Here is a 57,671-nt window from a genome sequence, read left to right on the forward strand (position 1 = left end):
GTTACTGTATAAATCAATCATTTCACCTTCCGCCAGTTGTACAATTGCTTTTTTAACAGCATTTGTTTTACCATGTTGAATACCTGTTTTTGTGTAACGGGTTCTTCTATCTGGACGGACATTTATAGTACGAACTTTTTCAACAGAAACACCATAAGCAGCTTCTACCGCTTTTTTAATTTCCACCTTGTTCGCCTTTGTATTCACAGCAAACGTGTAGCAGTTTCTTAACTCGCTAGCAGCAGTTGCTTTTTCTGTGATTATCGGTTTAATTAAGATATTCATCTGTTTCTTATTTACTTAAATTCGATTCAATTCCTTCTAAAGAGCTCTCTAAAAGCACGATTTGATTTGCATTTAAAATCTTGTAAGTGCTTAATTCTGAATTAGTTATAACTTCAGACCCTTTTAAATTGCGTGACGACAAATATACATTATTATTTGACGCTCCCAACACAAAGAGAGATTTTTTGTTTTCTAGGTTTAAAGCCTTTAAAACCGCTGTGAAATTTTTGGTTTTTGGAGCATCAAAATTGAAGTCTTCCAACACAACGATTGAGTTTTCACCGGCTTTAATACTCAAGGCCGATTTACGTGCTAAACGCTTTAAACTTTTATTAAGTTTGAAACTGTAATTTCTAGGTCTTGGACCGAACATACGACCACCACCTTTAAATACTCCAGACTTAATACTACCTGCTCTTGCAGTACCAGTTCCTTTTTGCTTTTTAATCTTACGTGTACTTCCGGCAATCTCAGCTCTCTCCTTTGATTTGTGAGTTCCTTGTCTTTGGTTTGCCAAATATTGTTTAACATCCAAATATACAGCGTGATTATTAGGCTCAATAGCAAACACATCTTTAGAAAGGTCTGCCTTTCTACCTGTGTCTTTTCCGTTTATATCTAAAACTGCTACTTTCATTATTTTCTAATAATTACATAAGCGTTTTTGTGTCCTGGCACACAGCCTTTCACTACAAGTAAGTTCTTTTCAGCAACTACTTTTAAAACTCTTAAATTTTCAACTTTCACTTTTTCTCCACCCATTCTACCGGCCATTTTCATGCCTTTGAATACTCTTGCAGGATATGAAGCTGCTCCAATAGAACCTGGCGCTCTTAAACGGTTATGCTGACCGTGGGTAGCTTGACCTACACCACCAAATCCATGGCGCTTTACAACACCTTGATAACCTTTTCCTTTTGAAATTCCTGACACATCAACAAACTCACCTTCTGTAAAGTGCTCTACTGTGATGGCATCACCTAATTTGTACTCCTCCTCAAAACCTTTGAATTCTACGATTTTGCGTTTTACAGAAGTTCCTGCTTTTTTAGCGTGACCTAGATCAGCTTTAGTAGCACTTTTTTCTGTCGCGTCATCGAAACCAAGTTGAACGGCTTTATAACCATCAACTTCTTCGGTTCTGACTTGGGTAACGATACATGGACCTGCTTCTATAACTGTACATGGAATGTTCTTTCCATTTTCGTCAAAGATGCTGGTCATACCGATTTTTTTTCCAATTAACCCAGACATAATTATTTATTTAATTTATTACTTACTTATTTAAAAAATTTCAGGGTCGAAATACGTTCAACCCTGAATGTATTTTTACCGTTTTTCCCGCGACCACATCGGTGGGACATGTTATTTTCCTGACTTTGCAGGAATGACAAACTATACTTTTATCTCAACTTCAACACCACTTGGCAACTCAAGTTTCATCAAGGCATCAATGGTTTTTGATGATGAACTATAGATATCAAGTAAACGCTTGTAAGAGCTTAATTGAAACTGTTCTCTTGATTTCTTGTTTACGTGCGGTGAACGCAACACAGTGAAAATTTTCTTGTGTGTTGGTAATGGAATTGGCCCAGTTACAACAGCACCTGTACTTTTTACTGTTTTTACAATCTTATCTGCAGACTTGTCTACTAAGTTGTGATCGTAAGACTTTAATTTTATTCTGATTTTTTGACTCATTTTCTTGACTGTTTAAGATTGTACACCTTTAGCTTCTTTGATAACTTCTTCAGAAATATTTGAAGGTGTCTCAGCATAATGTGAAAATTCCATTGTTGATGTTGCACGTCCTGAAGACAATGTTCTTAATGTGGTTACATAACCAAACATTTCAGATAAAGGCACTTCTGCTTTGATTACTTTGGCACCTGCTCTGTCTCCCATGTCATTTACTTGACCACGACGACGGTTTAAATCTCCTACAATATCACCCATATTCTCTTCAGGTGTAATCACCTCAAGTTTCATGATAGGCTCAAGTATAACGGCTCCAGCTTGTTTAGCAACTGCTTTGAATCCTAATTTTGCTGCCAATTCAAATGATAGTGCATCCGAATCCACTGCGTGGAACGATCCATCTACAAGTGTTACTTTCATGGCATCTACCTCAAAACCTGCCAAAGGACCATTAGCCATAGCTTGTTTGAATCCTTTTTCAACTGAAGGTATATATTCTTTAGGAACGTTACCTCCTTTGATTTCGTTAACAAACTCCAATCCTACTTTTCCTTCTTCTGCTGGCTCCAACTTAAATACAATATCAGCAAACTTACCACGTCCACCAGATTGCTTTTTGTAAACTTCTCTGTGATTTGCAGCTTTTGTAATGGCTTCTTTGTACTCAACTTGTGGTTTACCTTGGTTGACTTCAACCTTAAACTCACGTCTTAAACGATCCACAATGATATCCAAATGAAGCTCACCCATACCAGATATAATGGTTTGGCCACTTGCCTCATCAGTACGCACTTGGAACGTTGGATCTTCTTCAGCCAATTTAGATAAAGCCATTCCTAACTTATCCACATCAGCCTTGGTTTTAGGCTCGATAGCAATACCAATTACCGGATCAGGGAAGTTCATACTTTCTAAAATGATAGGATGTTTCTCTGATGTTAAGGTATCACCTGTTTTAATATCTTTAAATCCTACAGCTGCTCCAATATCTCCCGCTTCAATAAAATCAATAGCATTTTGCTTATTGGCATGCATTTGATAGATACGTGAAATACGTTCTTTGTTGCCTGAACGATTGTTCAATATATAAGAACCAGCATCCAATCTACCAGAATAGGCTCTAAAGAATGCTAAACGACCAACAAATGGATCGGTAGCAATCTTAAATGCCAAAGCCGCGAAAGGTTCTTTAACATCTGGTCTACGAAGCTCTTCTTTTTCAGTATCAGGATTGATACCTTTAATTCCTTCTTTATCAATTGGTGAAGGCAAGTAGCGACAAACCGCATCCAATAAAAATTGAACACCTTTGTTTTTAAAGGCCGAACCACAAATCATAGGTATGATTGACATATCCATAACGGCAGCTCTTAAAGCAGCATGCACTTCGTCTTCTGTTATAGAATCTTCATCTTCCATGAATTTCTCCAAAAGATTTTCATCGTAAGCAGCTACTTCTTCAATCAATAAAGCTCTGTATTTTTTTGCTTCTTCTTTAAGATCCTCAGGAATATCAATCACATCAAACGTAGCTCCTTGTGTTTCATCATGCCACACAATAGCTCTGTTTTTCACCAAGTCAATGATTCCTTTGAAATCAATTTCGTCACCAATTGGAAGAACGATAGGCACTGCATTAGAACCTAACATTTCTTTAACTTGTCTGTTAACCATCATGAAGTCTGCTCCTTGACGGTCCATTTTGTTAACAAAACCAATTCTTGGCACTTTATAGTTATCAGCTAGCCTCCAGTTAGTTTCAGATTGTGGTTCAACACCATCAACCGCACTAAACAAAAAGACCAACCCATCCAATACACGCAATGAACGGTTTACTTCAACCGTAAAATCCACGTGGCCAGGAGTGTCAATAATATTAAAGTGATAACTTTTTGATTCATCAGTTGGTAAGCCATCAACTCTAGGGAACACCCATTCACAAGTTGTTGCAGCAGAGGTAATAGTAATACCACGCTCTTGCTCTTGTTCCATCCAGTCCATAGTGGCTGCACCATCATGAACCTCACCTATTTTATGGGATACTCCTGTATAATAAAGTACACGCTCAGTTGTTGTTGTTTTACCAGCATCAATATGAGCAGCAATACCTATGTTTCTTGTATATTTTAAATCTCTTGCCATTTCTTATTAAAATCTAAAGTGAGAGAATGCTTTATTCGCCTCTGCCATTTTATGAGTGTCAACTCGTTTTTTAACCGCTGCTCCTTCTTCTTTAGCTGCTGCCAAAATTTCTGAAGCTAAACGTTGTGACATTGATTTTTCGTTTCTTTTACGTGAATAGTTTATCAACCATTTCATGGCTGTTGAAACTTTACGGTCTGGACGAATTTGCATTGGTATTTGAAAGGTTGCACCTCCAACTCTACGGCTACGTACTTCTACGTGAGGCATAACGTTTGATAAGGCATCTTTCCAAACTTCAAGAGCTGTTTTTTCTTCATCCGTTTTTTTGGTTTCTACGATATCCATGGCATCATAGAACACTTTAAAAGCTACAGACTTTTTACCGTCCCACATCATCATGTTAACAAAACGTGTTACTAACTGATCGTTAAATCGTGGATCTGGCAAAAGCGGTCTTTTTTTCGCTTGTCTTTTTCTCATGTCTTCTTCTTAAAAGTTTAAATTACTTTTTTGGGCGTTTTGCACCGTACTTAGATCTACGTTGTGTTCTACCTGCAACACCTGCGGTGTCTAAGGCACCACGAACGATGTGATATCTAACTCCTGGCAAATCTTTTACCCTTCCACCTCTAACCAATACTATCGAGTGCTCTTGTAGATTGTGTCCTTCTCCTGGAATGTAGGCGTTTACCTCGTTACCATTGGTCAACCTTACCCTTGCAACTTTACGCATTGCTGAGTTTGGTTTCTTTGGTGTTGTAGTGTAAACACGCGTACATACTCCACGTCTTTGAGGACAAGAATCTAAAGCAGCCGATTTACTCTTCTTGGTTATTTTGGCTCTTCCTGTTCTTACTAATTGTGAAATTGTTGGCATATATCTTATATGTTTTTTAAAATACCTCTTCTAAGAGGGCTGCAAATGTAGAAATAAAAAAGTATTTTTCAAACCCTAATAGATTAATTTTCACAACATAGACAATATTTTTTTAGGGGTATTGTGTAATCACTAAATTTACCCTAGCGTTTATGCTGCTTATTCCATAGTATATTAAGGATTTTGACCAATATTATTTAAGATATAATTCCAGTAATTTCAACAGAATTTAAAAATTACTTTATCCTCTATATTATAAGCCATGTTTTTCCGTTAGTTTTACAACTGAATAATCTTGGTTTTTAGTTGTGCAGAAAACAAAAATTTTACTTTATATTATTGTAGGTGTTTTTTTTACACCACAGTCATGGTGTCAAAACTTACACCTTCAAGTGACGGGCAACAACAAACAAGAAAGCAAGGTAATTGACTCGTTGGATTATTTGAAAACGCACAAGGATTATGGTTCAGTAATCTCTGAAATAGATACCATTCAAAAAAAGCTTTTAAAAATTGGTTACTTTGAGAACCAACAGAACACAATTAAAATCAATGACTCAACATATCAGGCTGAATTCCATCTTAAAAATAGGTACAAAAAAATATACATATATTATGACAAGAATTTAGTTTCTCCATCAGTGATTAAAATGATCTCAAAACAAGTGTTTGATGTGTATTTTATTTTGCCAATTGAATCTGTTGAAACTGCCTTGAATTTCATAAACTCTAAACAAACGGAAAAAGGCCTTCCGTTTTCAAAATTAAAACTTTCAAATATCAATATAAAAGATGCTGACACTTTAACGGCCGATTTAATGATTGATGATTATGAGAATAAAAGAATCATTAATGCCATTCTAATTAAAAGATATGAGAAATTTCCAAAATCCTATCTAAAATATTATTTAAAAATTAAACCCAACCAATTATTTGATTTGAGCACTTTGCAAAGAAAAACAGAACAACTGAATAACTTGCGGTTCGCAAACCAAATAAAAGCGCCAGAAGTGTTGTTCACCAAAGATTCTACTACCTTATATATATATGTTGAAAAAACCAAGAGCAACACATTTGATGGTTTTTTAGGTTTTGGCACCAACGAACAAACTAACAAAATAGATTTCAATGGGTATTTAAATTTAAATCTTGTTAACAACTTAAATTACGGAGAAGCATTTGGTCTACAATATAAGAGCACCCAAAACCAGCAAAATCGGTTTGAAGCCCATGTAATGCTCCCATATCTTTTCAAAACACCAATTGGTGTTGATTGTCAACTTCATATTTTCAAACAAGATTCAACCTTTACAACCGTTGACCAGGTAGCCAAACTGCATTATCAAATAGACTCAAGGAACAAAGTTTTTATGGGTATAAAAAGCACGCAATCCAGCAATCTTCTTAATAACACATCAAATACTGGCATTTCAGATTACAATTCAAACTTTACAACCTTTGGTTATGAATTCACAAAAGCACAACCTTATAATTTGCTTTTTCCAATAAAAACAAATATTTATGCTGAATCTGGATTTGGCAAAAGAAGGCACACAGATACTTCAGAAAAACAAACAATACTAAATTTTGATGCTTTTAAAATAATAAATCTGAACGCAAAAAATAGTCTTTATTTTAGATTGAATGGTAATAGCCTTGTCTCAAATACATATTTTGAAAACGAACTGTCACGCTTTGGAGGCATCAACTCCATACGTGGTTTTGAAGAGAATAGCTTACTGGCAACCTCTTATGCATTGATAAATACGGAGTACAGATTACAACTAAACAACACCTTATATATACATACCATAACGGACATGACATTACTGGAGAACAAAATAACCAAAACTAACGAAAAACTGTATGGCTTTGGGTTTGGGCTTGGGCTTCTCTCGAAAGCTGGTTTGTTCAAATTAAATTATGCTGCTGGTAAAAGTGATAACCAAAAATTCAAATTCTCAAATTCAAAGGTGCACTTAAGTTTAATTGCTAATTTTTAGGTATTCACTTTTTTAAATTCATGATTTTTGTTAAAAAAATTAAGTTTTTGAACTGATTTATTGTTTTATTAACTTTTTATTATGATTTTTGAATTGACTAATTCAAATAATTATAAAATGAAAACAAAGTTTAGTGGAATTCTAACGCTATTACTAGCGTTTGTTGTGCAGTTAACTTTCGCACAAGAAAAGACTATTTCGGGTACTGTATCAGACGCCTCTGGTTTACCGCTTCCTGGAGCTACAGTCTTAATTAAAGGTACCACGACTGGTACTTCAACAGATTTTGATGGTAAATATTCAATCAAAGCAAACCAAGGAGCTACTTTGGTTTTCAGTTTTGTTGGTTATACAACCAAAGAAATTCCTGTTGGAACATCAAATACAATTAATTTAACCCTTCAAGAAGATGCTACTGCCCTAGATGAAGTTCTAGTTGTTGGTTATGGTACTTCAACTAAGGAAGCTTTTGCTGGAACAGCACAAAAAATTAAAACCGAAAATCTTGAGGTCAAGAACTTTTCCAATGTCTCTCAAGCTATTGCTGGGGAAGTTGCTGGTGTAACAGTTATAAATACTTCTGGACAACCAGGAACCGTGTCCACAATTCGAATTAGAGGATATGGTTCTGTTAATGGTAACAGAGAACCACTTTATGTTGTGGATGGAGTGCCTTATACTGGTAGCTTAAACGCTATTAACCCTGCTGATATAAAAAGCACAACCGTCCTTAAGGACGCTACTGCGACAGCTATTTATGGTTCTAGAGGTGCAAATGGAGTTATTTTAATTACCACAAAAAATGGTTCTGCTACTGATTCATATATTGAATTGGATGTAAAAACTGGTATTAATGCACAGCTGATTCCTAGATACAATGTTATTCAATCACCAGAAGAATATATAGGTTATGTTTGGGAAGGTATTTATAATAGAGGCGTTATCAGTGGTGAGTCTGATCCAACAGCATTTGCAAACGCCAATTTATTTGGCGCAGGCTATTTAGCTCCAGAATACAATATGTGGAATGTAGCTAATGCATCTCAATTAATTGACCCATCAACCCATATGGTTCGCCCTGGAGTTACAAGACGATATACACCAGGATTGTACAAAGACGCTGCGTTTGATTCTGCTTTCCGAAATGAAGGAAACCTTCGTATGGGTGGTGGTAATGACAAATCAACCTACTTTTTCTCTTTAGGTTATTTAAATGATGACGGTTATGCCATTAAAACAAGTTATGACCGTTACACAACACGATTAAACTTAAGTTCAAATATTAAGGAATGGCTTACAGTAGGTGCAAACATTGGTTATGCCTATGCAACAAGTTTAAATAATGGGCAAACTGTAGGATCTGAAAACGTATTTGAATTTGCTGATAAAATGGCTCCTATTTTTCCAGTCTATTTAAGAGACAGCAATTATCAACTTGTCCCAGACCCTATTTTTGGTGGTTATCAATATGATTATGGTGGTGTTTCTTGGACCAATAATGGATTTGCAGGAGACCGTAACAGGAATAATGCCAACAACCTAAACCCTATTGCATCTGCTATTTATGATTACAACGGTTTTAAAAGGCACGAGCTTAATGGGAATTTTAATATGAAAATTAAATTTTCAGATGCATTAACATTTGAAAGTCGTTATGGAGCTCAATATTCTATGGAGCGTTACAAGTCTTACACCAACCCTTTTTATGGAACAGCGACAGGAGACGGTGGTAGTCTTTATGCTCGTGACAGAGAAAGATTAGGAACTAACTTCTTACAATTATTACGTTATAAAAATAAATTTGGAGATCATAGTCTTGAGGCATTAGCAGCTCACGAAAGCACAGAATACACTTTTACTCAATCCGATCAATTTAAAGGAAAAGTAGTAGTAGATGGCCTTAAAGAACTTGATAACTTTGTAAACAATTTATCACCTCCAGGAGGATACAATGAAGGCTATTCAATTGAATCATATTTTGGTCAGATCAACTATGATTATCAAGAAAAATATTTTTTAACAGGTTCTGTTCGTACCGATGGTGCATCTAGATTTGTTAACGATAAATGGGGTACATTTGGTTCTGTAGGTGCAGCTTGGGTTGCATCCAAAGAAAGTTTCTTAAAAAGTAATGTTCTAACATTCCTAAAATTAAAAGCGTCTTATGGTATCATAGGTGACCAAGGCGGTGTTGGGTATTATTCAGGTTATGACACTTATAATACTTCACTTTTGGGTGGTGGTATTGCAATATCACCAAACACCAACGGTAACCCTGATTTAACTTGGGAAGAAGCTAAAATGTTCCAAACTGGAGTAGAATTTACTTTAGGTTCATTCTTAGATGGATCCATTGACTTTTATAACAAATTTACAGATAACCTAATCTTTGACAGAAGAGTTGGGCCATCTCAAGGTATTGCTATCATTCAGGTAAATGATGGTAAATTAAGAAACCAAGGTATTGAATTTGATTTTACCGCTCATTTAATAGATAGTAAAGATTTTAAATTGGACTTTTCTGCAAACGGAGAGATATTGAACAATGAGCTTGTAAAAATGCCTCTTGATCCTGCAAATGACAATAAGCCAAAAGTGCTTGATGTTTCAGCCGGAGATTATGGATATTCCGAAGGACACTCTATTTACGACTTTTATTTGCGTGAATGGGCAGGTGTTGATCCTTCTGATGGTGCTCCAATGTGGTATCAGTACTTTAATGATGCCAACAGTAATGGTGTGTTAGATAGTGGAGAAGAGTCTATATCCAGCATGACTCAATATCTATATGATAACCCAGATGCCGTTGTTGCAAAACAAGTTACCAAAACATATGCAAATGCAACGAATAAATATGTGGGCAAATCAGGTATTCCAGATGTTAGAGGTGCATTTCGTTTAGGCGGTACATTCAAAAACTTTAACTTCTCAACTCAATTTACCTACAGTATTGGTGGATGGGCTGAAGATTACCAGTATGGTGAATTAATGAGTGACCGTTTTGGAGTATTGGGATCAAACTATCACAAAGACATTGCAAACAGATGGATGCAACCTGGTGATATTACTAACGTTCCGAGGATTTCAGATGGTATGGATCAAACAGCATCCTCTACTTCTACTCGTTTTTTAACTAAAACGGATTATTTAGCGCTAAACAACGCTATGATTGGTTATACATTCCCTGAAAAATTCCTAACAAATACAGGCATTAACCTTATTAATGTATGGGTTTCAGGTGATAACCTATTAATGAAAACAGCCCGTAACGGATTTAATCCAACAACAAGTGAAAGTGGTAGTTCAGGACGTAGATTATATGCTCCTTTAACAACATTTACTTTGGGTGTTAGAGTTAAATTTTAAAAAAAAATGATATGAAAAAAATAGTTAAATTAACATTGGTTACAGCTATAATCTTGTTTGCTTATAGCTGTAGTAAGGATTTTTTAGATAAAACTCCTTCACAGGTTATTACAACCGAACAAATAGCTGACGCTGCCTCAAGAAATCCAGATGTGATTAGAGGCACTATGACCGGTATATACTCTTTAATGTTTGAGACAGGAACCGGTGGCACAACCAATCACGATGATTTTGGACAAAAAGGGTACGATATATATGGTGATATGCTCTCAGGCGACATGGCCCTATCTGTAAGTACTTATGGATGGTACCGTGCTGATATAACTGAGTTTGTTGCTACTACAGATTATACTCGTACTCGGGATTATATGGTATGGCGTTATTATTATAGAATCATTAGATCTGCCAATACAGTCATTGATGCGTTAGGTGGTAATGATGCTGTTCCAGATTTAGACGATAATAAATACATTTTGGGGCAGGCCAAAGCCATGCGAGCGCATTCCTATTTCTATCTAGCGCAATACTTCCAAAAAAGCTATGATCCATCTGAAGAAATCTTACCTATTTATAAAACTCTTCAAGATCAAAATGGCCCTAAAGTTGCAGCTTCTGAAATCTATGGCCTTATTGTGGACGATTTAAATTCTGCCATCTCGTTGTTAAATGGATTCAGCCGAAGTGCAAAAAACGAAATTAACGTTAATGTTGCCAAAGGCATACTAGCTTACGTATATGGTGCTATGGGCAATAATGAAATGGTAAAAACTTTAACTGGTGAGATTATTTCATCAGGTGAGTTCACCTTAATGGATTCTGCAGAGGTTTTAGGTGGCTTTAACGATGTTAACACACCTGGATGGATGTGGGGTGTTGATCTTACTGCCGATAACGGATTAGACTTAGTGTCCTGGTGGGGTCAAATGGATTATTACTCATATAGCTATGCAGCTTATGGTGATTATAAAGCGATAGATTTAGACCTTTATAACGCCATTCCTGCTGATGACGTAAGAAAAGATCAATTTTATGCAAATTCTAGCTCTGCTCGCTTTTTACAACCACTATATAAATTTTATGACGCAAGCCGTGTACCTTATGGTGCCAGCACAACAGTAACTGCAGATTATGTTTACATGAGAGTTGCAGAAATGTATTTGTTAAATGCTGAAGCGTCAGCTAAAACTGGAGACGAACCACAGGCTCATATTAGTTTAAAAGCTTTGTTATCAGAAAGGGTTGCAGATCCTTCTTATGTTGATGCGCTCACAGGACAAGCCTTATTGGACGAAATTTATCTTCAAACCAGAATTGAGTTGTGGGGTGAAGGAAAATCATATTTGAACCTTAAGAGAAACAAAAGAACCACAACCAGAGGGGCAAATCACCTATCTCATGTTGGTGAAACCATTTCTTATGATGATGAGCGTTTAACATTTGAGATTCCAGAATCTGAAATTCTTAACAACCCATTCATTAGTGATCAAAACAACTAATCTATTTAGTTTTAGCAACTAAATAAAAAAATATAATTTATGAAAAAAATAGCTTATATATTTTTAATATTCTTCTCTTTGATTGGTTTACAAAATTGTGAAGACACCTATGCCCCTTCACTTGATTATGTGACTTTTGAAGTAGATCAGCCCCTTGTTACTGTTTTAAAAAACGGCTCAACAACCATTGATGTACATGTATATTCAACCAAAGTTATGAGTTCTGATAGAACTTTCAATATTGTTGTTTCAGGTGACACCACTTTAGATCCAGCATCTTATAGTGTACCGTCAACAGTTACCATTCCTGCCAATTCAAATGATGGTATGATAGAAGTCACTTTTTCAGATAATAATTTAGGTGAGGATATTGAACTCTTAGCTTTGGATTTAGATTTAGCTGGTGATTCTGCTTTTAATGGCTCTTCTTTTAATGTAGAAATACAAAAGAAATGTCCGTTATCTGGTATTAATGATTTGGTTGGTTCTTATTCAGTTACAACTGATCCTAATGGTTATGAAAACAGTTTCACGACAACCGCAGATGGCAGTAGTAGTCTTGTGGTTGATGGTTTAGCTCAGGACTTTATAGTCGGCTTTTGGGGAGAGACCGTTGTTTCTGGAGGTACTTTTACCATGAATGTTGACCTTGAAACAGGCGCATTGACTATTCCAAGGCAATATATCTACACTACTAATTATGGTGGAGATCTGTATGATTATGAAATAGCCGGTTCTGGCACTTGGGGAAATTGTGGAAGCAAACCAACCTTAACTATCAAGTATGACATATACTATCCTGGTGATGCTGACGGCTTGGCCAAAACATACAAAAGTTATTTATCTGTTGGCTATTTGGGTGGTACGTTCACTATTGATTAAAACCAGTCAAATTATTTTATGACTTTCATAAAAAAAGCATCTCCTTGAGATGCTTTTTTTATGAAAGATAAGTTGCAAAAAGTAACCAAAATGACAAATTAAGAAAAGGAAGAAAGTTTACACACTAGTTATTTTGCAATTCATAGAACACCCAGTAAAAGCATTTAAAATAAATTTATAAAAAAAAGTATTTAAAGCATTTTCTTACATTTAAACATAAATCACTTCTTGATTTACTAATAATGCAAGCTATTATTAAAAAAACAACAAATTTTAACCGAAAATTATTGTTTTATTAACTTATTATTATGATTTTTGACATTGACTAATTCAAATAATTATAAAATGAAAACAAAGTTTAGTGGAATTCTAACGCTATTCCTAGCGTTTGTTGTGCAACTAACGTTCGCACAAGAAAAGACTATTTCAGGAACCGTATCAGATGCATCTGGTCTACCGCTTCCCGGAGCTACAGTCTTAGTTAAAGGTACTACAACAGGTACTTCAACAGATTTTGATGGTAAATATTCTATCTCAGCAAGTCAAGGGTCTACCCTTGTTTTTAGCTTTGTGGGATATACTACAAAAGAAGTTGCCGTAGGATCATCAAATACTATTAACATTACAATGACTGAGGATGCCGCACTACTTGATGAAGTGGTGGTAACAGCCTTAGGTATTCAAAGAGAGAAGAAATCATTAGGTTATGCCTCTCAAGAAGTCAAAGGTGATGCAGTTAACACTGTTAAAGACATTAACTTTGTAAACTCTTTATCAGGTAAAGTTGCTGGTATTGATGTTCAAAATACTGGAACCATGGGTGGTTCAACCAACGTTGTTATTCGTGGTTATTCATCCTTATATGGTAACAATCAAGCCTTATTTGTAGTTGACGGTGTGCCAATTAGTAACAAAAACACAAATACTAGTGATCAAAGAACTGGTAGAGCTGGTTATGACTATGGTAATGCTGCTTCTGATATTAATCCTGATGATATTGAATCTATCAACGTACTTAAAGGAGGTGCAGCAACTGCACTTTATGGGTCTCAGGCTGCCAATGGGGTTGTTGTAATTACAACTAAATCTGGTAATAAAAACGCCAATGGCATTGGAGTTACTGTAAATTCATCTGTAACCTTTAACACTTATAACCCAGACACCTTTGCAAAATACCAAAAAGAATATGGTGCCGGATATTGGATAGGTGTATATCATGATGATTTTTATTATAAAAACGGTGAGCCTTATACTCTAGCGGATTGGGATGGTTCTTATGGACCAGCTTTTGATTCTAATAGATTGGTTCATCAATGGGATTCATTTTATCCTCAATTACCAACTTATGGGCAAGCTACTCCTTGGGTAGCAGGTAAACACGACCCATCTTATGTTTTCCAAACTGGTCACACCTTATTTAATAGTGTGTTTATTGATGGTGGTGGAGACAAAGGTACTTTCAAATTGGGATACACTAAAACTGACCAAGAAGGTATCATGCCAAACAGTAAGATATTGAGAGACAATGTTGATTTTTCTGCAAGTTACAAGTTGAATGATAAATTAACAGCAAAAGCTAACGCTTCATATATCAAAACGTTTGGAAAAGGACGTTACGGTACTGGTTATGACTCTCAAAACTTTATGCAAACTTCTAGACAGTGGTGGCAAACCAACGTTGATGTAAAAGAACAAAGAGATGCTTTCTTTGCTACTGGTGACAATATTACTTGGAACACCAGTTATATTGATGAAGACTTGCACGCTATCTACCATGATAACGTATATTGGATGCGTTACAACAACTATGAAACAGATTTAAGAAATCGTATGATAGGTAATATTAACTTAAACTATGAAGTTAATGATTGGTTAAACATATTTGGTAGAGTTACATTGGACACCTATGCAGGGAACCAAGAAGAACGCATCAACAATGGCAGTACAAGTTTGCCATCAAGCTATAGCCTTTTCAACGAATCCTACACACAAAACACATACGATTTACAATTCTTGTTTGATAAAAACATTACTGATAAATTAAATTTAAAAGGTGTTTTAGGAGCCAACATTCAAAGAAATCATTATTCTAATGTGAAAGCTGCGACTAATGGTGGAATTAACCTTGATGGTCTTTGGGCATTAAGTAACACAGTAAACCCACTTAATGCACCAAGTGAATATAAATACTATTCTGGTGTTGATGGCTACTTTGCCAACTTGTCTTTTGGATATGATAACTTATTATATCTTGAAGGATCATATAGATTAGATATTGCATCTACACTTCCTGAAAATGACAACAAATATGACTATTATGGAGTATCAGGTAGTTTCTTGTTTTCTGAATTGTTGGATTCAAACTTTATCAACCTTGGTAAATTAAGAATAGGTTACGCAAAAACAGGTAATGCTGCACCTCCATTATCCTTATACAATACCTACGATCTAAATACGCCAGTTCAAGGTCAAGCATCTGCTTCATTGCCTTCAACTAATAACAACTCTAATTTGAAGAATGAGGAATCAACTGAAAAAGAGATAGGATTAGAAATGATGTTTGCAAACAAGAGAGCTGGATTCGATTTGTCATTATATGACAAAACTTCAAGAGATTTGCTAACACCAATTTCAGTTACACCTGCTATAGGTTATACTGGCCAATGGTTAAATGCAGGGGAAGTTCAAAATAAAGGTATTGAGTTAACTTTATGGGGTTCGCCAATAAAAACAAATGATTTTGAATGGAGAATAGATATAAACTGGGCTAAAAATAAAAGTGAAGTATTATCTTTACCAGCAGGACTTAAAAATCTACAATTAGCAAGCTTACAAGAAGGTTCAATCAACGCAACAGTTGGACGTCCTTATGGTGAAATTAGAGGTAGTAATTTTGAGTTTGACGCTAATGGTAATAGGATTATTAATCCAGCCAACGGAAGATATTTAGTGACTGAAAGTGAAGACGAAAATCTTGGTACCTACCAACCTGATTGGAAAGGTGGTATTAACAACCGTTTTACTTACAAAAGTTTATCACTTAGCTTCCTAATTGATGTTAAACATGGTGGAAATGTATTTTCATTAGACACTTGGTACGGTTTTGCAACTGGTTTATACCCAGAGACAGCAGGTCTTAATGAATTAGGAAACCCAAAAAGGGATCCACTTACTTCTGGTGCTGATAGTGGAGGAATCATATTACCTGGTGTTCTTCAAACAGGTACTGATGGTGATGGTAATCCAACTTCTGATGGAACACCTAATAATGTTAGAACTAGCATGAGTAATTTCGCTAATGCTTTAGGTTATACTAGGGCTCCTACAGCTTTACACGTATATGATGCAGGTTTTGTTAAATTAAGAGAAGTTTCTTTAACTTATTCTTTACCTAAAACCTTTTTGAAAAATACGTTCATTCAAAGTGCATCAATTTCAGCTATTGGAAGAAACCTTTGGATTATCCACAAAAATCTTCCATATTCTGATCCTGAAGCTGGTTTAAGTTCTGGTAACGTTCAAGGTTATCAATCAGGAGCTTATCCATCTACAAAAGATTACGGCTTTAGTGTTAAATTACAATTTTAAAAAAAAATAAGATGAAAAAAATAATTTTAGTAGCCTTTCTGATAGGAATTACCTTTTCCTGTGAAGATTTCAAAGGGTGGAATATAGATGAAAAAAATCCAAGTGAGGTACCAGCTGGTTACTTGGTTACAAGTTCTCAGAGGGATTTATTCTTGAGAATGACAAGTACCAGTGTAAACTACAACATATTTAAATTGTTTGCTCAATATTGGACTGAAACCCAATATACTGACGAAGTAAACTACGATATCAGAGGTAGAGATATAGGTGGAAATTTCTTTTTATACCTTTACAGAGATGTTTTAATTGATTTACAAGAGGCAAAACGTCTTATAAATGAAAATGAAGGCTTAAATGCTCAAACTAAATCGGCTCAATTAGGCGTAATTGGCTTAATGGAAGTTTATACTTGGCATGTATTGGTTGATACCTATGGAGATATTCCTTATTCTGAAGCATTACAAGGTGTTGACAATTTAATACCTGTGTATGACAATGATGAAGATATCTACGCAGATCTATTCACTAGACTTGATGCTGCTTTGTCTGACTTAAGTAATGGTGCAGCAAACGCATTCGGAGATTCAGATCTTATTTATGGTGGAGACACTTCTGAATGGATGAAATTTGGTAATTCCTTAAAATTAAGAATGGCATTGCGTATTGCAGATTACGATTCAGCTCAAGCCAAAACACTAGCTACCCAAGCAGTTGCTGGAGGTGTGTTTACATCAAATGACGATAACTTTTCATTCCCATTTGAAGCAACACCACCTAATACAAATCCAATTTGGACAAGTTTAGTGCAATCAGGTCGTAACGATTTTCTTGTAGCCGATACCTTTGTAAATTTAATTGATCCTTTAAATGACCCTCGTGAATCTGTATTTATGGCAGATAACAAGACGCCTTATGTAGGAGCGCCTTATGGTGTTGGAGCTGCTTATACCGATTTTACTCATATTGGTGATTTATGGCACACTCCAGATTTTGAAGGGATATTATTGAGCTATGATGAAGTAGAGTTTTTATTAGCTGAAGCAGTTGAAAGAGGCTTCATTACAGGAAGTGCTGAATCACATTATAATGCTGCTATTACAGCTTCCATTGAATATTGGGGTGGTTCTCAAGTAGATGCTACTGCATATTTAGCTCAACCTTCTGTGGCTTATGCTACGGCCGGAAGTACTTGGAAAGAAGTTATTGGAAACCAAAAATATATTGCTTTATATGGTAGAGGTTTTGAAGCTTGGAGCTCTTGGAGAATGTTGGATTATCCTAATACATTCACCAAACCTGCTGTAAGCGAAGAGTCTGTGCCTAGACGTTATTTATATGGCAATAACGATAAAGATCTTAACCCAGACAATTATGCGGCTGCTAGTAGTGCAATGGGTGGTGATAGTAAATCATCAAGAGTATTCTGGGATATAACTGGACAAGGAAACTAGTCAAGTTAATTATATATCTTCTAAAAACCACCTCAATTGAGGTGGTTTTTTTTATACCTTTACTCCATGCAAGAACAAACACAAATTTTTGGTATTAGGGCTGTTATTGAAGCTATACATGCTGGGGAAACCATTGATAAGATTTTTTTACAAAAAGGCCTTAAAGGAGACTTATTTAGTGAACTGGAAACATTATTGCGGCAACATGCCATAACCTCATCCTATGTTCCTGTTGAGAAATTAAATAGATTAACAAATAAAAATCATCAAGGTGTTGTAGCACAAATTTCACCAGTGGAATTCCATGATATGGAAAGCCTCGTTTTGCGCATTATTGAGTCTGGAAAAACACCACTCTTTTTATTATTGGACCAATTAAGCGATGTTAGAAACTTTGGAGCCATAATCAGGACTGCTGAATGTACTGGAGTAGATGGTATTATCATACAAAAAAAAGGTGGTGCTCCGGTAAATGGAGATACCATAAAAACAAGTGCCGGTGCTGTTTTCAAAGTGCCTATTTGCAAAGTAGACCATATTAAAGATGCTGTATTTTATATGCAAGCTTCTGGCATAAAAGTGATTGCAGCTACCGAAAAAACAAATAATCTGTTGTATGATATCTCTTTTAAGGAGCCATGTGCCATCATTATGGGTTCTGAAGATAGAGGAATCAACCCATCCATTTTAAAAGTGGTGGATGATAAAGCCAAATTGCCACTCCTTGGAGATATTGAATCCTTAAATGTGTCCGTAGCCTGTGGTGCTTTTTTGTATGAAGCCGTTAGACAGCGCCTATAAATAAAGAATAACGATTAATGATTTTAGATTGGTGACCTACAACCATTAAAAGTAAAACTACCTTCCATCCTTTTTCTCTTTTAAAGTATATTTTATTATTATTTCGTCCTGACTATTTTCTTCTTTGATCGGCTCGATAAAATTACCATTTTCGTCAAATTGCTTTAAAAATGGATCGTCGTTTTCATTATAGTGCTCTTGCTCCCAAGTGTATTTTTTGGGTTTTGTGATATCTTTTTTAAATACCAAAGCAAACACAAAACCGGTTATCAACCCAGACAGATGGCCTTCCCAAGATATGTTTTCTTCCATGGGGAACACATACCAAATTAAACTTCCGTAAAGAAAAATGACCAAAAGTGACAAAGCTATCAGTCGGTAGTATTTGGTAAAAACCCCTTTAAAGAAGATGAAACTTACCAGAACATAAATTAATCCGCTGGCACCTATATGGTATGATGGTCGCCCGATACACCACGTTAAAAAACCGGACATCAACACCCCATAAATGATAACTTTCCAGGCAATGGGTCTGTAGAAGTAAAACAGGGCCATGGTCAATACAAACAATGGAATGGTATTGTGATAAATGTGCTGTATACTGCCATGGATAAACGGACTTAACACAATACCGCGTAAGCCCATGATGGTTTGGGGATAAATTCCATACGAATTGAGATTAACGCCATATTGAATCTCAAACGAAAACACAGACCATATTATGAGCACAATAAACAGAGGATATATAATAACGCCCTTGTGAAATGCAAAATGTTCCTGATTGTTCATAAACTAAAGATAGCAAATTGTTATCCAAGATTAACAACAATGCTAAATTGTCAGATGTGTTTGCGTGAGGGGTTGAAGAGACATCCTTTTTTTGTGTTTTACACAAAAAAAGATACAACGGAAAACCCGACCCCAAATTAATTTTGGGGGCACGCCATAAAAAAATCTTTGATGGGATTCCTGCTTTCGCAGGAATAATTGTTTTAATTTTACAAGTATGAACGAACCTTTAGCTGAACGATTACGCCCAAAAACCTTAAACGACTATGTGAGCCAAACACATTTGGTTGGCAAACAGGGTGTATTGACCCAGCACATTAAACAAGGTCTCATACCTTCCATGATTTTTTGGGGGCCGCCAGGTACTGGAAAAACAACGCTTGCCAACATTATTGCAACCGAATCGGGAAGACCTTTTTACACACTTAGTGCCATAAATTCTGGGGTTAAGGATATCCGTGATGTAATTGACAAGGCGAAGCAAAGCGGTGGTTTGTTTACCACCAAAAATCCTATTTTGTTCATTGATGAAATCCATCGTTTTAGTAAATCGCAACAAGATTCCTTATTACAAGCCGTTGAAAAAGGATGGATAACCCTTATTGGAGCAACCACTGAAAATCCAAGCTTTGAAGTCATTCCGGCTTTGTTGTCACGTTGCCAAGTATACATATTAAATGCGTTTGATAAAAGTGATTTAGAGACGCTTTTAAAGCGTGCTATTGAGCAAGACAAGGAAATCTCCAAAAAAAACATTACACTACAAGAAACCAATGCGCTGTTAAGGCTTTCGGGTGGTGATGCCAGAAAGCTGTTGAACATTTTTGAGTTGATTGTTAATGCTGATGAAAGTAAGGACATTATCATCACAGATGAATCCGTTCTGCAAAAGGTTCAAAATAATACGGTACGTTATGACAAAACGGGCGAACAGCATTATGATATTATTTCGGCATTTATCAAATCCATTCGTGGAAGTGACCCAAATGCTGCTGTCTATTGGTTAGCACGAATGATTGAAGGTGGTGAAGATGTTAAATTTATAGCCAGACGCTTACTTATTTTAGCTAGTGAGGATATTGGGAATGCCAATCCTACAGCTTTGGTAATAGCTAATAACACGTTTCAGGCGGTCTCAACCATCGGGTATCCAGAATCCAGAATTATTTTAAGCCAATGTGCTACTTATTTGGCCTGCTCTCCAAAAAGCAATGCTTCCTATATGGCCATAAACAAAGCCCAACAATTGGTAAAACAAACGGGAGATTTATCGGTGCCTTTGGAAATACGGAATGCCCCAACCAAATTAATGAAAGAACTTGGTTATGGTGACAACTACAAATATGCCCATAATTACGACAATAATTTTGCTGACCAAGAATTTATGCCCGATGAAGTTAAAGGCACAAAACTCTATGAACCTGGAAACAACGCTCGAGAAAAAGCGTATCTGGACTTTTTAAGACAACGTTGGAAAGATAAATATGGTTATTAATCCGTTATTAAAACTTGATATTTAATACTTTTTGTTTTAATGAGCCATTCTCATAATACTCAATAATCCACTGGCCATTTTTATTAAGCAATGTTCCATTCATGCCTTCAACTAAAAATACATTGTCTAAACTTGTTTTTTTAATCTTGTAAACCACTTTTGGCGAACTGTCAACCAATTGATATCCATTTTCAATAGGCTGTGCATATAAAACATCCGATGCATTTTCTTCAGTATACTTTACAGTTGGCATTGCTTTTTCAACAGGCGTTAAAGTCGGTTCTGGTTTAACAGCTGCCGCTTGCGGAACGTCAGACACAGTCTTAGCTTTTAGTTCTTGAAGTTCTTCTTTTAATTTTTGAATCTCTTGTGACACCTCAGCATTTTTAGTGGCTTCTGGTGCTTCTGCAACTTTATTATTTTCATTAGGAACATAATGATAGTTTACTGTTTCAAATGATTTGAAGGCATTTCTGACTGCTTCGTTATAAGCCTTTTCATATTCTTTTTCCCGGCTCTCTCCTACTTCACTTGTATAAACTACTTGATCGTTACAGTCTTTTAATTCTACACTGATTTTGGTTTTAAAAAGCCCTGAATCTTTGAGTAGATTTGATTTTAGTGCCAAACATCTGTTTTTAAGTAAGTCATCAGGATAAGAATCGCCTTCCATCAAGGCTTGAAAACCGTATTTATTGAATAGAAATTCTGTCAGTTCATTTAACCGATATTGATTGGCTTCCTTTAAAAATTCAAATTTTTTGGGAACAATAACATATTTATAGTTATTTAGATTAGCTTGTGCGAATGTGTTTGAAATAATAAATAATGCCAAGAGCATTGTAAAAATCTTAATCTTCATGTTTTGTAAATATATAGTTAAACCCTAATTGTAAAGATACACTTTGTGCGTTATATATGTTTTGATATTCTAAAAAATTGTCGGCCATAAGATAAAAATTGATAGGGCCTAAGTTGGCCGAAATCCCAAAACCTATGTTATGGAATGTATATGAATCAATAGTATAGGTTGCTTTGGCTTGCAGGCCTTTAAAAAGTCTTCTGTAATAATATGCCGTTAAGGCCAATTGTGGTTGTAAAGGCCTGTTTATTGCAAATAATTGCAAGCCAACGGCATTTTGATAACCGCTTTTATCAAACAAACAATCACACACTTTGCTTCTTTTCTCTCCAAAGGCATAATTTATGGACGCATTTAATTTTATAGGGCGCCAAGTTGTGTATTTGTTATATGTTGTGTCGGCAATAAAAAGATCATTAAAATTATCTTTTATGTCGTTCCAATAATTTTCAGCTGTTTGCCCTGCGCCCGACTCGGGAAAAATAGGGTTTACACCTTCAAACACATAATTTCCTTTTACTGAATAATTTTCAACATCCTTACTATGACTTATAAAACCAATGTCTTGTAAACTGCCATCTACCATCCATTGTTTATTTAACTGATAGGTAAACCCAATATCAAAGCCCAAGCCTAAGTCACCACCCAAAAAAAGACGTTTTTTTAAATCCTTGACCACCGTCTTTGAATCGGTATTATCGGCTGTTAAACTGGCTATTCCTGAGGTTTGCACTTCTAAATCCAAATTAAAAATATGGTCATAAAAATTATTGGTTCCATTTACCGTGACAAAATACCCGTTGTTTTTTGTGGAACTTATATTCATGATACTTGAGTATATTTTCCCCCTTACTCCAAAAGTAAAGTCATCATTCACCTTTTTATTGTAACCAACATGAAAAACAGAAATGACCTCAGCACTTGCTTTAAAATCACCAGCATCAAAAACCCTATTGATGTTAGATTGATTGCCCTCGTAGGCCAATATGGCATAATCCTTTGGAAAATAAGCTATAACATCCATCTCTTGATATAACCCAAAACTTACATATTGATTTTTTTCAAAAGCATTTCCAATCTTAAATCCTCCTGAAAACACTTCTATCTGTTCATTGAAAGTCAAAAAATCCGAAGGTTTCATACTGTAAACAGCATTTTTAAGCTTTGTGTTAAAATTTATGCCATCATTGGCAAATAAGTCGTAAACCGTAGTGCCAGACGTGCCACCATTTACATGGATATGGGACAATAACGGGATGCCAAAATACCAATCATTCGTTACCTTACCTCCTGGATTTAATAATAAGGATTGAGGAATTTCAGAAAACCCATAGAGCAGTTGTTTGTTTTGTGAAATGGCAAAACATGATATCAATATAAAAAAGAAAGGGATTTTTCTCATTATCAATATCACGGTTGTACATTTAAATAAAACGCTCCTTTAGACTTTAATTCTATTCTGCCAATTGTGTTTTCATCTATTGTTTCGCCGGGAAGGATTGTAAGTGTAAACACCATTTTAGTGGTATTTTTGAGTGCGGTTAAGGAATTACCTTCAAAAACCTCTACATGCTCTGTAACCACGTCACTGTTATCTGGTGAAGCGCTTGAAGAAAATGTGAACGTATGCTGCAATCGATCAAAATCATCAAGCATTTCTACTTGAACTTGAAAGCCTCTATTGATGGTATTGGTTGTTTGGAATAAAAATTCTGCCTTTTCTAGGTAATCAACGACAAACTGATCATTAAAAAAATCAATGTTAACTGAATCTTGAAGCACGGTTATCTCTGATCCATTTACCAGAAATCGGTTAGCTGGTTCGTCAATATACACCAAACTAGACTCAAAAACAGGCGTTAGCTGTATGTTATTAGCTTGATTGAAATCTACCTCTTTGGTACAAGATACCGTTACCAAAATAAAGACAAAAGCTATTATTAAATATTTAAAACCTTGCATGGACATTCTTTTGTAGAACGAAAATATTAATGACCTAGTATTTTACAGATATCTTTTAAGATGAATCAAATTATCAATTTGTTTGATATCGCTATCAACATTTTGATTGTTCACATTAAAAAATATGGTATCCATCCCAATATTATGGGCCCCTAGAATATCGGCCTCGTAATTATCGCCAATCATAACACTTTGGTTGACACTTGTTTTAGCTAAGTCAATAGCATAATTAAAAATTTGTGGATTTGGCTTTTTAACCCCAACCATTTCAGAATTGGTAACCGTTTTAAAATAATGGTCAATGTTTGATTGTGATAGTTTTTTATGTTGTACTTCCTTGAATCCATTGGTAATGATATGAAGATTGTATTTTAGTCTTAAATAATCCAATATTTCAATGGTATTCTCAAACAGGTGGTTAAATGTAGTTAGGTGCGTAATATAATCTTCAGATAATTTATAAATAACCTCTCTATCCAATTTGACATCAATTGCTAAAAAGGCATCATTAAGGCGTCCAAACCGTAAGGACTCCTTATCAATTTTCTCTTCCCTGTAGAGTTTCCAATAAGCCAAATTAATGGGTTCATAATGCCGCAAGAATTGTTGTGAATCCACATCCAAGGCATTTATCTTGAAAATTTTTTCAAAGGCCAAAGCAGAATTTTTATCAAAATCCCACAGTGTGTGATCCAAATCAAAAAAAACGTCTGTAATCGCTTTATTACTCATTAGCGGACTCTAAAATCATATTGAACAATTCCTTAAACCCTTTCCATCGTTCATCATCACTAAACGTATAGTTATGAAAAACGGGGACAAACTCGCCATTGACATTTTTCACTTCATTGATAACATCAGTCAAAACCCGCTTTTTGTCCAACAGTGATTTTGTTTTCAAGAGTGAATAATCCATGACATGGTAAGACCATATTTTTAAAGGGGTTTGCACTTCAAAATCCAGGTCATAAAATAAAAAGGGGGTGCAGCTACCGGCTCTAAAACCTATCTGGTTAACATAACCCATTGTATAATCTTCTTGTATTTCAAGTTCGATCAAACTTCTATAAGATTCCGGTAAATTCAGTTTTGAGAATGATTGCCTAGAAGCCGTTAATGAGGTGTTTATAATGGATTCCATTCTTAACTTTTCCCGTTTTAAAATAATGGGGTCGTGTATGGCAAAATAAGATGCTTTTAACCCTACTTTACAATAATCGGCCACTTGCTTGATAAGCGATACAAATTTCTTTTTATTGGGATTGATACCTTTATCATACGTAGAATAGGCGCCAATTAGAAAGAAGAACAGAAATTTATGCTTGGTTTGTTTTTGCTTATTGATAATATATTTAAACGTATCATAAGGATCATGTTTAAAACCAAAAACAACCATAAACCTATCATACAACCTTTTAAGTTTTAACTCACTTAGATCTTTTATAATACCTCCGAAACTTCGCAATAGTCCTTTTAGCCTGAAGGTGTAAGCACTGGGGACATCAATGATTGGTCTGATACTATACGTTCTTGGTGGAAACTCAAAATCAGGGTATTGTTTTTGAAGCTTTTCCTTAAACTTATATGCCCAAATATCAACAACGGGCTGATGCAAAAAGCCATTTTTAAAAGCAATACTCTCAGTTGCTGAAAACCTGCCATATTCATCATTAACGTGTGGCAAGTACTCTTCATAACGTGACAGCAAATAAAAAGATGCCGCAAAAATATCAAACGGAATACTGCTTTTATCACCATTATAAAAGAAACACTTGGTGTTTTCCCAATCATGGACATTAATCTCAACGTCTGACAGGCCTTGTTCAAATAAAATATCATGGCTTTTTACAAAAAACTCACTCCCCAATTGCTGCTTGGCGTATGACATTTTCATACTGTCGTGTGCGATAAACTCTTCAACGGTAGTTGTAAAAGACACCTCAATACCCAAAACCCTGGTACAGATATGTTTAAAAACATATTTTAATCTAGGCGATATTTTATGGGTATAAACTAATAGCATTATAGAAGGTTTTCGTCCGCAAAACTAAAGTATGCCTTTTCGGTAACAATTACATGGTCTAAAACTTTTATATCCAAATTTTCTGAAGCCAATTTTAATTTATTGGTAATTTGTTTATCGGCCTCACTAGGCTTTAAGGTTCCTGAAGGATGATTATGTGCAAGTATCAATCCTGTAGCCCCAACTTCTAAGGCATGTTTTAAAACCAGTCTAACATCAACCAAAGTCCCTGTAATACCGCCTTTACTCAATTGGTTTTTAAGAATGACCTTATTGGAATTGTTCAAATAAATAATCCAAAATTCTTCGTGCTGCAGTTCGCCTATAATAGGCTGCATTAATTCAAAAACCGAAGTGCTTGAGGTAATTTTCTTTTTTTGAAGGGCATCTTCTCCTCTGCGTCGTCTTCCCAACTCTAAAGCCGCCACGATACTTATGGCCTTGGCTTCACCTATTCCTTTAAAATCCATGAGCTGTTTTATGGAAAGTTTGCCCAATTCACTTAAATTATTGTCAACACTTGATAAAATACGCTTGCATAAATCCACTGCGCTTTCATCTCTGTTACCAGAACCTATTAGAATGGCCACCAATTCCGCATCGCTCAAAGCCGCTTTACCCTTGTATAGTAATTTTTCTCTGGGTTGGTCGTCTTGTGACCAATTTTTAATGGAAAACGAGGTGGGTTTTTCTTGCATGGCTTAAAGATAAATATTGTAATTTTATAAATCAACAATCACCAATTTAAAATAACCAACAACTTGAATTATCCGCAAAAACACCACCAGGACAACAACATATCCCATATGGTTGAAGTCATCAAAACCTATCCGTTAGCTACGGTTATCTCTGTAGTTAACAATAGGCCTTTTATAACCCATTTACCGCTAATTTATAGAGAAGAAAACTGCAAACTCATTGGCCATATTGATATATACAATCCGCAGGCCGAATTGTTAAAGGAAGACCATGAGGTGACCATTATTTTTTCAGGACCGCAATGTTATATCTCTCCAAGTATTTATGCCACTACACAACTGCCCACTTGGAACTATATAAAAGTACATTTAAAAGGAACCGTGAAAGCCATAGAAAGTAAAGAAGCCTTAAAGGAATCGCTGATTACAATGACGGTTTTTTTGGAACAACCCGACCACAACTATGTTTTAGAACCAGATAATCCAATAATGGCCAGGAATTTAGATTACATTAAAATGTTTGAAATCACCATAACCCATTGGGAAGGAAAATTTAAACTGTCGCAAGACAAAAAACCACAGGATATGGCCAATGCCAGAGCAGAACTTGTTAGAGCCAATCAAGAAAGTATTCGCAAGTTTTTGGATAGAATATTCTAGCTTATCGCGTTTTGTTTTTAAGCATGTTTAAGTACATAGTTTCTACTTTGGTTCTTGCCCAAGGTGTGCGTCTTAAAAACTTTAAACTGGATTTTATTGATGGGTTGTCGGTAAAACATTTTATTTTAATGGTATGCCCCATATATTCCCAACCATAATAAGCCTCTAAATCAGTTATGATTTTTTCCAGGGTAATTCCGTGAAGTGGGTTATTAGGTTGCGTTTCCATCAATGATAGCCGTTAATTTCTTCGCTTATTATGTTGACGCCTGGGATTATTACCACTGGAATTTCTTGGATTTGAATTACGCCTAGGAGCATTTCTGCTTGGTCGTTGCTGTCTTTTTTCAGGTTCTGTGGATGCATTCGGGTCTGGCTCAAAACCTTCAATAATATCACTTTCAATTCTAAAACCAAGCAATTTTTCAATATCACGTAAGTAGCTGGTTTCATCAGCACTCACTAAAGAAATAGCCTCTCCACTAGCTCCTGCCCTACCTGTTCTTCCAATTCTATGCACATAATCCTCTGAAATATTAGGGATTTCAAAATTTATCACATGCGGAAGCAATGGAATATCCAATCCACGTGCGGCAATATCGGTCGCTACCAACACACGAACACTTCCATTTTTAAATCCTGCCAAAGCTTTGGTTCTGGCTCCCTGGCTTTTGTTTCCGTGAATGGCAGCTGCAGAAACATTGGCACTTATTAAATTTTTACATAATTTATTGGCCCCGTGTTTGGTTCGAGTAAACATAAGCACTTGTTTCCAATTGCCTTCTGAAATCAATTTTATGGCCAATCCCGTTTTCTTGCCTTTGGCTACACGATATATTTTTTGGTTAATGGCATCGACCGTAGAATTTTCGGGTGTAGCTTCAACCATTACAGGATGCCTCAAAATACCTTGAGCCAATTTCTTGATATCATGTGAAAACGTTGCTGAAAACATCAGATTTTGTCGTTTTGCTGGCACCATTTTTATAATGCGTTCAATATCCCGTAAAAAGCCCATGTCCAACATCCGGTCGGCTTCATCCAAAACTAAAATCTCAATATTAGCAAGTGATAATACCTTTTGATTGCACAAATCGAGCAAACGTCCAGGGGTAGCCACTAATACATCAACACCTTGACGTAAATGGGTAACTTGGGGATTTTGATTAACACCTCCAAAAATAACTGCAGAACGTAAGTCTACAAACTCGCTATATTCCTTTACGTTGGCATATACCTGTGCTGCTAATTCGCGCGTTGGCGTTAATATCAAGGCACGCACAGGACGTTGCCTTAAGGTTTGCCCTTGTGAAAGCAATTGTAAGAGAGGTAATGTAAACCCTGCTGTTTTTCCAGTACCTGTCTGTGCCGAGGCTAGGACATCTTTACCTTCTAAAATAGGTGGAATGGCTTTTTCTTGAATGGGACTTGGGGTTGTATATCCCTTTTTGCTAATAGCTTTTAGCAAGGCTTGGGACAAGCCCAATGAGTTAAATGACATATAAATTGTTTGTAAATGACAATCTATTTTTTAGCGTCATTTTTATTAAGGTGCAAAGATACGTTTATTTATCAGACATTCGCTATTCGTTTTAATTTGTGTAAAATTGACTAACTTAGTTTTGCATTTGATATAAAAGCCATCAAATTGCACCTTTATTAAATATGACCATTTCTAAACAAAAAATTGGATTGCTGTTGGGACCCTTAGCGTTCATGCTAATTATACTTTTCTTTCATCCCAAAGGGCTTAATCATGCCGCTAATGCGGTATTGGCATCTGCTATTTGGATTGCTATTTGGTGGATTACTGAAGCGCTACCCATTGCTGCTACAGCTTTATTACCAATTATTTTATTTCCGTTAGCTGGCGGAATGGGTTTAAGTGAGACCACCGCTTCTTATGGTCATAAATATGTATTTCTTTATATAGGTGGTTTTATTTTGGCCATAGCCATAGAAAAATGGCGATTGCATAGACGAATTGCTTTAACCATTATTAATATTGTCGGGTCCAACGTCATTAATATCATTCTCGGTTTTATGATTGCCACCGCATTTCTATCCATGTGGATATCCAATACAGCGACATCTGTTATGATACTTCCCGTTGGCATGGCCATTGTTTCCCAATTACGGGATAACCCTGATACTATTGAGAATGAAAATTTAATATTTGGAAAAGCCCTCATGCTTTCCATTGCCTATAGTGCATCCATCGGCGGTATGGCAACCCTTATAGGAACACCTCCAAATTTAGTTTTGGCCGGAATTATAAAACAAACCTATAATGTAGAAATTACATTTTCACAATGGTTTATGTTTGGCTTTCCTATTTCAGTCATATTATTGGTGATCTGCTGGATATATTTAACACGTTTTGCATTCAAGTTTAAACAACGGGCCTTCCCTGGCGGACGAGACGAAATCAGAAAACAATTAAAGTTATTGGGCAACATTTCCTATGAGGAAAAAACAGTATTTCTGGTTTTTCTATTGACCGCTTTTGCTTGGATTACCAGATCGTTTTTAATCAAACGGTTTATTCCCGAAATTGATGATACCATTATAGCCATTTTCTTTGCACTGCTTTTATTCATACTGCCTGCCAAGGAAAAAGGCGTGAAAATCATGACTTGGGATAATGCCGTAAAGCTGCCTTGGGGAATTGTTTTGTTGTTTGGTGGCGGCATGGCACTGGCTCTTGGTTTTGAAACAAGCGGATTGGCCGTTTGGATTGGTAGCCAAATGACTTCTTTGAGTTCCGTATCACTATTTGTATTGTTATTGATTTTAGTTGCTTCTGTGAATTTTTTAACCGAGATAACCTCAAATTTAGCTACAACAGCCATGTTGTTACCTGTGCTTATTTCATTGGCAACCGCTGTTGGTGTGCATCCGTACTTTTTATTGGTTGGGGCTACCCTGGCCGCTTCATGTGCCTTTATGCTACCGGTTGCTACACCACCCAATGCCGTGGTTTTTGGGTCTGGTTATTTAAAAATAGAAGATATGGCAAAAAAGGGATTTGCCATGAACATTATATCAATCATAATCATAACGCTATTTGTATATTACATACTTCCCTTTTTATGGGAATTGAACTAAAATCCAATTTTATGGATTGAAAAGAGACATTCAAAAAAACGCACGATACTGCATCACTCTAAAATCAAAAGTAGTAAAGTTGGGATTGCTATTTTTTAATTGCTGATACAATGGCATACTGCCAATAGCTCTGTTTGCTGAACCTGAAGCTGATGTTAAGGAGACTGTCTTTATGGTTCTTGAATTTAATTCGAATTGATGGATACGTGGAATATTATTTGAAACAACTTCCAGTTTAATATTATAATCCTTAATGTGTTTTATGAAAAAATATTCGGGACCATTTTTACTGTTTCCGCCTGTAAACAATAGCGTATCAATTGTTGGATGTTGTTTTAAATAGCCTATCAAATTCCGAAGTTTTATGTTTTGCATCCCTAAATCTGAAGCGTCAATTTTGTCACGCTCACAGCTCTCAACAATATCACAAACACCTATTTTGTGGTCAATTAAAAACTGTTGACGTTGTTCAACAGCTTCTTCCGAATTGTCATATCGCAAGTTTAAATTATGGATTGTATCAATATATAGCCACAGTGAATTGTAATAGCTTCCGTAACAAAAATCAACATCTTTTTCCAAAAGCGTTCCAGTTGAAAACCTTGGTGGCGGCAAAGTGCCCACTATTAACTTTGTAGTGTCTTCCATAATAAATGGTGGATATGGATGCTGATGTTTGAACATAAACTACTTGGATTTCATTTTGAATTTTTGTACTTTTTTCATTCAAAAAATATACAACTTATTATGGGAAAAGGCGATAAAAAAACAAAACGAGGCAAAATCCACAGAGGCACTTATGGTACTAGAAGACCACGTATTAAAAAGAAACGATCGGTAGAAAACAAAATTGATATTGATAACAAGGCAAAGGTAAAATAACCCTGTCATAACAAGAATAAACTACAAGCTACTTCTAAGTTTTTCAACCTCGGCAATGGTATGTCTGTAAATTCGTTTGTTCTGTTGCGTCATGTGCTGTGACTCATTATGAATATCATCCAGGATTGTTTTGGCTTCTTGAATTTTGTTTCTGTCTATTAAAAACTTAGCCAGCACAAAACGCTCATCGTAAAACGAAAAGCGGATATTTATTTCTTTTAAATTGGCTTCGGCCTCTTCTATCCTGCCCTTTTTTTCTAAAGCCAAGCCGTACAAAAATTGCGAACTTGTTTTTTTAAATTCTGAATGATTCTTTATTTTTTCAGCATATAAAATAACATTGTCATAATCCTCAATGGCAAAATAAGCTTTTACAAGCTGTTCAATAACATAAAAGTCATTTTGAAAATTTCCTTCAAGGGCACTTAAATAGTGTGGAATGGCTTTTTCAAAATCTTTAATTTTTACATAGGCATCTGCTAAGTCAACTTTATTTTGATAGGTTTCAGAAAATTGAAGTTTCTTTTCTAAATCTTTAATCTTTTTGGTTGGGTTGACAATAGACACCACATTTTCTTGAATGGCATCAACATCACGCTTGTTGTAAACATTTATAATTAAATAAATAATACAACCAATCAAAGGGATAAATAATATAACAAACACCCAATAGAACTGATTTCTATGTTTAAACAGATGGTATAAACAATAGGCTTGAAGGGCAATAATTAAGTAATAATACATTAGGTGTTGTTAATGGGTTTAAAATATTACCAAAAGTAGGCATTATCTAATAAACACCAATTCGGTATCACTGGACATCGGCTCACTATAGTTATACCCTTCATAATTAAACCCTTTTAAATCATCTAATGTATTGGCATTGGTATCGATAATGTAACGCGCCATTAAGCCTCGTGCTTCTTTAGCAAAAAAGGAAATGATTTTATAGTCGCCGTTTTTAAAATCCTTAAACGTGGCTGTGATAACAGGAACTTTCAAAGTCTTTACATCAATAGCCTTAAAATATTCATTACTGGCCAAATTCAAAAACAGCTCATCTTTTTCAAGTTCTTGGTTTAACGCATTTGTAATGGTTTTTTGCCAAAAAGCATACAGATTTTTGTGCTTTCCTACGGGCAATTTGGTTCCCATCTCCAAACGATATGGCTGAATTAAATCGGTAGGCCTTAACAACCCGTATAACCCAGAAATGATTCTTACGGTATTGTTTAGTTTATCTAATTTTTCTGTGGGAATGGTATAAGCATCCAAACCTCTATACACATCGCCGCTAAAGGCATAAATGGCTTGTCTGGCATTGTCTGTTGTGAAAGGCAATTGCCACGCTTGATTGCGCTGGTAATTCAATTGGCCCAATGCATCGGATATGTTCATGAGTTTTGATAAACTCTTTGCCGATTTCTTTTTAAGCAATTTATTAATACGCTCAGATTCTTTTAAAAACTGGGCTTCGGTTACTGCTGCATTTGGTATTTGAGATTCAAAATCAAGCGATTTTGCTGGGGATAACACTAACTTCATAGATCTTTTTTTGAGGTATCTAAATTACGATATTTCTTTTATTTTGCCATTCTCAAAACTAAAGTTATAATCGCCTTTAATTATAAAATCTGATGTAAAGGCTTCTTCCATGGTTGGGAAATAGGTTTTCTTATTTTTATCAACCATAATAAACAAGCCTTCATCATTTCCCAAGGCACAAAACCTATCAAAATCGCCATCAAACACATTAATTGGGTTTATGCTATTTATGGTTTCAAATAAAGGTTCAATATGGTCTGTAACCATAGCTATTTCACTAATAGACAGAATGGTGTTTGGGTTAAAAGCCGTATCACTTTCTATATTGATACGCTCTCTGGCAATAAACTCCAAAATGTTATGGTCTGTATCATAAAAATAAACAGACTTGGCTTTCCAACCATTAAAATCAACAATAGGCTCACCTTCAAAAGGCAATATTTCAATTCGTTGCTTTAACCAAATAAGGGCATCATAAATAGCGTTAGAAGGAATATTAAATGCCAAATGTGCCGGTTTTGTTTGTGGTTTACATTGAAATATTAAGGTGCTTTTTCCCGTTTTAAAACTTATTTTTTCAGGCGTATCAAGAATCTGTTCAAAATTTAAAACCTGTTTGTAAAACTGTTTTTGCTTTTGAATATCACTGGTAAATAATGTGATTTCCTGAATTGTCATCACCCAAAATTACACAAGAAATTCTTTTAATTCTGATTGTTTAAACTGATTTATTTTATGTTAGAATAAATGGATTTTATTGACATTCTTTAAATTGATTTTGTCAAAAAAAAGAACAACTTCGTTCAAAGTTAGATACAAACCATTAAAACGGATTGATATGATATTAGTTCGGCACAATGTAACAAAGCCATTATATCTTCGTCTTCCATAAACAAGCCAATCATTAAAGCAATATGCTAGAAAAATCATCGGAACGAAAAGAAACGTGGAAAACAATCATTTTGTTTCTTGTATTAGTTGTTATTCTCACTTCTCCTTTTCATTATGCCATAGTAAATTTATATCCTTCACGAATATATGTTGGAGCAATAATGTGGTGTCCTGCAATAGCAGCAATCATTACCTTAAAAATAAAGGGTCGTAAAGTTTCATCTCTGAATTGGAATTGGGGAAAGTGGAAATACATCCGATTATCTTATATAATTCCTGCTTTATATGGATTAATCACTTATTTACTGATTTGGATTTTAGGATTTGGAGATATAGCTAATAAAGAAGCTATCACATATTGGGGAAAAGAACTTGGATTGTTTGGAATAGGAACATTAAATCCAACGGCAATAACAATCATAGCTATTATTTTGTTAGGTACAATAGAAGTGATAAGAGCCTCAGCAACAACTTTAGGAGAAGAAATTGGGTGGAGAGGTTTTTTTATCTATGAATTGAGAAAGGTACTTTCATTTACTGGAGTATCTATTTTTAGTGGATTCATTTGGGCTGCTTGGCATTGGCCACTGCTGGTATATTACAGTAACAATATGCTATTAGAATTTACCACTTTCTTTATCGTAATTATTTCTATGTCATTTATTATGACATACTACACTTTTAAATCTAAAAGTCTTTGGCCAGCAGTTATTTTTCACGCAGTGAGCAATGTGTATATTCAAAAAATAATGCCTCCCCTAACTATGAACATTGAAGGAACTGAACATTGGCTTGGTGAAAACGGAATTATGTTTGCAATTGTTACATGCGTCTTTGGAATTTACTTTTGGAGAAAAGCTATTAATGAAAAGTTTTAAATCATACACAAGACCATTAAAACAGATCTCAAAAAATCACTCTTCCAACTCTTGATGCTTTGAATAGCTTCGCCATTTCTCAATGCATAGTTGCATATCCTCAGGAATTTCAGAAGTAAATTGCATGAACTTTCCCGTTTTTGGGTGCGTAAAGCCCAATGTTTTGGCATGTAAGGCTTGACGAGGCAACACTTTAAAACAATTGTCCACAAACTGTTTGTACTTGGTAAAGGTGGTACCTTTTAATATTTTATCGCCTCCATAACGTTCATCATTGAACAAGGTGTGGCCTATGTGTTTCATGTGCACCCGTATTTGGTGTGTACGTCCGGTTTCCAGTTTACAAGACAACAACGTTACATATCCCAAACGCTCCAAAACCTTGTAATGGGTAATGGCTGGTTTCCCTTTATCGGCTTCGTCCCCAAAAAAAACAGTGTTTTGTAATCTGTTTTTTGGATGGCGTCCAATATTTCCTTCAATGTTGCCTTCATCATCTTCCATATTACCCCAAACCAACGCCACATACTCGCGCTCACTGGTCTTTTCTGCAAATTGCAATGACAAGTTGGTCATGGCCTGCTCGGTTTTGGCAATCACTAAAAGCCCACTGGTATCTTTATCTATTCTATGGACCAATCCTGGGCGCTCACTAGAGTTATTGGGCAAATTATCAAACCTGTAAATAAGCGCGTTGATTAAAGTCCCAGAATAATTACCATGTCCGGGATGCACTACCATGCCCGCCGGTTTGTTAATGACCAAAAGTGTATCATCTTCGTAAACCACATCTAGAGGAATATCTTCACCAACCAACAAGTTTTCATATGGTGGATGCGCAAACAATACCCTGATGGCATCAAAAGGTTTGACTTTATAATTGGATTTTACAGGAATGTTATTGACAAAAATACTGCCGTTTTTGGCCCCAGCCTGAATTTTGTTCCGGGTGGCATTTTCAATCCGGTTCATCAAATATTTATCAATACGAAGTGGTGACTGCCCTTTTTCTACTGTAAAGGCATAATGCTCATAAAGATCATCATTTTCGTCTTCGGGCACATTAAGTTCTGTGTTGTCCATGTTTAATTTGGTCTGTTTCCGTTGCCAAGAACCAAATCTATTTTTGATGTTTTGGGCAACATATCGCCTGGCTTGATTTCTTTCCCTTCAAACATCATTTTTAGCACCATGTCCTTTCCAATATTATCAACATAAGTCAGTTTTCCTAAATTGAATCCTATGGCCTCAAGCGTTGGTTTTGCCTGTCTTAAAGTACGTTCTTTTAAATCGGGCACCGGTATTTTTCTGTAACCAGAAGGATTGAGCGTTAAATAAATCTTTCGGTCTTCCTTAACTTTTGCGCCCGGTATAGGATCTTGTTCTATAATTGAAAACTTGGGATATTTAGGATTGAAATTTGCTGAATCCTGTATTTCCATAACCAAATGGTTCTGCTCTAGTTCTATTTTGGCTACATCAATAGACTTGCCCGTTAAATTGGGAACGGTTTCAAATTCTCCGTGATTGGTGGTTATATTCAACCATTTTAAAAGGATAAAACACAACACCACTAAGGCTACAACGGCTAACAGAACTTGTTTAAAAAACGTTTTACTGGTAAGAAATTTAATTAGGCTCATGACTGGTCAAAATATTTAACAAAACTAAACAAATTTATGTTTCTATCATTTAAATCGTTTAATTTCTGTTTTTGATATGTACGTTTTACAAAACCAAATTGGTTGTATTAATTTATAATTATTTGCTCGTTCTGCTATCTTTTGGAACAAATAAATGATATTTTTACAAAACGATTGATTGTGGTATATATTTTAATTAAGCCTGTATTGAACACATGAAAAAAAACATAGCTATTATTATGGGAGGCTATTCCAGTGAATATGAAATATCCCTAAAAAGCGGAAACGTGGTATATGATACTCTAGACCCATCAAAATATACTCCTTACAGAATTCATATTTTTAAAGATAAATGGGTTTATGTTGACGCCAATAATGTTGAATTTCCAATAGACAAAAACGATTTTTCAGTTACGGTAAACAATGCTAAAATCACGTTTGATTGTGTGTTTAATGCTATTCACGGTTCTCCAGGAGAAGATGGTTTTATGCAGGGTTATTTTAAATTATTGAACATTCCCCATACCAGTTGCGGCATGTACCAAGCCAGTTTAACCTTTAACAAGCGTGATTGTTTAAGTGTGTTAAAACCTTATGGCATTAAAACGGCTGAATCGTTTTATGTGAATTTGGGCGATGCCATTAACGAAGATGAAATTATCAACAAAGTAGGATTGCCTTGTTTTGTGAAAGCCAACAAGGCCGGAAGCAGTTTTGGCATTTCAAAAGTGTATAAAAAGGAAGACTTACTGAAAGCTATTGATGTTGCTTTTAAGGAAGATGATGAAATTATCATTGAATCGTTTTTGGATGGCACCGAAGTGTCTGTTGGTGTGATAACCTATAAAGGTAAAACCAAAGTGTTACCTATTACCGAAATAGTAAGCAACAATGATTTTTTTGACTATAAAGCAAAATACCTAGGTGAATCGCAAGAAATAACTCCCGCCAGATTGACCAAAGAACAAGAACGCAAGGTAAACCAAGTAGCCAAGCAAGTTTACGACGTTTTAAAAATGACCGGATTTTCAAGAAGCGAGTTTATTTTTAAAGATGGTGACCCGCATTTATTAGAAGTGAATTCGGTACCGGGATTGACCCGTGAAAGCATATTACCACAACAGGCCGCTTGTGCTGGAATTAGCCTAAGTGCGTTATTTGATAATGCTATTGAAGAAGCTTTGAATAAAAAATCGTAATTTTAAGTTATGAAGAAAGCACTTTTTCCAGGATCATTTGATCCGCTGACATTGGGGCACTACGATATCATACAACGTGGCGTGGCATTATTTGATGAAGTGATTGTGGCCATTGGAATCAATTCCGAAAAAAATTATATGTTCTCTTTAGAACAGCGCAAACAATTTATTGAAGATGCCTTTAAGAACGAACCCAAAGTAAAAGTGGTTACTTATGAAGGCTTGACCGTTCAATTTTGTATGGATTTAAACGTGCCTTTTATATTACGTGGCCTTCGCAATCCGGCCGATTTTGAGTTTGAAAAAGCCATTGCCCACACTAACCGAAAACTCTCAGAAATTGAAACCGTATTTTTGCTGACCTCCGCAAGGACTTCCTTTATAAGTTCCAGTATTGTGCGGGATGTAATAAGAAACAATGGCGATTACACCAAATTGGTTCCTGATAGCGTAAGAGTAAAATGATTTAAAAACATAAATATGAAAAAATTATCAGTTTATTACATCCTCATATTTGCACCAATTTTCCTAATTATTTGGTTAGTCAAAGTTGATATCATAAACTCTTTGACATTTGTACTATTGCTTTTCTTCTACGCTTTTATTTACAGAACTTATTTAGACGGATATCGCCTTGCCCAGAAGAATATCATTCCTAAAAAAGACATTTGGAAGATAATAATTCCTGGTACTCGTCTTCAATATTTTAAAGAGTTATACCTAAAATAAAACTTTCTTTTTTAAAGTTTATACTCTGCCAATCCTTTGGTAAACGCTTCCGGGTTTTCGGCCAAATGATATCGTGGATCATCAACAGCCTCAACAATCACTTCCCTAAATTTAGGATTGGATTTGTACAATAGCACTTTACAGTCCTCACTTAAGTGTTTTAATTTTATTGATTTGCCTTCTGCCTCATATTTGTTCACCAAATTAAAAATGGCTTCAATGGCAGAATGGTCACTCACACGTGATTCCACAAAATCTATTTCAACATTTTGAGGATCATTTTTCACATCAAACTTATCATTAAAAGCAATGATAGACCCAAAGAACAACGGTCCCCAGATTTCATAAACCTTCGTGCCATCTTCGCGCATCCGCTTACGCGCCCTGATACGTTTGGCATTTTCCCAAGAAAATACCAAGGCACTCATAATCACCCCAGATATGACCGCGATGGCCAAATCAAAAATAATGGTCAAGGCTGATACAGAGACCAAAACAATGACATCACTCAACGGGATTTTATTCAAAATTCTAAAGCTACTCCACGCAAACGTACCAATAACAACCATAAACATCACGCCAACCAATGCTGCAATAGGCACTTTTTCAATCAACCCAGAAGCAAACAAAATAAATGTCAATAAAGCCAATGCTGCTGTTATTCCAGAAAGTCTGCCTCTACCGCCTCCTTTTATGTTAATCAATGACTGGCCAATCATAGCACAACCGCCCATACCACCAAATAATCCGGTGATGATGTTGGCACCTCCTTGAGCGAGACATTCCCGATTGGTATCGCCTCGTGTTTCAGTTAGTTCATCAACCAAATTTAAGGTCATTAAAGATTCAATCAATCCTACAGCAGCTAATATCAATGCATAAGGCCCAATAAACCATAAGGTTTTCAAGTTAAAAGGCACCTTATTGAAAATATCCCATTGAAAATGCGGTAATCCGCCTTTAAGTCCTTCTCCGCCTCCATCTTTTATAAAACTTCCAACAGTAGCCACATCCAATTTCCCAAAGATAACAATGGCAGACACGACTAAAATAGCCATTAAAGCTTCTGGTAATTTTTTAGTGAGTTTAGGCAATAAAAACATAATGCCCATGGTCAAAAGAACAAGTCCAATCATGGTGTAAAGTTGGGTTCCATGCATCCAAACAAAATCAGTGCCGTCAAAAACCTTGAACATTTTTAACTGGGCTAAAAATATGACAATAGCCAAGCCATTAACAAATCCCATCATCACAGGATGCGGAATCAGTCTCACAAATTTCCCCAGCTTGAAAAATCCTGCGAGCATTTGTATAATTCCCATTAAAATAACAGTTGCAAACAAGTAGTACAACCCAAGGTTTTCACCTTCGGCACCCATGGCATTTCCTTCGGCAACCAAAGCCACCATGACCACTGCCAATGCGCCTGTTGCACCACTGATCATACCCGGCCTACCACCAAAAACAGAGGTGATTAAACCAATCATAAAGGCAGCATATAAGCCAACCAATGGATCTACCCCTGCTACAAATGCAAAAGCAACGGCTTCTGGCACTAGCGCTAGAGCAACCGTAAGTCCACTTAAAATATCGTTTTTGGCGTTGGCCGTTTGCTTTCTGATGAATTCTGTCATGGCAATTTTTTGAAGGTGCAAATTTACAGTTTATGTAACGATGGGCAAGGCGCAACCATTTTAATTGAATAAATTACCACTAAAACGTTTGAAATTGAGCGATTTGCTCATTATTAAATTGAATTTTTCAGTATCAGCTTTAAGATACTCAAATTAAAGCCTTGATATTAGCATAGGAGTTTTCAAGGGCCTCTTTGGTTTGTTCTTTATTGAGCCATTCTACTTTTGTGATGCCTTCTTCTACTTGGGCGTACAAATTTCCATTAAAAGTAGAGGTCATTTCAAACCAATAGGTAACTTTTATTTTATAGCGACCGTTCCGTTTAAAAATATGGTAGGTGGTATCCAATGGCTTAACAATCTCTAAACCGCTTACACCAGTTTCTTCGGTAACTTCCCTAATGGCGGTTTCCTCTATGGTTTCTTTACCTTCTGTTTTGCCTTTGGGTAAATCCCATTTATCATTTCTGTAAATAAATAAAATATCGCCTTTTTCATTGTAAACTTTTCCGCCACCTGCTATTACATTTGGTAATTTCTTTAAAAACTTTTTAAGTAATTTATCCTTGTTTTTATGGATGAGGCGCGCTTCTTTTATAGAAGTTGTATTCAACTCTTTGATGACTTTTCCTATATTTACTGTATTAAGTAAATAATTCTTAAAATTGGTTTCTTGCTCAACGTTTGTTGTTAAAATGATTGGTTTGTCGTTGACAAAAACTTTATACATACTTTGCGTTTAACCATTAGTATGTGGTAAAAATATCATTTTTCATTACAAATCAGCAATTGTTGAAAAAAATATTTTTATTGATAATCAAGCTGAACAAAAAACCAAATTTATATGTAATTTTGCTATCATGATTTTTAACAAAGAAATTGCCAGGCAAACAGCCGAGGTTTTATTGCAGGTAAATGCCATAAAATTAAGTCCGAAAGAGCCCTTCACTTGGGCATCTGGCTGGAAATCCCCTATTTATTGTGACAATCGCATCATCTTATCATTTCCACCCATTAGAAACTACATTAGGGAAACCATGGGAAAGGAAATTGAAAAGCTATATGGCAAACCCGATGTGATTGCGGGTGTTGCCACAGGAGCCATTGGTATTGGCATGTTGGTTGCAGAATACTTGGGACTGCCATTTATTTATGTAAGACCTGAAGCAAAAGGACATGGCAGAAAAAATCAAATTGAAGGATTTGTAGAAGCTGGGCAGAATGTAGTGGTGGTTGAAGATTTGATAAGTACAGGCAAGAGTAGTTTAAATGCCGTAAAAGCCCTGAAAGAAGCCCACTTGCACGTCAAGGGCATGGTGGCTATTTTTACCTATGGGTTTGATGTAGCGTTTGAAAATTTTAAAAAAGAAAACATAACACTGCATACCTTAAGCAATTATGACAGCTTGCTTGAACAAGCATTGGAAACCAATTATATCTCTCAAAAAGACTTAGCCACACTTTCGGTTTGGAACTCAAATCCTAGTGAGTGGAATGCCAAATAAAAATTAAATTATTATGAATTTAGAATCCCCAAAAATAAATGTTGACAAATCTCCTCAAGCGGTGTTTGACTTTTTATCCAATGTCAAAAACTTTGAATCACTTATGCCAGAAAACATAAGTAAATTTGAATTGCTTGAAGATGATACCTTTTTGTTTGCCCTCAAAGGCATGCCCGAAATCATTCTCAAAAAAAAGGAAGTTGTTCCCCCAAATAAAATTGTACTTGGTGCCGCTGGCGGAAAGTTAGACTTCTCTTTAACTGGTGACATTACAGAAACTGGCGAAAACAGTAGCGAGGTACAATTAACGTTTAACGGTGATTTTAACCCCATGATGGCTATGATGATTAAAGGCCCCATCAGTAAATTTATTGAAACACTGGCCACAAGCATTCCTAAATCCATTTAATACAAAAGGGTAATATCTTTTAAATCAAATTCTTTAACAATATTATCTTCCAACAATACTTGGAGATTACCTGATACCGATACGTTTTTAATAAACCCAGAAAAAACTGTTCCTTCAGTATCTTGAAAAGTAGAAGGTTTATCTTTTCTAAAAAGATAGGTTTCATATTCGTCTTTTAAAATATCGTGCTTATCCTTTTTTAAAAGTTTTAAATACTCTTTTAAATGCTTTAAAACAATATGTAAAACCTCATCCAGATTAAAGGTTTTACCTGTTAATATTTTAAGTGAGGATGCTCTTGGTAAATCTATAAATTCGGTTTGGTTGATATTAAGCCCAATGCCAATAATTGACGCTTTTAAACTGCTTTGTTTTATGACGTTTTCAATTAAAATGCCACAAATTTTCTTGTCCTCTGACAAAATGTCGTTAGGCCATTTTATGCTTAATTTGGGTATTGAAAAACTCTGTAATGCCTTGATTAATGCCAATGAAGTAACCATACTAATGTAAAAAGCATGCTCAATATGTAACTCCGAAACATCCTTAAACACACTAAAAGTCAAGTTTTTAGAACTTTCAGAATTCCAAACCGTACCCATTTGACCTCGTCCGTGGGTTTGGTGTTTTGCAACAACCGTGGTGAAGTCTTCAACACCATCTTCAGTACTAAGCTTTCTTAAGTAACTGTTTGTAGAATTGATGGCATTAAGTTTGATTATACGCATTAGAAGTTATTTATTATATTGCTATAGAATCTTATGATTAAATTAAAGTATAAAGAACTAAAAAAATAATAACTTTGCACAAAATTTAAATCAAATTAATGGCGAAAGAAAATATAAGCGCAGACCAACTAATATCTGTAATAATAAATGGCATAGAAGATGTTAAAGGAAATGAAATTAATATTCTTGATTTAAGGGAGATTGAAAATACGGTTTGTGATTACTTTATAATTTGTGAAGGAACTTCAAATACACAAGTTAATGCCATTGTAAAATCCATACAAAAAAAAGTAAGTAAAGAACTTAAAGATCATCCTTGGCACGTAGAAGGTGAAGATAATGCCGAATGGGTCTTAATAGATTATGTAAACGTTGTGGTGCATGTATTCCAAAAACACATCAGACAATATTACGATATTGAAAGCCTTTGGGGAGATGCAAAAACAACTGTAATAGAAACTAGTTACTAAAAAAGAATGAATAACGATAAAAAAAATATCAAGGATAAAAAACCTAAATTCAATCCGTATTGGATTTATGGCGTTATAATAGCTGTGTTTTTAGCTATACAACTATTCAGTAATGTGGGTTCTCAAGACGGAAACACAACAAATCCAACACAGTTTTTTAAATTTGTTGCCGATGGTGACGTGGCACGTGTTGAAATCGTCAATAAACGTGTTTGTAAAGTCTATCTTACCAAAGAAGCAGAGCAAAAAGAAATTCACAAAAAATCGGTTCCCAACACCCTTTTGCCCACAACTAGTAGGCTGCCAAACTATAAGTTTGAATTTGGGGATCTACAAATTTTTCAAAACCAACTGAATGAAGTCATTAAAGAAAACCATCTGGATTTAACACCAGTATACATCACTGAAGACAATTTCTTTGGAGACTTGTTGGTTGGCATACTTCCTTTTATTTTACTCATCGGTGTTTGGATTTTTATCATGAGACGTATGTCTGGTGGTGCTGGCGGTGGTGCTGGTGGACAAATTTTTAACATAGGAAAATCAAAAGCCAAACTATTTGACCAAAACACAGAAGTTAAAACCACTTTTAAAGATGTTGCCGGTTTGGAAGGTGCCAAAGAAGAAGTTCAAGAAATTGTGGACTTCCTTAAATTCCCTGAAAAATATACAACACTTGGTGGGAAAATACCAAAAGGAGCACTCCTTGTAGGCCCTCCAGGAACAGGTAAAACCCTTTTGGCTAGAGCCGTTGCTGGTGAAGCCAAAGTACCGTTTTTCTCGCTTTCTGGTTCAGATTTTGTTGAAATGTTTGTCGGAGTTGGGGCTTCCAGAGTACGTGATTTGTTCAAGCAAGCCAAAGAGAAATCGCCTTCCATCATTTTTATTGATGAAATTGATGCTATTGGTCGAGCCAGAGGCAAAAACGCCATCTCAGGAAGTAACGATGAACGTGAAAATACACTGAATCAATTATTGACAGAAATGGATGGTTTTGGTACCAATACCAATGTTATTGTACTTGCCGCTACCAACCGTGCCGATATTTTAGATACAGCCTTGATGCGTGCCGGTCGTTTTGACAGGCAAATTTTTGTGGATTTACCAGATATCAGGGAACGCAAGGAAATTTTTGAGGTACATTTACGCCCGCTTAAAAAAGCAAAAGATTTAGATCTTGATTTTCTATCAAGACAAACACCAGGTTTTTCTGGAGCTGATATTGCAAATGTGTGTAATGAAGCGGCTTTGATTGCTGCCAGAAATGGTAAAAAAGAAGTTGACAAACAAGACTTCTTGGACGCTGTTGATAGAATTATTGGTGGTCTTGAGAAGAAAAACAAAATCATCACACCTGCTGAGAAAAAAGCAGTGGCATTTCATGAAGCTGGTCATGCTACCGTTAGCTGGATGTTAGAACATGCTGCGCCGTTGGTTAAGGTAACCATTGTGCCAAGGGGACGCTCCTTAGGTGCTGCATGGTATTTACCTGAAGAACGCCTTATTGTTCACCCAGAACAAATGCTGGACGAAATGTGTGCCGCATTGGGAGGAAGAGCTGCTGAAAAAGTAATTTTCAATAAAATATCTACTGGTGCCTTAAGTGACCTCGAAAAAGTCACCAAACAAGCTAGAGCCATGGTAACTGTTTATGGTTTAAGTGATAAGGTTGGTAATTTGACTTATTATGACTCCTCAGGACAAAACGAATATGGTTTCACCAAACCATATAGTGAAAAGACGGCTGAATTGATAGACAAAGAAATTTCAGAATTAATTGAAACACAATACCAAAGAGCCATCAATTTGCTTGAAGAAAATAAAGATAAGCTTACTGAATTAGCCAATGTCCTTCTTGAAAAAGAGGTCATCTTTAAAGACAATCTTGAAAAAATATTTGGAAAACGAGATTTCAATAAAGAAGAAACCGAAGTTGTCAAAGAATAAATTGCTCCATATTTTGGAAAGCTATTGCAAAAATCTTAAATTAATCGTATGGTTAGTTTAAGATTTTTTATATTTGAAAAACCCCTTTAGAAACTGAGTTAATAGCATATCCCTGAATGAGTCTATTTAGAAAAATATTTGGTTCAAAATCTGACAACAAAGAAGAAGAACTAAAATCAAATGAGCGAGGCAAATACATGCCAGAGATTAAATTGCCAATAGATGAAAAGTTTACCATAAACTTTAAAGCTAATGGTGGTAAATTCCTGTATTGCGAAGATTTAGACGAAATTTTTGAGAGTTTGCAAAACATTATTGATGAAAATAGCTGGGGTGACAAAAAGGCCTATTTTTTTGATCAAAATTTAAAAGACCGATTTAAAAATGTTGATTTATTGACCACAGATAGAGTTAGTGAATCAACATTTTTTATAACAACCTGCGAAAATTTAATAGCAAATGACGGCTCATTGTTAATCAGTTCCAATCAAATTGCTGAAAAAAAATTAATTGAACTCCCTTCAAATTTCATTGTTTTTGCTACAACAAGTCAAATGGTTGAAACCATTGGAGAAGGATTGCGTGGTATCAAATCTAAAAACAAACAAAAAATCCCCACAAACATTACCACTATCAAGCATTTTAAATCATCAGAGGAAAAAGATTTTTTAAGTTACGGAAGTAGTTCAAAAAATTTATATTTGCTGCTTTTAGAAGACCTATAACAAAACGGGGCAATTACTATTTTGATTATTAATAAACCACCATGTTGCATTGAAAGATTCTTTCAGGTTGTAAAAACAAAAAACCATAACACATGAAAGAAATTATCATACGGTCACTATCTGGGATATTTTATGTGCTGCTTTTGGTTATTTCAATTAATTACCAATATGCATTGTTAGGCCTTTTTTTTGTGTTTGGTCTTATTAGCTTGAGTGAATTCAAAAAAATAATCAAGCTAAAAAGCATTATTCCTTACTTTATTTTTATCGGACTCTTCTTTGTTTTTGCATATTGGCAAACAGTAACCGTTAGCACTATTGGCCTTGATGAAATAACCCAAATACTCATGGTCATCACCATTTTTGTTCAGTTATTTTTAATCAAAGATCTTTTTTCAGAAAAGACAATTCCACTTTTCATGTCAAAGCGGTTTATACTGACCACGTTTTACATATCAAGTGCCTTTGTGTTTTTGGTTTTAATAGCCAATCATCATAAAACATACAATCCAAATATATTACTGGGATCATTTATTCTGGTTTGGGTTAATGACTCATTTGCATATTTAGTTGGAAAAAACTTTGGAAAACAGAAGCTTTTTGAAAAAATATCGCCAAAAAAAACGGTAGAAGGTTTCTTGGGCGGGTTATTTTTTTCATGCATTGCAAGTTTTTTTATTGCTAACTTTACACACAGTTTAAGTTTTTCCAGTTGGCTTATTTTGAGTATCGTGATTAGTGTGTTTGGAACCCTAGGGGATTTAATCGAGTCAAAATTTAAAAGACAGGCCAACCTAAAGGATAGTGGTGATATCATGCCAGGACATGGTGGGTTATTGGACCGTTTGGACAGTATTATTTTTGCCGCACCGTTTATTTATTTATTTTTAAGAATCATACAGTATGTTTCATAAAGAAGGACATAAAATCATATTTATTGCATTTGTTATTATTGTAGCATCATTTCTACTAATAGATAACTTTGTTGAAACCCCATGGTTACAAAAAACATTATGGATAGTCTTACTGGGCTTTTTCATTATGATACTTCAATTTTTCAGAAACCCAAAACGGCAGACGTTTTTAAACGACAAACAAATTGTTTCAGCTGTAGATGGCAAAGTGGTTGTCATTGAAGAGGTGTTTGAAAAAGAATTTTTTAATGATAAACGCATTCAAGTAAGTGTGTTTATGTCGCCTATTAATGTTCATGTAACCCGATATCCTATTAGTGGCACCATTGCCTACAGCAAATACCATCCCGGTAAGTATTTGGTAGCATGGCATCCAAAAGCTAGTGAGGAAAATGAACGAACTACGGTAGTGGTAAATAATGATACCTTTGGAAACGTGCTATACAGGCAAATAGCCGGTGCCATGGCAAAACGTATTGTTAATTATGCCAAAGTTGGTAACATGGTTACTCAAGGTAGTGATTCTGGTTTTATAAAATTTGGTTCAAGAGTTGATTTATTTTTACCTTTAAACGCTGAAATAAAAGTACAGCTGAACCAAAAAGTTCTTGGTGGCGAAAGCATTATTGCTGAAATTAATGACTAACAACGATTTAGATATAGAATTTCAAGAGGCTGTAAACCGTGTCAATGCGCACAACGATCCGTTTCCTGCCGATTTTTTACTCAGACTCTATGCCTATTACAAAAAAGCGACCAATGACTACGGGCAACCAAGTAGCAAAAAACCCATTATAAACGCTTTTAAAACCAATGCGCTGTTTCAAATAAAGGATATTACCCCAGACGAAGCAAAAGCAACCTATATTGAACTGGTAAACACTTATTTTCTGTACAGAAAATAAGTGTTTAATTTTAATACTTTCAAAAAGTTCTTAATTCAAACTAGCCAAACTAGCTTTTAAGGTTTCAATTTTAGCCAAGGCATCTGCTTCTTTCTTTTTTTCACTGGCTACCACCTGCTCTGGCGCCCCCGCAACAAAACGCTCATTGGACAGCTTTTTTTGTACCGATTTTAAAAAGCCTTCAGTATACTGTAATTCCTCAGTCAATTTTTTAATTTCGGCCTCTACATCAATGGCACCGGCCATCGGGATGAAATATTCGTTTGATTTTACCCTAAAGGTCAAAGCCCCATCAACCGCTTCATCTGTGTATTGAATACCCTCTAAATTCACAAGCTTAACAATCACCTCATCAAACGTGGTATTGGCGTCTTCATTATTGATGACCAAACATTGAATAGCATCTTTAAAAGGAATGTTTTTTTGTTTTCTAATGGTTCTAATGCCAGAGACAACTTCTGATGCAAAATCAAATTCTGTCAACAAATCTTTGTTGTAAGCTTTTGGATTTGGCCATTTTGCAACTATCAAGGCTTCTTCTGGCGTTCGTTCTGAAATATATTGCCAAATATCCTCAGTTAAAAATGGCATGAATGGGTGCAACAATTTCAGATTATTCTCCAAAATTGAAATGGCCGCTTCATACGTGGCTTTATCAATAGGTTTTTGGTACTCTGGTTTGATAATCTCTAAAAACCAAGAACAGAAATCGTTCCATATTAACTTATAGGTTTCCATCAAAGCATCGCTAATGCGGTATTTACTGTAATGGTCTTCAATGACTAACAGCGTATCTTGAAATTTGGCCTCAAACCAGTCTATAGCTATTTTAGATGATTGAGGTTGCCCAATATCGGCAACGTCCCAACCTTGTATGAGCCTAAATGCATTCCATATTTTATTGGCAAATCCTTTTCCTTGTTGGCATAAGGCTTCATCAAACAACAAATCATTTCCAGCAGCAGAACTTAATAACAGCCCAACACGAACACCATCAGCCCCAAATTCCTCAATGAGTTTTAAGGCGTCCGGCGAATTACCTAATGACTTGCTCATTTTACGGCGTTGCTTATCACGAACCAAACCTGTTAAATAGACGTTTTCAAATGGTTTTTCATTTCTGTATTCATAGCCAGCAATAATCATTCTGGCTACCCAAAAGAACAAAATATCGGGTCCTGTAACCAAATCATTGGTTGGATAGTAATATTGAATGTCTTTGTTTTCAGGATAGCGAATGCCATCAAAAACACTCATAGGCCACAACCAAGACGAGAACCAAGTGTCCAATGCATCAGTATCTTGTGTTAAGTCTGAAATGGTAAATTGTTGATTATTGGTTTTATCTTGAGCCAACTTTAAAGCTTCTTCAATGGTTTCAGCTACCACAAAATCGTCTGTTCCATCTCCGAAGTAATAGGCTGGAATTTGTTGACCCCACAATAACTGACGTGAAATATTCCAATCGCGGATGTTTTCCATCCAATGGCGATACGTATTTTCAAACTTTTTGGGGAACAACTTAACATCACCATCTTCTAAAACCGCTTTGATGGCTGGTTTAACCAAATCTTCCATTTTTAAAAACCACTGATCTGACAGTCTAGGTTCAATAACGGCTTTGGTGCGTTCGCTGGTTCCTACTTTATTGATGTAGTTCTCGGTTTTAACCAAATGCCCTTTGTCTTCCAGTTCCTTTTTGATTTCCTTTCTAACCACAAACCGATCTTTCCCTTCATAGTGCAATCCAAAACTGTTCAGAGAAGCATCATCATTAAAAATATCAACAACTTGAAGATTGTGTTTATCGCCTAGATTTTTATCGTTTTCATCATGCGCTGGTGTTACTTTTAAACAACCCGTACCAAATTCCATATCTACATATTCATCTTCAATAATTGGGATCACCCGATTACAAATAGGCACAATGGCTTTTTTTCCTCTTAAATGGGTAAACCGTTCATCATTTGGATTGATACAGATAGCGGTATCACCAAAAATGGTTTCAGGGCGCGTTGTAGCAATGGTAAGTGTATCATTTGTCCCTTCTACTTTATAAGATAAATAATAAAGCAGTCCTTGCTGTTCTTCATAAATAACTTCTTCATCAGACAAGGTTGTTTTGGCTTCAGGGTCCCAGTTAACCATACGGTATCCACGATATATCAAGCCTTTGTTATACAAGTCAACAAATACCTTAATCACTGATTCACTCATGTCATCGTCCATGGTGAACTTAGTACGGTCCCAATCACAAGAACAACCTAGCTTTTTTAATTGTTCTAAAATAACGCCACCATATTCGTGCGTCCAATCCCAAGCATGTTTTAAAAACTCATCACGAGATAAGTCATTTTTATCAATCCCCTGCTCTTTTAGTTTTGCAACAACCTTTGCCTCGGTTGCAATAGAAGCATGGTCAGTACCTGGAACCCAACAGGCATTTTTGCCTTGTAAGCGTGCGCGACGAATCAACACGTCTTGAATGGTATTATTGAGCATGTGACCCATATGCAGCACGCCTGTGACATTTGGTGGTGGTATCACGATGGTGTAGGGCTCTCTTTCATCTGGTTCTGAATGAAAAAACTTGTGTTTCATCCAGTAATCATACCATTTACTTTCTACCTGGCTAGCATCATATTTAGCGGGAATTTCCATACTTTGGAATAGTTTTTGAATGTTGATTTGCAAAAGTACTTATATTTCTTTTTCTGTGAAAGTATATGAAGTGCATAGATATATTGATTGTAGTTTAATTTAACTACAAAAGTGCGTTTCATCTAGTTTTTTTGCTTGTTGTAGAAAAAGTGACTATGTTTACTAAAGATTTTAAAATTATTATCATGAAAAAAATAATTACTATTCTATTTATTGGTCTGATTGGTTTTTGTGCAAATGCACAGGAAAAAACTGCAAAAATTGAGTTTAAGTCAGATACAATAGATTACGGAACCATTGAAAAAGGATCCAACGGTGTTCGGGTTTTTGAGTTTACAAATACCGGTGACGCACCGCTTATCATATCTAAAGTGACTTCAAGTTGTGGTTGTACAATCCCAAAAAAACCAGACGGTGCCATTTTACCGGGTAAAACAGGGCAAATTGAAGTTAAATATGATACCAACAGAGTAAGCCCAATTAGAAAAACCATTACGGTTATTTCAAATGCTGAAACACCAACTGTAGCATTAAAAATTAAAGGTGAAGTTATTGATTCAAGCAAAGAGAGTGTCCTTGAAAAGAAAGACAAGAGCATGGTAGCTCAATAAGATTTTAAAAATATCAAATAATGGCCTGAATATTTTGAAAAATATTCAGGCTATTTTTATTCAAACAATTTTTCCAACCTAAATTCAAACGTCAACTCTCTACCATATCGTTCTACCAATAACTTGATACGGGTTCCTTCATCATCATAAAATTTATGGGTTAAATCTTGTAAGGTATAGTGATAAGAAGGTTTACCGTTTATTGACAGTATGACATCACCAATCTTCAAACCTGCTCTATCAGCAGGAGAACCTTCTCGCAGTTCAACTATTGTATAAGCTGGCTTTAATGAGAGCTTATACCGTGTATCAAAAACAATTTTTGTTCCGTTGTGAGTTTCATCAGTGAGGTTAGAATTCTCATCATCTCGTATAACATTATCAAGTTCCTTTACAAACCGCATTCCGTCATGAGCCAATTCTATCCCGCTTTTATTGTAGCTAAAAGGATCATTAAAATAGCTGTTCTTTTTAAAAGTAATATAACCTCTTGGATAATCTACAATGAGATTGAAGCGTTTTAATATATTTCCTGCCAGACTGCCATTTCTGTCTTTAAATTGCCTAGCATAAGAGATAGAAGTGGAATCTGGATAGGCCACATTGGCATTTTTAAGCACAACATTTCCTATGGAGAATTCTTGAATTCTAGAACGTTTACCATAAACACTTCCGCTTAATCCATGACCAAGAAAATCGGTGAAATATTTATCTCCACACTGAATACCCATATCCTTGTCTTCAAATAACCATAATGAATCGCTTCCGCCAGAATCAATTAATAATTTTATGGGTATCTCTTTATTGTTTATCTTAACACTTACATTTAAATATGGCTTATTATTGTAGAATTCAAGGTTCGACCGCTCACATTTTCTACAGTTTTTATACCTGTAATGTTCAGGCTCAGTTAATTTTATGAACTTGCCCGAGTAACTGATCTCAACCACAAGGTCTTTAAACAAATCATAACCTATAATACCATGTACCGGCACTCCCAATCTTGGTGTAAAATTGATATCTGCATTAAATACCGCATACAAATCTTGATTAAACTTAACGGCATCTCCTACTCTAAACACATTATTTTTTGATTTTAAAGCTTCAACGGATTCGCCTTCTCCCAAACCTCTTAAATAAATCCTTTCGGTATCCTTGATTTTTAAGGAATCTGAGAGATTCAAAAAATTAAAAATAATGGGTTTGCTAACACCGGTATCTAACAAAAATGACAATTCCACGCCATTAATTTCTACTGGAATAACAATCAAATTATTAATAAACTTAAAGTGGATTTTATCTGATTTCCTCTTGTTTTGAACAATAAACTCTCCTTGGGAAAATCCAAGACCATTATAGCATAACAGCAATAATATGACTAGAGCATTCTTCATAAAAAAACCAAGATTGAAACTTCTTGTATCAATTTACAAATCCTTTTGCCAATTGGTTCAATTATGCCTGTTTTTTAAATAAACTTTAAGATAATTTTCTCAACTTTGCACTTGAAAATTCATTTAAAATGCCAGTAATTTCCAAAAAGGGACAATTAATGCCCCAATCACCTATACGAAAATTAGCTCCTTATGCTGAAAAAGCCCATAAACAGGGTAAAACAGTGTATCATTTAAACATTGGTCAACCAGACATAAAAACACCCCAAATAGCTTTGGATGCCGTAAAAGTGCATTCTTTGGATATTTTATCTTATACACGCTCTGAAGGATCTGAAGAATATAGGGATAAAATAGCTGCTTACTACCAAAAAAAAGACATCAAGGTTACTCATGATGATATTATTGTTACCACTGGTGGTAGTGAGGCCTTACTCTTTGCCTTTGGCAGTGTTATGGACATTGATGATGAAATTATCATTCCGGAGCCATTTTATGCTAACTATAATGGTTTTTCAACAGCTTCTGGAGTGAATATTGTTCCTGTTATTTCTAAAATAGAAGATAATTTTGCGCTTCCACCCATTAGTGAGTTTGAAAAACTGATTACGCCTAAAACAAAGGCCATTCTAATTTGCAATCCAGGAAATCCTACAGGGTATTTATATTCAAAAGAAGAAATCAAACAATTGGCTGCGCTTGTAAAAAAACACGATTTATTTTTAATAGCTGATGAAGTGTACCGTGAATTTGCCTATGATGGCCATATCCATTATTCCATCATGCAAGAGGAGGGTTTAGAAGAACACGCAATCATGATTGATTCGGTTTCAAAACGCTATAGTATGTGCGGTGCCAGAATAGGCTGTTTGGTTTCCAGAAACAAATCGGTAATTCAAACAGCTTTAAAATTTGCACAAGCCCGGTTAAGTCCGCCTACATTTGCCCAAATAGCTAGTGAAGCTGCGCTTGAAACACCACAAAGTTATTTTGACAATGTTATTGAAGAATATGTTGACCGGAGAAATACGCTGATATCTGAATTGGAAAAAATTGAAGGCGTAAAAGTAGCCAAACCAAATGGGGCATTTTATTGCGTTGTGGAATTGCCCATAAAAAACTCAGACGATTTTGCACAATGGCTTTTAGAACATTTTGATATTAACGGAGAAACGGTAATGGTTGCACCTGCTGCTGGATTTTATTCAACACCAGGTGTTGGTTTAAACCAAATCAGGATTGCTTACGTACTTAAAAAGGAAAGTTTAATAACAGCAGTCCACATTTTAAAAGAAGCCTTGAAAATTTATAAAGATTAGTGCAAATCAAGCATGACATATCACTAAAACCCTTTAACACATTCGGCATTGATGTTTCGGCCAAACATTTTGTTTCGGTTTCAAACATTGATGGCTTAAAAGCTGTCTTAGCATTAAAAGAATATCCCGATAAGCTCATCTTAGGCGGTGGCAGTAACATGTTGCTTACCAAAGATCAAGACAAACTGGTCATCCATATAAATTTAAAGGGAATCACCATTGTTTCACAAGACGAAGATTTTGTGATTGTAAAAGCCAATGCTGGTGAAAACTGGCATGAATTTGTACTCTGGTGTATGGCTCATGACTTTGGCGGCATTGAAAATCTATCGTTGATCCCTGGTAATGTTGGCACAGCTCCAATCCAAAATATTGGCGCTTATGGTGTTGAACTAAAGGATATTTTTGTGTCTTGTGACTCGTTATCATTGGATTCTCTTGAAACCTGTACTTTTTCAAAAACCGATTGTCAATTTGGTTACAGGGATTCTATTTTTAAACAACACGGAAAAAACAAATATGTTGTCACCAGCGTAACTTTTAGATTAACTAAGCGCAACCATTTATTACATGTGAATTATGGCACTATTTCTTCGGAATTAGAATCCCTGAACATAACAAACCCAACTATTCAAGATATTTCAAAAGCAGTAATTTCAATTCGCGAAAGTAAATTACCCAATCCAAAAGTTATCGGCAATAGTGGTAGTTTTTTTAAAAACCCTATTATTCCAAAAAACCAATACAAAACTTTATTGCTCAATTTTCCTGATGTACCAAGTTATCCCGTTTCTGAGGATAGTGTTAAAGTTCCTGCAGGTTGGCTTATTGAAAAAGCAGGCTTTAAAGGAAAGCGGTTTGGAGATTACGGTGTACATAAAAACCAAGCGCTGGTCTTGGTTAATTATGGCCAAGCAACAGGTTCTGATATTTTAAAACTGGCCAAATTAATTCAAATTACAATATTGCGTATCTTTAATATTTCGATTGAAGCTGAAGTTAATATTCTTTAATTTGAAAGAAATATCTATTTTTGAGACTTTTAAGCATTATATTGATTTATAATTAAAAACTAACCAACTTGATTTCACCAATAGAGAAAGACATAGTAAGCTTGTTGGAAAAAGGCGATAAAAAGGCCATAACCTTACTATACGAGTATTATGCTGATGCCATTTATGGTGTTATCTTAAAAGTTATTTCGGATGAAGACGTTGCACAAGATGTCCTTCAGGAAAGCTTTGTGAAAATCTGGAAAAACTCCAAAAAATACGATGCCAGCAAAGCCAAGCTCTTTACATGGCTCTACAGAATTGCTTACAACACGGCTATTGACAAGGTTAGATCTTTAAAAAATAAAACCAATAATGAAGTCCAAATTGAGACTTCATCCGTATATAGAATAACATCAAACGAATTGAACCAAGATGTTTTAGACATCCAAAAGCACTTAAGCACTTTGGACGAAAAATATCAAATTGTGTTGAATGCCCTCTTTTTTGAAGGCATGACACAACAAGAAGCAAGTGAAGAATTAGATATTCCACTTGGAACTATAAAATCGAGATTAAAAATTGGATTACGTGAATTGAAAAAAATTTATAATCCAGAACAAATACAGTCATGAATGAGAAAATAACTACTTTTTTAAATTCTGGCCTATTAGAAAAATATCTATTAGGAGAAACTTCTTCTGATGAAACCAAATATGTTGAAACATACATTTCAAGACATCCAGAAGTAGAGAATGCATATAACACATTGCAATTCAACTTAGAAATAGTTGCAAAAAGCAATGCTGTTGAAGCTCCAAAAAATATATTGGACACTATTTTGGAAGAGCTTGATGAGAAACCTGTTGTAAAGCTCAATGCTAATAAAAAATACAAAAAATGGCATAAGTATAGCATTGCTGCCAGTATAGTTGCATTGGTTTTTGCAGGACAATCGTATTACCTTCATGTCAAAAACAAAAAACTATCCGAAGAAAACCAAGTGGTAGTCGATGAAATTTTTGATCTGCGAAGTGATATTGAAAAGAACAACAAAAAACTGGATGACATTATGCATCAGTTTAAACAGCTTAATGACCCTGAAACCTACAAATACATCATGGAAGGAAATAGTAGGGCAAAAAACTTAAAAACGGTTGCATATATCAATCCTAAAGAAAAAACATCTATGATTGATGTTGTGTCGTTACCACAACTACCAGAGGAACAATGCTATCAAATATGGGCAGAACTTCAAGGTAAAATGGTAAGTCTAGGAATTTTAAGTGAAACCGATAGACAGCTTAAATCAATTCCTTACACCGAAGATGCACTTGGCCTTAATATAACCATTGAGCCAAAAGGCGGCAACACCGTTGCATCATTAGAAAATTCAGTTGCAGAAATTCATTTAAAGTAAATTGGTTAATAGCATAATCAAAAAAAAGGCTCATTTTAAGTTTAAAATGAGCCTTTTTTGCAATTAGTGTATTAATGTTCTTAATCTTTATCAAAAAGTGTTTTATGAATAAGGCCGGCAACTATTGCTCCTGCAATTGGTGCTAACCAAAACAACCAAAGCTGACCCATATAATCACCTCCAGCAAATAATGCCTGGCTTGTTGATCTGGCTGGGTTAACAGATGTATTGGTTATGGGAATACTTATTAAATGGATTAATGTTAAAGCCAATCCGATAGCTATCGGCGCAAATCCTTTTGGAGCTCTTTCATTGGTACTTCCTAAAATAATCAACAAGAAAAAACCTGTCAACAAGAATTCTGCTACCAAAGCTGAAGTCATTGAATACCCTCCTGGTGATAGGTCACCATAACCATTGGCCGCAAAACCGCCAATGTCCACAAAATCAGATTTCCCAGATACAATAAGATATAAAGCTCCAGCAGCTAAAATGGCTCCAACTAATTGAGCTAAAATGTAACCCAACAAATCCTTACCAGCAAACTTTCCGCCTGCCCATAACCCAAAGGATACGGCAGGATTAAAATGCGCTCCAGAAATATGCCCAACGGCAAATGCCATAGTTAGCACCGTTAGACCAAATGCCAGTGCAACACCAGCAAAACCAATTCCTAAATCAGGAAAACCAGCAGCAAAAATGGCGCTTCCGCAACCACCAAAAACAAGCCAAAAAGTGCCAAAAAATTCAGCAAACAATTTTTTCATAAAATTTATTTTAATTAGTTAGTAATTTAAATATACAAATAATTGTTTTACATTGATTTAATAAATATAACTCTCAATTGTATCTATAACCCTAGTGCAATTATATTACTAAAAACCTGTATCTTTGCACCAAATAATTATAGACATCAATAATGAAACTTCTTTTAATAACCTTTATCTTATTAGGACTTGGCGTTGCAGGTATTGCCATTAAACTTTGGGCCAAAAAGGATGGCAAATTTGCTGGCACTTGTGCCAGTCAAAATCCTATGCTTAACAAAGATGGTCAAGCTTGTGGCTTTTGTGGAAAGACACCAGACCAATTTAGTGAATGCAATGAACCTCAACATTCATAGCAGTATATGACATTTCTTGATTTTGTATTCTACATGTTTATTCTTGTAGTTTGTATTCAAGTAATTTTTAATCTGCTCTTCTTCGGAAAATTTGCGTTTCTTAAACCCTCAACAAAAACACCAAACAACTTTGGCATATCGGTCATAATATGCGCAAAAAACGAAGCTAAAAATTTACAGAAATTTTTGCCTTCAGTTGTTTCTCAAGATTATCCCAATTTTGAAATTGTACTTATCAATGATGCCTCAAAAGACAAAACCTTTAAGGTCATGGAGTCTTTTGCAAGCAAACACAATAACATCAAACTTGTCAATGTAAAGAACGTTGAAGCGTTTTGGGGCAATAAAAAATATGCATTGACACTGGGTATTAAAGTGGCCAAACATGAACACCTTTTGTTTACGGATGCCGATTGTAAACCCCTTTCAAAAGATTGGATTTCCCAAATGGCTGCTTATTTTGATGACTCCAAAACCATTGTTTTGGGGTATGGGCCATATAAAAAAATAAAAAAATCCTTATTAAATAAACTGATTCGCTTTGAAACCCTCCAAACAGCTATGCAATACTTATCATTTGCAAAAGTTGGCTTGCCTTATATGGGTGTTGGCCGAAACTTAGCCTACAAAAAAAGTGAGTTTTTTAATGCCAATGGTTTTATAAGCCATATTGATGTTCGTTCTGGCGATGATGATTTGTTTATCAACCAGGTAGCTACATCAAATAACACAACCATTTGTTTTTCTAAAGACAGTTTTACGCAATCTATCCCCAAAACAACCTTTACCGATTGGATCAAACAAAAACGAAGACATATTTCTACAGCAAAACATTATAAATTTAAGCACAAGGTTTTATTGACTTTATTATACAGTTCCCAGCTATTGTTTTGGTTGTTGGCATTCGTTCTTTTAATATTTCAGTTCAATTGGAAAATTGTACTGGCCTTATTGCTTT

At 35.4% G+C, this 57,671-nt stretch carries 57 protein-coding genes (2 of these 57 only partly in view); 29 read left to right on the top strand and 28 right to left on the bottom strand.

Annotation, left to right across the window (positions count from 1 at the left end; genetic code table 11):
• The 7 genes from rplW to rpsL form a co-directional block, all read right to left on the bottom strand.
• Positions 1–285: the 5' portion of a 50S ribosomal protein L23 gene (rplW, locus tag IEW94_RS10485; RefSeq protein ID WP_188652726.1), read on the bottom strand. The gene continues 6 nt to the left of window position 1, outside the view; 285 of the gene's 291 nt are visible here — the first part of the coding sequence; its start codon is at positions 283–285; its stop codon lies off the left edge, out of view.
• A 7-nt stretch (positions 286–292) separates the two neighbouring features.
• Complete coding sequence (rplD, locus tag IEW94_RS10490; RefSeq protein ID WP_188652728.1) at positions 293–922, bottom strand: 50S ribosomal protein L4; 630 nt, start codon at positions 920–922, stop codon at positions 293–295.
• Positions 922–1,539: a 50S ribosomal protein L3 gene (rplC, locus tag IEW94_RS10495; protein WP_188652730.1), complete on the bottom strand. Its 618-nt coding sequence runs from the start codon at positions 1,537–1,539 to the stop codon at positions 922–924. Before rplC ends, rplD begins: the two co-directional genes overlap by 1 nt.
• A 141-nt stretch (positions 1,540–1,680) precedes the next feature.
• The gene (gene rpsJ / locus IEW94_RS10500) at positions 1,681–1,986 is read right to left on the bottom strand and encodes a 30S ribosomal protein S10 (RefSeq protein ID WP_007650482.1); all 306 of its coding nucleotides are present in this window, start codon (positions 1,984–1,986) and stop codon (positions 1,681–1,683) included.
• 12 nt (positions 1,987–1,998) lie between these two features.
• Entirely contained in the window at positions 1,999–4,125 is a 2,127-nt protein-coding gene (gene fusA / locus IEW94_RS10505) for an elongation factor G (protein ID WP_188652732.1), read from the bottom strand.
• A 6-nt stretch (positions 4,126–4,131) separates the two neighbouring features.
• Entirely contained in the window at positions 4,132–4,608 is a 477-nt protein-coding gene (gene rpsG, locus IEW94_RS10510) for a 30S ribosomal protein S7 (RefSeq protein ID WP_188652734.1), read from the bottom strand.
• A gap of 22 nt (positions 4,609–4,630) precedes the next feature.
• Positions 4,631–5,005 (bottom strand): 30S ribosomal protein S12, encoded by a 375-nt coding sequence (gene rpsL / locus IEW94_RS10515; RefSeq protein ID WP_166967703.1) that lies wholly within the window; start codon positions 5,003–5,005, stop codon positions 4,631–4,633.
• Positions 5,006–5,313: 308 nt separating this feature from the next.
• Here rpsL and IEW94_RS10520 point away from each other — a divergent pair, with 308 nt between their 5' ends.
• The 7 genes from IEW94_RS10520 (at position 5,314) to rlmB (ending at position 18,592) form a co-directional block, all read left to right on the top strand.
• Positions 5,314–7,008, top strand: coding sequence for a BamA/TamA family outer membrane protein (locus IEW94_RS10520; RefSeq protein ID WP_188652736.1), 1,695 nt, complete (start codon positions 5,314–5,316; stop codon positions 7,006–7,008).
• 117 nt (positions 7,009–7,125) lie between these two features.
• A complete protein-coding gene (locus tag IEW94_RS10525) occupies positions 7,126–10,374 on the top strand; it encodes a SusC/RagA family TonB-linked outer membrane protein (RefSeq protein WP_188652737.1) in 3,249 nt (1,082 codons plus the stop codon).
• 11 nt (positions 10,375–10,385) lie between these two features.
• On the top strand, positions 10,386–11,870 hold the full coding sequence (locus IEW94_RS10530) for a RagB/SusD family nutrient uptake outer membrane protein (protein ID WP_188652739.1): 1,485 nt from the start codon (positions 10,386–10,388) through the stop codon (positions 11,868–11,870).
• A gap of 39 nt (positions 11,871–11,909) precedes the next feature.
• Positions 11,910–12,752 carry a hypothetical protein gene (locus IEW94_RS10535; RefSeq protein ID WP_188652741.1) on the top strand — a complete coding sequence of 281 codons (843 nt, stop codon included), beginning with the start codon at positions 11,910–11,912 and terminating at the stop codon, positions 12,750–12,752.
• Positions 12,753–13,097: 345 nt separating this feature from the next.
• The gene (locus tag IEW94_RS10540) at positions 13,098–16,340 is read left to right on the top strand and encodes a SusC/RagA family TonB-linked outer membrane protein (RefSeq protein WP_188652743.1); all 3,243 of its coding nucleotides are present in this window, start codon (positions 13,098–13,100) and stop codon (positions 16,338–16,340) included.
• An 11-nt stretch (positions 16,341–16,351) separates the two neighbouring features.
• Positions 16,352–17,791 (top strand): SusD/RagB family nutrient-binding outer membrane lipoprotein, encoded by a 1,440-nt coding sequence (locus IEW94_RS10545; protein ID WP_188652745.1) that lies wholly within the window; start codon positions 16,352–16,354, stop codon positions 17,789–17,791.
• 66 nt (positions 17,792–17,857) lie between these two features.
• Entirely contained in the window at positions 17,858–18,592 is a 735-nt protein-coding gene (gene rlmB, locus IEW94_RS10550; RefSeq protein WP_188652747.1) for a 23S rRNA (guanosine(2251)-2'-O)-methyltransferase RlmB, read from the top strand.
• Positions 18,593–18,649: 57 nt separating this feature from the next.
• On the opposite strand, the gene IEW94_RS10555 is transcribed toward rlmB, so the two are convergent.
• Positions 18,650–19,381: a rhomboid family intramembrane serine protease gene (locus IEW94_RS10555; RefSeq protein WP_188652749.1), complete on the bottom strand. Its 732-nt coding sequence runs from the start codon at positions 19,379–19,381 to the stop codon at positions 18,650–18,652.
• Between the two features lie 217 nt (positions 19,382–19,598).
• Here IEW94_RS10555 and IEW94_RS10560 point away from each other — a divergent pair, with 217 nt between their 5' ends.
• On the top strand, positions 19,599–20,876 hold the full coding sequence (locus IEW94_RS10560; protein WP_188652751.1) for a replication-associated recombination protein A: 1,278 nt from the start codon (positions 19,599–19,601) through the stop codon (positions 20,874–20,876).
• Positions 20,877–20,883: 7 nt separating this feature from the next.
• On the opposite strand, the gene IEW94_RS10565 is transcribed toward IEW94_RS10560, so the two are convergent.
• The 6 genes from IEW94_RS10565 to radC are packed head-to-tail and all read right to left on the bottom strand — an operon-like array spanning position 20,884 to position 26,421.
• Positions 20,884–21,738 carry a hypothetical protein gene (locus tag IEW94_RS10565; RefSeq protein ID WP_188652753.1) on the bottom strand — a complete coding sequence of 285 codons (855 nt, stop codon included), beginning with the start codon at positions 21,736–21,738 and terminating at the stop codon, positions 20,884–20,886.
• A complete protein-coding gene (locus tag IEW94_RS10570) occupies positions 21,728–23,140 on the bottom strand; it encodes a DUF5723 family protein (RefSeq protein ID WP_188652755.1) in 1,413 nt (470 codons plus the stop codon). Before IEW94_RS10570 ends, IEW94_RS10565 begins: the two co-directional genes overlap by 11 nt.
• A gap of 8 nt (positions 23,141–23,148) precedes the next feature.
• Positions 23,149–23,700 (bottom strand): hypothetical protein, encoded by a 552-nt coding sequence (locus tag IEW94_RS10575; RefSeq protein ID WP_188652757.1) that lies wholly within the window; start codon positions 23,698–23,700, stop codon positions 23,149–23,151.
• A gap of 42 nt (positions 23,701–23,742) precedes the next feature.
• The gene (locus tag IEW94_RS10580) at positions 23,743–24,432 is read right to left on the bottom strand and encodes a YjjG family noncanonical pyrimidine nucleotidase (RefSeq protein WP_188652759.1); all 690 of its coding nucleotides are present in this window, start codon (positions 24,430–24,432) and stop codon (positions 23,743–23,745) included.
• Positions 24,425–25,723, bottom strand: coding sequence for a polysaccharide deacetylase family protein (locus IEW94_RS10585; protein ID WP_188652761.1), 1,299 nt, complete (start codon positions 25,721–25,723; stop codon positions 24,425–24,427). The genes IEW94_RS10580 and IEW94_RS10585 overlap by 8 nt, the downstream gene beginning before the upstream one ends.
• Complete coding sequence (gene radC / locus IEW94_RS10590; protein WP_188652763.1) at positions 25,723–26,421, bottom strand: RadC family protein; 699 nt, start codon at positions 26,419–26,421, stop codon at positions 25,723–25,725. Before radC ends, IEW94_RS10585 begins: the two co-directional genes overlap by 1 nt.
• Positions 26,422–26,484: 63 nt before the next feature.
• On the opposite strand from radC, the gene IEW94_RS10595 reads away from it, so the two are divergent.
• Positions 26,485–27,081: an FMN-binding negative transcriptional regulator gene (locus IEW94_RS10595; protein ID WP_188652765.1), complete on the top strand. Its 597-nt coding sequence runs from the start codon at positions 26,485–26,487 to the stop codon at positions 27,079–27,081.
• A gap of 1 nt (position 27,082) precedes the next feature.
• Here IEW94_RS10595 and IEW94_RS10600 read toward each other — a convergent pair whose 3' ends face one another.
• Together IEW94_RS10600 and IEW94_RS10605 are read right to left on the bottom strand one after the other, a co-directional pair.
• Positions 27,083–27,310 (bottom strand): VF530 family protein, encoded by a 228-nt coding sequence (locus IEW94_RS10600; RefSeq protein ID WP_188652767.1) that lies wholly within the window; start codon positions 27,308–27,310, stop codon positions 27,083–27,085.
• A gap of 12 nt (positions 27,311–27,322) precedes the next feature.
• On the bottom strand, positions 27,323–28,582 hold the full coding sequence (locus IEW94_RS10605) for a DEAD/DEAH box helicase (protein WP_188652769.1): 1,260 nt from the start codon (positions 28,580–28,582) through the stop codon (positions 27,323–27,325).
• Between the two features lie 164 nt (positions 28,583–28,746).
• Here IEW94_RS10605 and IEW94_RS10610 point away from each other — a divergent pair, with 164 nt between their 5' ends.
• Positions 28,747–30,189, top strand: coding sequence for an SLC13 family permease (locus IEW94_RS10610; protein ID WP_188652770.1), 1,443 nt, complete (start codon positions 28,747–28,749; stop codon positions 30,187–30,189).
• Between the two features lie 30 nt (positions 30,190–30,219).
• Here IEW94_RS10610 and IEW94_RS10615 read toward each other — a convergent pair whose 3' ends face one another.
• A complete protein-coding gene (locus IEW94_RS10615) occupies positions 30,220–30,873 on the bottom strand; it encodes a uracil-DNA glycosylase family protein (RefSeq protein WP_188652772.1) in 654 nt (217 codons plus the stop codon).
• A 63-nt stretch (positions 30,874–30,936) separates the two neighbouring features.
• Here IEW94_RS10615 and IEW94_RS10620 point away from each other — a divergent pair, with 63 nt between their 5' ends.
• On the top strand, positions 30,937–31,071 hold the full coding sequence (locus IEW94_RS10620) for a 30S ribosomal protein THX (protein ID WP_188652774.1): 135 nt from the start codon (positions 30,937–30,939) through the stop codon (positions 31,069–31,071).
• 21 nt (positions 31,072–31,092) lie between these two features.
• Here IEW94_RS10620 and IEW94_RS10625 read toward each other — a convergent pair whose 3' ends face one another.
• From IEW94_RS10625 to IEW94_RS10635, 3 genes are read right to left on the bottom strand one after another with little or no spacing between them, the layout of a single operon-like run.
• The gene (locus tag IEW94_RS10625; RefSeq protein WP_188652776.1) at positions 31,093–31,815 is read right to left on the bottom strand and encodes a hypothetical protein; all 723 of its coding nucleotides are present in this window, start codon (positions 31,813–31,815) and stop codon (positions 31,093–31,095) included.
• 42 nt (positions 31,816–31,857) lie between these two features.
• Positions 31,858–32,616 (bottom strand): peroxide stress protein YaaA, encoded by a 759-nt coding sequence (gene yaaA / locus IEW94_RS10630; protein ID WP_188652777.1) that lies wholly within the window; start codon positions 32,614–32,616, stop codon positions 31,858–31,860.
• A gap of 24 nt (positions 32,617–32,640) precedes the next feature.
• On the bottom strand, positions 32,641–33,294 hold the full coding sequence (locus IEW94_RS10635; protein WP_188652779.1) for a VOC family protein: 654 nt from the start codon (positions 33,292–33,294) through the stop codon (positions 32,641–32,643).
• Positions 33,295–33,530: 236 nt separating this feature from the next.
• Between IEW94_RS10635 and IEW94_RS10640 the strand changes: the two genes are divergently transcribed.
• Positions 33,531–34,385 carry a CPBP family intramembrane glutamic endopeptidase gene (locus tag IEW94_RS10640; RefSeq protein ID WP_188652781.1) on the top strand — a complete coding sequence of 285 codons (855 nt, stop codon included), beginning with the start codon at positions 33,531–33,533 and terminating at the stop codon, positions 34,383–34,385.
• A gap of 36 nt (positions 34,386–34,421) precedes the next feature.
• On the opposite strand, the gene IEW94_RS10645 is transcribed toward IEW94_RS10640, so the two are convergent.
• Both IEW94_RS10645 and IEW94_RS10650 read right to left on the bottom strand, forming a co-directional pair.
• Positions 34,422–35,468, bottom strand: a complete 1,047-nt coding sequence (locus tag IEW94_RS10645; RefSeq protein ID WP_188652783.1) for an RluA family pseudouridine synthase — start codon at positions 35,466–35,468, stop codon at positions 34,422–34,424.
• Between the two features lie 2 nt (positions 35,469–35,470).
• Positions 35,471–36,028, bottom strand: coding sequence for a PASTA domain-containing protein (locus IEW94_RS10650; protein ID WP_188652785.1), 558 nt, complete (start codon positions 36,026–36,028; stop codon positions 35,471–35,473).
• A gap of 215 nt (positions 36,029–36,243) precedes the next feature.
• On the opposite strand from IEW94_RS10650, the gene IEW94_RS10655 reads away from it, so the two are divergent.
• Both IEW94_RS10655 and coaD read left to right on the top strand, forming a co-directional pair.
• Positions 36,244–37,227: a D-alanine--D-alanine ligase gene (locus IEW94_RS10655; protein WP_188652787.1), complete on the top strand. Its 984-nt coding sequence runs from the start codon at positions 36,244–36,246 to the stop codon at positions 37,225–37,227.
• A 9-nt stretch (positions 37,228–37,236) separates the two neighbouring features.
• Positions 37,237–37,692 (top strand): pantetheine-phosphate adenylyltransferase, encoded by a 456-nt coding sequence (coaD, locus tag IEW94_RS10660; RefSeq protein ID WP_188652789.1) that lies wholly within the window; start codon positions 37,237–37,239, stop codon positions 37,690–37,692.
• A 275-nt stretch (positions 37,693–37,967) separates the two neighbouring features.
• On the opposite strand, the gene IEW94_RS10665 is transcribed toward coaD, so the two are convergent.
• The gene (locus IEW94_RS10665; protein ID WP_188652791.1) at positions 37,968–39,590 is read right to left on the bottom strand and encodes a SulP family inorganic anion transporter; all 1,623 of its coding nucleotides are present in this window, start codon (positions 39,588–39,590) and stop codon (positions 37,968–37,970) included.
• A gap of 148 nt (positions 39,591–39,738) precedes the next feature.
• A complete protein-coding gene (locus tag IEW94_RS10670; protein ID WP_188652793.1) occupies positions 39,739–40,320 on the bottom strand; it encodes an NUDIX hydrolase in 582 nt (193 codons plus the stop codon).
• Positions 40,321–40,450: 130 nt separating this feature from the next.
• Here IEW94_RS10670 and pyrE point away from each other — a divergent pair, with 130 nt between their 5' ends.
• The gene (gene pyrE, locus IEW94_RS10675; protein ID WP_188652795.1) at positions 40,451–41,095 is read left to right on the top strand and encodes an orotate phosphoribosyltransferase; all 645 of its coding nucleotides are present in this window, start codon (positions 40,451–40,453) and stop codon (positions 41,093–41,095) included.
• A 13-nt stretch (positions 41,096–41,108) separates the two neighbouring features.
• Positions 41,109–41,504 (top strand): SRPBCC family protein, encoded by a 396-nt coding sequence (locus tag IEW94_RS10680; protein WP_188652797.1) that lies wholly within the window; start codon positions 41,109–41,111, stop codon positions 41,502–41,504.
• Here the strand turns inward: IEW94_RS10680 and IEW94_RS10685 are convergent.
• Complete coding sequence (locus IEW94_RS10685; RefSeq protein WP_188652798.1) at positions 41,501–42,232, bottom strand: biotin--[acetyl-CoA-carboxylase] ligase; 732 nt, start codon at positions 42,230–42,232, stop codon at positions 41,501–41,503. The genes IEW94_RS10680 and IEW94_RS10685 overlap by 4 nt on opposite strands.
• Positions 42,233–42,330: 98 nt before the next feature.
• Between IEW94_RS10685 and rsfS the strand changes: the two genes are divergently transcribed.
• The 6 genes from rsfS to IEW94_RS10715 all read left to right on the top strand — a co-directional run bounded on the left by rsfS (position 42,331) and on the right by IEW94_RS10715 (position 47,193).
• Positions 42,331–42,702, top strand: a complete 372-nt coding sequence (rsfS, locus tag IEW94_RS10690; RefSeq protein ID WP_188652800.1) for a ribosome silencing factor — start codon at positions 42,331–42,333, stop codon at positions 42,700–42,702.
• 6 nt (positions 42,703–42,708) lie between these two features.
• A complete protein-coding gene (gene ftsH / locus IEW94_RS10695; protein WP_188652802.1) occupies positions 42,709–44,649 on the top strand; it encodes an ATP-dependent zinc metalloprotease FtsH in 1,941 nt (646 codons plus the stop codon).
• Positions 44,650–44,765: 116 nt separating this feature from the next.
• Positions 44,766–45,374 carry an LUD domain-containing protein gene (locus tag IEW94_RS10700; protein WP_188652804.1) on the top strand — a complete coding sequence of 203 codons (609 nt, stop codon included), beginning with the start codon at positions 44,766–44,768 and terminating at the stop codon, positions 45,372–45,374.
• A gap of 92 nt (positions 45,375–45,466) precedes the next feature.
• On the top strand, positions 45,467–46,288 hold the full coding sequence (locus tag IEW94_RS10705) for a phosphatidate cytidylyltransferase (protein ID WP_188652806.1): 822 nt from the start codon (positions 45,467–45,469) through the stop codon (positions 46,286–46,288).
• Entirely contained in the window at positions 46,278–46,934 is a 657-nt protein-coding gene (locus tag IEW94_RS10710; protein ID WP_188652808.1) for a phosphatidylserine decarboxylase family protein, read from the top strand. Before IEW94_RS10705 ends, IEW94_RS10710 begins: the two co-directional genes overlap by 11 nt.
• Positions 46,927–47,193: an acyl-CoA-binding protein gene (locus IEW94_RS10715; protein ID WP_188652810.1), complete on the top strand. Its 267-nt coding sequence runs from the start codon at positions 46,927–46,929 to the stop codon at positions 47,191–47,193. The genes IEW94_RS10710 and IEW94_RS10715 overlap by 8 nt, the downstream gene beginning before the upstream one ends.
• A 30-nt stretch (positions 47,194–47,223) precedes the next feature.
• On the opposite strand, the gene IEW94_RS10720 is transcribed toward IEW94_RS10715, so the two are convergent.
• A complete protein-coding gene (locus tag IEW94_RS10720) occupies positions 47,224–49,854 on the bottom strand; it encodes a valine--tRNA ligase (RefSeq protein WP_188652816.1) in 2,631 nt (876 codons plus the stop codon).
• 185 nt (positions 49,855–50,039) lie between these two features.
• Here IEW94_RS10720 and IEW94_RS10725 point away from each other — a divergent pair, with 185 nt between their 5' ends.
• Positions 50,040–50,465: a DUF1573 domain-containing protein gene (locus IEW94_RS10725; RefSeq protein WP_188652818.1), complete on the top strand. Its 426-nt coding sequence runs from the start codon at positions 50,040–50,042 to the stop codon at positions 50,463–50,465.
• A 56-nt stretch (positions 50,466–50,521) separates the two neighbouring features.
• Here the strand turns inward: IEW94_RS10725 and IEW94_RS10730 are convergent, their stop codons facing one another.
• Positions 50,522–51,859 (bottom strand): aspartyl protease family protein, encoded by a 1,338-nt coding sequence (locus IEW94_RS10730; RefSeq protein ID WP_188652820.1) that lies wholly within the window; start codon positions 51,857–51,859, stop codon positions 50,522–50,524.
• Between the two features lie 128 nt (positions 51,860–51,987).
• Between IEW94_RS10730 and IEW94_RS10735 the strand changes: the two genes are divergently transcribed.
• The 4 genes from IEW94_RS10735 to IEW94_RS10750 all read left to right on the top strand — a co-directional run bounded on the left by IEW94_RS10735 (position 51,988) and on the right by IEW94_RS10750 (position 55,590).
• On the top strand, positions 51,988–53,178 hold the full coding sequence (locus IEW94_RS10735; RefSeq protein ID WP_188652822.1) for a pyridoxal phosphate-dependent aminotransferase: 1,191 nt from the start codon (positions 51,988–51,990) through the stop codon (positions 53,176–53,178).
• Positions 53,178–54,191 (top strand): UDP-N-acetylmuramate dehydrogenase, encoded by a 1,014-nt coding sequence (gene murB / locus IEW94_RS10740; protein WP_188652824.1) that lies wholly within the window; start codon positions 53,178–53,180, stop codon positions 54,189–54,191. The genes IEW94_RS10735 and murB overlap by 1 nt, the downstream gene beginning before the upstream one ends.
• A gap of 68 nt (positions 54,192–54,259) precedes the next feature.
• Complete coding sequence (locus IEW94_RS10745) at positions 54,260–54,805, top strand: RNA polymerase sigma factor (protein WP_188652826.1); 546 nt, start codon at positions 54,260–54,262, stop codon at positions 54,803–54,805.
• Complete coding sequence (locus IEW94_RS10750; RefSeq protein ID WP_188652828.1) at positions 54,802–55,590, top strand: anti-sigma factor; 789 nt, start codon at positions 54,802–54,804, stop codon at positions 55,588–55,590. Before IEW94_RS10745 ends, IEW94_RS10750 begins: the two co-directional genes overlap by 4 nt.
• Before the next feature lie 80 nt (positions 55,591–55,670).
• Here IEW94_RS10750 and aqpZ read toward each other — a convergent pair whose 3' ends face one another.
• A complete protein-coding gene (gene aqpZ / locus IEW94_RS10755; RefSeq protein WP_188652831.1) occupies positions 55,671–56,357 on the bottom strand; it encodes an aquaporin Z in 687 nt (228 codons plus the stop codon).
• 152 nt (positions 56,358–56,509) lie between these two features.
• Between aqpZ and IEW94_RS10760 the strand changes: the two genes are divergently transcribed.
• Together IEW94_RS10760 and IEW94_RS10765 are read left to right on the top strand one after the other, a co-directional pair.
• Positions 56,510–56,713, top strand: a complete 204-nt coding sequence (locus IEW94_RS10760; protein ID WP_188652833.1) for a membrane or secreted protein — start codon at positions 56,510–56,512, stop codon at positions 56,711–56,713.
• Positions 56,714–56,719: 6 nt separating this feature from the next.
• Positions 56,720–57,671, top strand: the 5' portion of a protein-coding gene (locus IEW94_RS10765) for a glycosyltransferase (protein ID WP_188652834.1). The gene runs 161 nt beyond the window's last position; the window shows 952 of its 1,113 coding nt (coding positions 1–952); its start codon is at positions 56,720–56,722; the stop codon falls past the right edge of the window.

It is taken from the genome of Yeosuana aromativorans (assembly GCF_014646655.1).
Classification (GTDB): domain Bacteria; phylum Bacteroidota; class Bacteroidia; order Flavobacteriales; family Flavobacteriaceae; genus Yeosuana; species Yeosuana aromativorans.

Coding starts and splice junctions, on each gene's coding strand:
- rplD (WP_188652728.1), bottom strand. CDS start 922: ATGAAAGTAGCAGTTTTAGATATAAACGGAAAAGACACAGGTAGAAAG.
- rplC (WP_188652730.1), bottom strand. CDS start 1,539: ATGTCTGGGTTAATTGGAAAAAAAATCGGTATGACCAGCATCTTTGAC.
- rpsJ (WP_007650482.1), bottom strand. CDS start 1,986: ATGAGTCAAAAAATCAGAATAAAATTAAAGTCTTACGATCACAACTTA.
- fusA (WP_188652732.1), bottom strand. CDS start 4,125: ATGGCAAGAGATTTAAAATATACAAGAAACATAGGTATTGCTGCTCAT.
- rpsG (WP_188652734.1), bottom strand. CDS start 4,608: ATGAGAAAAAGACAAGCGAAAAAAAGACCGCTTTTGCCAGATCCACGA.
- rpsL (WP_166967703.1), bottom strand. CDS start 5,005: ATGCCAACAATTTCACAATTAGTAAGAACAGGAAGAGCCAAAATAACC.
- IEW94_RS10525 (WP_188652737.1), top strand. CDS start 7,126: ATGAAAACAAAGTTTAGTGGAATTCTAACGCTATTACTAGCGTTTGTT.
- IEW94_RS10530 (WP_188652739.1), top strand. CDS start 10,386: ATGAAAAAAATAGTTAAATTAACATTGGTTACAGCTATAATCTTGTTT.
- IEW94_RS10535 (WP_188652741.1), top strand. CDS start 11,910: ATGAAAAAAATAGCTTATATATTTTTAATATTCTTCTCTTTGATTGGT.
- IEW94_RS10540 (WP_188652743.1), top strand. CDS start 13,098: ATGAAAACAAAGTTTAGTGGAATTCTAACGCTATTCCTAGCGTTTGTT.
- IEW94_RS10545 (WP_188652745.1), top strand. CDS start 16,352: ATGAAAAAAATAATTTTAGTAGCCTTTCTGATAGGAATTACCTTTTCC.
- rlmB (WP_188652747.1), top strand. CDS start 17,858: ATGCAAGAACAAACACAAATTTTTGGTATTAGGGCTGTTATTGAAGCT.
- IEW94_RS10555 (WP_188652749.1), bottom strand. CDS start 19,381: ATGAACAATCAGGAACATTTTGCATTTCACAAGGGCGTTATTATATAT.
- IEW94_RS10560 (WP_188652751.1), top strand. CDS start 19,599: ATGAACGAACCTTTAGCTGAACGATTACGCCCAAAAACCTTAAACGAC.
- IEW94_RS10565 (WP_188652753.1), bottom strand. CDS start 21,738: ATGAAGATTAAGATTTTTACAATGCTCTTGGCATTATTTATTATTTCA.
- IEW94_RS10570 (WP_188652755.1), bottom strand. CDS start 23,140: ATGAGAAAAATCCCTTTCTTTTTTATATTGATATCATGTTTTGCCATT.
- IEW94_RS10575 (WP_188652757.1), bottom strand. CDS start 23,700: ATGCAAGGTTTTAAATATTTAATAATAGCTTTTGTCTTTATTTTGGTA.
- IEW94_RS10580 (WP_188652759.1), bottom strand. CDS start 24,432: ATGAGTAATAAAGCGATTACAGACGTTTTTTTTGATTTGGATCACACA.
- IEW94_RS10585 (WP_188652761.1), bottom strand. CDS start 25,723: ATGCTATTAGTTTATACCCATAAAATATCGCCTAGATTAAAATATGTT.
- radC (WP_188652763.1), bottom strand. CDS start 26,421: ATGCAAGAAAAACCCACCTCGTTTTCCATTAAAAATTGGTCACAAGAC.
- IEW94_RS10600 (WP_188652767.1), bottom strand. CDS start 27,310: ATGGAAACGCAACCTAATAACCCACTTCACGGAATTACCCTGGAAAAA.
- IEW94_RS10605 (WP_188652769.1), bottom strand. CDS start 28,582: ATGTCATTTAACTCATTGGGCTTGTCCCAAGCCTTGCTAAAAGCTATT.
- IEW94_RS10610 (WP_188652770.1), top strand. CDS start 28,747: ATGACCATTTCTAAACAAAAAATTGGATTGCTGTTGGGACCCTTAGCG.
- IEW94_RS10615 (WP_188652772.1), bottom strand. CDS start 30,873: ATGTTCAAACATCAGCATCCATATCCACCATTTATTATGGAAGACACT.
- IEW94_RS10620 (WP_188652774.1), top strand. CDS start 30,937: ATGGGAAAAGGCGATAAAAAAACAAAACGAGGCAAAATCCACAGAGGC.
- IEW94_RS10625 (WP_188652776.1), bottom strand. CDS start 31,815: ATGTATTATTACTTAATTATTGCCCTTCAAGCCTATTGTTTATACCAT.
- yaaA (WP_188652777.1), bottom strand. CDS start 32,616: ATGAAGTTAGTGTTATCCCCAGCAAAATCGCTTGATTTTGAATCTCAA.
- IEW94_RS10635 (WP_188652779.1), bottom strand. CDS start 33,294: ATGACAATTCAGGAAATCACATTATTTACCAGTGATATTCAAAAGCAA.
- IEW94_RS10640 (WP_188652781.1), top strand. CDS start 33,531: ATGCTAGAAAAATCATCGGAACGAAAAGAAACGTGGAAAACAATCATT.
- IEW94_RS10645 (WP_188652783.1), bottom strand. CDS start 35,468: ATGGACAACACAGAACTTAATGTGCCCGAAGACGAAAATGATGATCTT.
- IEW94_RS10650 (WP_188652785.1), bottom strand. CDS start 36,028: ATGAGCCTAATTAAATTTCTTACCAGTAAAACGTTTTTTAAACAAGTT.
- IEW94_RS10655 (WP_188652787.1), top strand. CDS start 36,244: ATGAAAAAAAACATAGCTATTATTATGGGAGGCTATTCCAGTGAATAT.
- coaD (WP_188652789.1), top strand. CDS start 37,237: ATGAAGAAAGCACTTTTTCCAGGATCATTTGATCCGCTGACATTGGGG.
- IEW94_RS10665 (WP_188652791.1), bottom strand. CDS start 39,590: ATGACAGAATTCATCAGAAAGCAAACGGCCAACGCCAAAAACGATATT.
- IEW94_RS10670 (WP_188652793.1), bottom strand. CDS start 40,320: ATGTATAAAGTTTTTGTCAACGACAAACCAATCATTTTAACAACAAAC.
- pyrE (WP_188652795.1), top strand. CDS start 40,451: ATGATTTTTAACAAAGAAATTGCCAGGCAAACAGCCGAGGTTTTATTG.
- IEW94_RS10680 (WP_188652797.1), top strand. CDS start 41,109: ATGAATTTAGAATCCCCAAAAATAAATGTTGACAAATCTCCTCAAGCG.
- IEW94_RS10685 (WP_188652798.1), bottom strand. CDS start 42,232: ATGCGTATAATCAAACTTAATGCCATCAATTCTACAAACAGTTACTTA.
- rsfS (WP_188652800.1), top strand. CDS start 42,331: ATGGCGAAAGAAAATATAAGCGCAGACCAACTAATATCTGTAATAATA.
- ftsH (WP_188652802.1), top strand. CDS start 42,709: ATGAATAACGATAAAAAAAATATCAAGGATAAAAAACCTAAATTCAAT.
- IEW94_RS10700 (WP_188652804.1), top strand. CDS start 44,766: ATGAGTCTATTTAGAAAAATATTTGGTTCAAAATCTGACAACAAAGAA.
- IEW94_RS10705 (WP_188652806.1), top strand. CDS start 45,467: ATGAAAGAAATTATCATACGGTCACTATCTGGGATATTTTATGTGCTG.
- IEW94_RS10710 (WP_188652808.1), top strand. CDS start 46,278: ATGTTTCATAAAGAAGGACATAAAATCATATTTATTGCATTTGTTATT.
- IEW94_RS10715 (WP_188652810.1), top strand. CDS start 46,927: ATGACTAACAACGATTTAGATATAGAATTTCAAGAGGCTGTAAACCGT.
- IEW94_RS10720 (WP_188652816.1), bottom strand. CDS start 49,854: ATGGAAATTCCCGCTAAATATGATGCTAGCCAGGTAGAAAGTAAATGG.
- IEW94_RS10725 (WP_188652818.1), top strand. CDS start 50,040: ATGAAAAAAATAATTACTATTCTATTTATTGGTCTGATTGGTTTTTGT.
- IEW94_RS10730 (WP_188652820.1), bottom strand. CDS start 51,859: ATGAAGAATGCTCTAGTCATATTATTGCTGTTATGCTATAATGGTCTT.
- IEW94_RS10735 (WP_188652822.1), top strand. CDS start 51,988: ATGCCAGTAATTTCCAAAAAGGGACAATTAATGCCCCAATCACCTATA.
- IEW94_RS10750 (WP_188652828.1), top strand. CDS start 54,802: ATGAATGAGAAAATAACTACTTTTTTAAATTCTGGCCTATTAGAAAAA.
- aqpZ (WP_188652831.1), bottom strand. CDS start 56,357: ATGAAAAAATTGTTTGCTGAATTTTTTGGCACTTTTTGGCTTGTTTTT.
- IEW94_RS10760 (WP_188652833.1), top strand. CDS start 56,510: ATGAAACTTCTTTTAATAACCTTTATCTTATTAGGACTTGGCGTTGCA.